Below are 57671 nucleotides of genomic sequence, written 5' to 3'. Positions count from 1 at the left end.
CATTACCATTCGTAATTACCAAAATAAAAAGCGCAGCATTGAATCTCCCATTGTTTTTGGGGAGTCTTTTTGGGATGATGTTCACCGTTATAGAAATCCTGATGCACCAAAGGGGAGGTATGCGGGAGCTAAAGATATTCAGTTGTTCAATTATACCGGAATGCCTGTGGAATTGAACGATTTGGCAGTCAATTGTACTGTAACAAATAAGGAGGTAACTCAAAAAGTAGTCAATGCTGGAATTGGTGGGAATACAACCAAAGACTTGTTAAAGCGAATAGATAAAGATGTTTTGGCAGGAAATCCCGGTTTAGTTATTTTGATGGTTGGCACGAACGATATGTTAAATTCCAAAAAAATGATGGATTATAACAATTATAGAGCTAATTTAAATATCCTGATTCAGAAGATTAAATCTGCCGGTAGTGAATTGGTATTGATGAATCCTATTCCAGCGGATAGTGAATATTTGTTTGAAAGACACGATAAAAGCTTATTTACGGAATCACCCAATGAAAAACTTGACAAAGCTGGCAATATAGTGGCATCTTTAGCAAAGGAAAACAATGTCCATTTTTACGATTTAAATGCCAAATTCAAAGCTTTAAATTTACCGCAACATAATCAAGATCTACTGATAAAAAATGAGAAAAACAGTGGCAAGAAAGATGGGGTGCATCCCACAGCATTAGGTTATCGGTTTATAGCACAAAATGTTTACTATTTTCTAAATGAAAGTGAACTTTTAAAATCGAATAAAAGCATTATTTGTTTTGGTGATTCTATAACTAGAGGTGGAGGAAAAGGGGAGAATTACCCTGCCTATCTTAATGAATTGATAGTACAGTAGAAGGCATGCTTTTTTTTTAGCTAACAGAAAACATTGAAATAAAATTAAGAGCTATCATTTTTTGGTTGTAAAACCATCTTTGTATTCGTCAGACATTGTTTAAAAGTGTTGGTGCTTTTGAAAAATCCCATTATAGATACGAGTTTTATGTGATTCTTTTTCTTACATCCCCTAAAACCGTTCATAGTTTATATAAAATGAACACAGATTTATAGCCTAACAATCATATAAAATATAAATTTAAAGTTTGTTGTTTGCTGCGTAAATAAAAAGCGCGCTCAACAATTATATGGAATGAAAATTATTAACTATAGCTATTAACCATGAACCGAATTAAACTAACCATGCAACTTATAATTGTTACAATTATTGTGTCAAGTTGTAAAGGGGGAGGAGAAAATAAAGAACAGAGTAAATTGGATGTTAAAACCTATTTGGAAGCCGCCAGCACCAACGAGGTAAGTCCCACTAGCGAACAGTTAGATATGTTACGAGCTGTTCTTCCTAAAGAAAATTTCCAGTTGGCACCTGCTATTAGTGATCGTGACTATTGGGAAGCAGTAGCAGCTACTGAATCTGGAAGATTATATGTTGAGGATGCACGTTCCGATCTTAATCTTCAGCCCGAAGTTCCCATTACAGATTCTATTTATCGTTTGGCTAATAAAGAAGGAAATCGTGCCATTTATAAACCTCGTTATTATCGAACCATGACCCGTTTGGAGCATTTTATGTTAGCTGAATGTATAGAAAATAAAGGTAGGTTTTTGCCGCAAATTGAAGTGTATATAAAAGCAATTATGGATATGAAATCATGGTTGCACCCTAATCATGATAACAAGACTAATGATGTGTTGGAGGGTAAAAGTATGGCTATTGACTTAGGTTCGCGCCGATTTGGATCAGGTTTGGCCTTAGCAGAAGTACTTTTGCAAGACAGACTTTCAGAAGGAATTAGACAAAGAATTAAAACTACCCTACAAAAGAGAATAATTGATGCATATATAGGGACTACTAGTGGGAAAACTAAAACTCATCTTAATTGGTTTAAAGGCACAAGTAATTGGAATTCGGTTTGTACTAGCGGAGCTGTTTTTGTAACTATTAGTACTTCTCAAAATTTTAATGAACGCCTTATAGCGGTTGGGACTGCAATTAACAGTATGAGTAAATACCTCAGTGGGTTTGGTGATGATGGCTATTGCTCTGAAGGTGCTGGATACTGGGGGTATGGCTTTGGGCATTATCTTTATTTGGCAGAAATAATTTATGATTTTACTAATGGGGCAGTCAATTTGTTTGAATTCGATAATCCAGTAAAATTAGAGAATGTTGCTAATTTCCCTCATAGATATCAAATTGCCGAAGGTGTATTTTCACCATTTGCAGATGGTGTTACTAAAATTTCAGATGATGGCGGGTTTGCAAGAAAAATGGTAGCAAGAAAATACGCTGCAGGGTTTCCACCCGTTAGTAAAAATCAAAAAACATCAGATACTTATTCTGCATTTTATCAGCTTATTGAGTGGGGGTATATGAATGCAGAAAAGGATAGAGGTATAAGCGTTAAAGTTGCAAATAAATTACCTAATCATACTTATTTCGACCAATTTGGAATGGTTATATCTCGCGGTATTCAAGAATTACCATTGTCAATTGCAATTAAAGCGGGGCATAATAGCGAAAACCATAACCATATGGATGTTGGTACTTATACGATTGTTTTGGGTAAAGATATTATGACGGGCGATATTGGTGCGCCTTCCTATACAGCTGGAGCGTTTTCAGATAATAATCCTGCTCGTAGTTCGTGGGGGCATCCTGTTCCGAAAATAAACAATATATTACAGTCTAAAGGGAGGAAGTTTGAAGGCAAAATAATTGCCTCAGAGTTCACCGAAAGTCTCGATAGGGTAGTATTGGATCATAAGAAAGCTTACGAAATTCCTTCTTTAAAGAATTTGGTAAGAACTATGGAAAATGATAAATCTGGAAACGGAACCATCACTATAACCGATGAATTTTTACTTTCCGAAGCAGGAAATTTTGGAGTAGCAATTATGACTTTGTCTGATTATGAAATTGTAGATGCCAATACCGTTATTTTAAAAACAGGTAGTCATTCATTAAGGGCAGAAGTTTTTAGTGAAGATGGAACTTTAAAAATTACGGACCAGCGTGTTCCCGTTGAGCGTTTAAGAGAAGGAGGACCAGCATACCGTATAGGTGTCGATTTTACACAGCCAATAGATCAAGGCTCGATTACCGTTAGGTTTACGCCAGTTTTCTAAAAAAAAATATTTTGAATGAGAAAATTATCAATTAAAAATAAAATGTATATGAAATTTGTTAATCTATGTTTTTTAGCTCTTGTTTTATTAGTTTCCTGCCAACAGGCACCAAAAAAAGCAGAGCATGAAGATGTTAAAATTCAAGAGGAGTTTATAACAGTAAATTCACTTTCCGATTTTAATAAATACCTTGATAAAGATGATGTTAAAGTCAAACTTGCTCCAGGAAATTATCAAATTGATCAAGCTGAAAACATACGATTTATAGCGGTAACAGGAAATAATTCACATTATGATTTAACTGGTGTACGGTTTATGGTAGATACCAAACTCTTTAGTCGAACCGATTTAGCTAAAAGCGATGATGGTAATAGTATGTACTGTGCCATTGAAATCTCTGGAAACCATACCACTTTTGAAGGTCTATATATAGAAACCTATGGCGATTCATCAGGCTTACAGAGTAAAAATAAAATATTTAATGTAGTAGGGGAAAATGTTGTGCTTAAAAATGTTGAAGTACGTACTGCAGGGTCTAATCCTTGGGGTTATGGTTATTTATATGGTTTAGGCGGTGGCGATGTTAGAAAAATGAACGGTATTCGTGTAGGCTATCCTGCTAAGAACGTTACTCTTATTGGTTGTAAATTACATATGCGTGCCATGGGGCATGCTATCTTTTTACAGGGGGCAGAAAATACCTTGGTTGAAGATTGTCATGTAGATGGTTTATTGCGTACTACAGATGCTATTTTAGCAGAAACTTCTGGTTATGGATTCGATAGGGACTTTTATGCACAGAAACCAAGACATCCTCATAAAAAAGGATACGTAGAAGGTACGGTAATAGGAGAAGATGGAAAAATTTTACCGGGAGAAATAGTGTCCTTGAGTGAGGATGGGATACGCTTATACCCTCAATATAATGGTCATCCAACAAAAAACACAACCGTAAAAGATTGTACAGTATTTCAAATGAGAAGGGGGATTTGTGTTGGTCTAAATACTTCGGGAGATAAAGTAATAAATTGTGTGGTCCGCGACTGCGTAACAACAGGATTTAATGTTGGTAACGACGATATTGTTATTAATTGTAGTGCAAATGCGAAGTATGGTGAAGCCTTTGGAGTACCTTATACTGATGCTAAAAATGCCACTGTAGATATTAATATTTTAGATAGTCGCAATGGGATGGCTAATAACATGTTGGCAAAAATTAATGGAACTGGGCATCAAATTTCAGTAAAAACTGATAATAACGATTTTATTCCAAAAGACATGGCAATAAAACTTTCTGTTTGGGAGGGTTATGGTAATTATAATCCAAAAGCAACCATGCACGCTACTAATATTAAACTTAAAAATGAAACCACAGCAAAGGTGTTAACATATTCAGGAACCACAAAATTAGAGGTGGAAAGCAAGGGGCAAGTAGTGGATTATACCTCTGAAAAATAATAATGAATCGTATTCTTTAACGAATTTTCTAACCGGTATTTCTAGTGCCAGATTTACATTTGCGGGAAGTGTCTAAACTTAAAAGTTTGTTATAAAGTAAAATAAGTCAAATTAAGAATTATAAATAGTTTCAAAAAAGCACCTTTTATATTTTAAAGGTGCTTTTTTTTTATTCGCCGTGTAAGACATTAATTTCAAATAATTAATAATTGTGTTAAAATTTTACATTTTTCATAAAAATGAATGCTATTTTATATGTTTTGAATAATAATTTATAGGTTTTGTTGATGTTGATGTATAGTTTTAGAATTCAACCAAACTTTATTAAATCATGAAAAAAAATTACATTATTAATCAGACCAAGCTACTGATAGTAGTATTATTTTTTGTGCAATTTGTACAATCTCAAGTTACAATTAATTCTTTGGCGGAATTAAAGACGTATATAGTTCAGGACAACATAAATGCCGTCATGACTCCTGGAACATATTACATAGATTCTACTGTTACAGGTGCTGGTAATTTGTTCCCTGATCCTGTTCTTTTCGAGTTTACAGGGTCTAACAGTACATACGATTTTACGGGAGTAACGTTTGAAATTAATACTGAAGTCTTGGACGACTTTGGTAATGTAGATGTCAACGAAATGCAAATTTTAGGGAACGATAATGTGCTTAAAAATTTAACCATAGAAGACATCGGTACAACAGCTCCTAAAAAACGAGCACAAAGTATAGTCATGGATGGGAGAGATAATAAGATAGAAGGCTTCCATTTAACTATAAGAGGGTCTTACCCGTATGGCTATGGAGATGCTTTTGGTAAAGGTGGAGGTCCTGTTATCCCTCATAAAAAGCATTCAGGGATTTTAATACGAGGGTTACGCAATCATCTTAAAGATTGTAATATAATTTCTCGTTCTTATGGTCATATTGTATTTATGCAAGCCGCAAGTTACCCAACTGTAGAAGGGTGTTATATAGAAGGTGAAATGCGTACAACCGACGATATGTTAAGTGAAACATCAGGTCCAGCATACGATGTTGGTTTTATGACCGTTTGGGGCTATACGCTGCCACCAGGTTATATGATGAGTTTACAGGAAGCCGGAATTAGAGCTTATAATGCTGGTACAACCTATATTGATGGTGTTGAAATACAAAGAGCAACCGATAATCCAACAGTTTTAAATTGTACTATAAAAAACGCTAGAACAGGGGTTACATTGGCACATGCCACAGGAACAAAATATGTAGAAGGGTGCACAGTTTTAGGTAGCGAAAATGGATATTCTATAGGGAATGGTATTGTTGTAAATTGTGGAGCAGATGCTGTTTATGGTCCAGTTTATAAAAATGCATACGCAAGTGATACTGGGTATAATGCCGATATTACAATTTTACCTCCTAGCGCCGCATATTATAATGGTCATAAAGCGGTGGCGTATATTGGGGGTAAGGAGCATAACTTAACATTCCGTTCCGATGAAGTAAGTTTTCCGAGTGACTTAAAAATAATGATGGCAGGAGATTTACAGGGCTTAAGAGTGTTAAATGGAAGTAATGCATCGCAAAACAATCATACGGTCAATGATGTTTTTTTAAAGAATATGACAAATTTTCCAGTTGTTTTGCATGCTGATGCTACAAACAATGTTGTTCAGGAATGTGATACTTCTGATGTTGTAAATAATGGTACAAGTAATACTATATCTTCCATAAATTGTAATTCATTAAATCTAGCCCTAACAGGTGCAGCTGTTCAATCTACTACAGATTATGGTGGGCTAGCGAATAGAGCAATTGATGGTAACACTAATGGTAATTTTGGATCGGGTTCTGTTACGCATACAGACCCGTCCGATAATGATGCTTGGTGGCAGGTAAGTTTAACTAACGAGAAAGCGATTGGGGATATTAAAATTTATAATAGAACAGGGCAGCAAAGTTATATCGACCGTCTTTCAGATTTTGCTGTATATGTTTATGATTCCAATGGCACAGAAACCTTCTCACAAATTTTTACCAACGACCCACCAAATCCCTCAAAAACCATTGATGCAGGAGGTGTCTTAGGGAAAATAATTAAAGTTGTTCAATTAGATAATACGGTGGCTCTTTCTTTAGCCGAAGTGGAGGTTTATGAATATGTAGCTCCAACAATAGCGATTTTTACAATTCAAGAAAACGAAACTGGATTTTGTGGTGTGGAAGGTTCAATAGATAGTAATCATTCTGGTTATACCGGTACTGGGTTTTCCAATACAACAAATAACTTAGCATCAGGTATTGATTGGGTAATAGATGGTAATGCTGGAGATTATACATTTCTTTGGCGCTATGCAAGTTCTTCAAATAGACCAGCAGACCTAGTTGTTGATGGTGTTGTTGCTACTAGTGGTATAACTTTCAACGCTACAGGAGGCTGGAGTTCATGGCTTACGCAGTCGGTAACCGTTACTTTAAATGCTGGTGTTAAAAATATTAGATTGGAAGGGGCTGGTAATTCCGGATTAGGAAATATAGACTATCTAGAGGTTACAGGTCCTAATGCAGCTGTAGCAACTTGTCCTTCGGCCAAAATAGCTAACTCAAAAATAGTATCAACTAATAATAGTATTGAAAAATTTGAATTCGATGTATATCCGAACCCTGTATTAAATGAACTTACAGTTTCACTAAAGTATTCTAATTTAGATATTAATAAATCTACAATCAGAATATATTCGATTAACGGACAGAAGGTGAAGGAATTTAAGGTGCTTAATGACTCACAAATAAAATTAAATGTGTCCAAATTAAATAGAGGGTTTTATATCCTACAAATTAGTGACGGCGAAAATAGTGTTTCTAAAAAGTTAATTAAACTATAGGAAACCATTTAATCATTTTTATAAGGCTACCTAGCTCATTGTTAAGGTAGCCTTTTTTTAGTTTTTATTTAAATGTAGTCTGAAGCATAAAATAAAACCGAAAGTTCTAAAGGTGCTGAGGTTAGTTCTATTCACGGCGCAATCCTAATACAATTATACAAGTTGTAAAACAGATTTGTTCAATGCAATGCCTTATAAAATTAAAAAAAATGGAGGAACTATAGAATTTTGAAAATCAAAACCTAAACTATGAATCGTTTGTTGATGGAAATATTTTAATAGAAAATCAAAATGGCCTTATAACAGTTGTTTATGTTCCTTTGTGCGAGTAATGTAGGAAAAAAGCAGCGTTATGTTGGTGGTATTAGGTTTTATATTTAAAATAGAACGTTAATTCATTAAGATTGCAACATAGGTTATAAATTTCTGATGGGCAATTTTTTACTTTTGGTGAAACTAAACTAAATACCTATGCTGAAAAATTACACTTTATTAAAAACAGGTTTAACTGTACTTTTGTTATTGTTATCGTTGCAAATTAAAGCGCAAACGGTAACAGTAAATTCTCTGGAAGAATTATTACCTTATTTAAAACTAGATAACGTAGATGTAAAATTAGCACCTGGCGATTATGCTATTAATGGGTCTGATATTACAAACGGAACCTTTTCAAACCCTTTATTACTTTTTGAAGGGTCTGATAGTACTTATGATTTTACAGGGGTAACTTTAAATATTTCCACTTTTGTATTTACAAAATTTGGCAATGTGTCTGTAAATGAATTGCAAATCCTTGGTAATAATAATGTGCTTAAAAATCTAACCATGGTCGATGTTGGTAATACAAGACCTTCTAAATCGGCACAAAATATTGTTATGGATGGAAGAGATAATAGAATTGAAGGATTTCATATTTCATCTCGAGGTTCTTATCCTTACGGATACGGAGATGCCTTTGGAAAAGGAGGGACAAATACTGTAATTAAGCATTATAAGCATAGTGTGCTTTTGGTAAGAGGTTTACGTAACCATGTTAAAGATTGCGATATCATTTCACGTACCTACGGGCACTGTATTTTTATGCAGGCTGCAAGTTACCCGGTTATTGAAGGGTGTTATGTTGAAGGAGAAGTACGTACCACGGATGATATGTTAGCTGAAACTTCAGGGCCAGCCTTCGATGTAGATTTTATGACAACTTGGGGGTATAAATTACCAGCAGGGTATATGATGAGTTTACAAGAAGCTGGAATTCGAGCTTACAACGCAGGAACTACTTATATTGACGGCGTTGAGATTCAAAGGGGAACGGATAACCCTACAGTATTAAATTGTACAATTAAAAACACTAGAACCGGTGTTACTTTAGCCCATGCAACAGGAACTAAATATGTTGAAGGTTGTACAGTAATTGGTTGTGAAAATGGCTATTCTATAGGTAGTGGTACCGTTGTAGATTGTGGAGCAGATGCTATTTACGGTCCTGTTTTTAAAAACACCTATGGTAGTGATAACGGCTATATAGCAGATATAACTGTACTACCGCCAAGCGATGATTATTATAACGGACACGATGCTATGGCGTATATAGGAGGTAAAAATCATGACTTAACTTTTAGAAGTGATATTCCAACAGATGAAATACCAAGTAATCTTAAAATTATGGTATCTGGAGATTTACAAGGTCTTAGAGTTCTAAATGGAGCTAATGCTTCTCAAAATAATTTTTCGGCTGATGATATAGTTGTTAAAAATTTCACGAATTTCCCAGTGTTAATGCATGCGGATAGTAATAACGTAACGGTTGTAGCCTGCGATACAGGTAATATTACAGATAACGGAACAAATAATACCATAACTGCTTTAAATTGCGATTCAGATAATTTAGCTTTAGTGGGTACTGCGAGTCAGTCATCAACGGCGTACGGAGGTGCTCCTGGTAGAGCCAATGATGGAAATACTGATGGTAATTATAACAATAATTCGGTAACACATACTGATCCTGCCGATGTTGGAGCGTGGTGGAAAGTGCGTTTAGTAGCAGAGTATGCCATAGGAGATATCGTTGTTTTTAACAGAACAGGAAAGCAAAGCTATATTGACCGACTTGCTAATTTTGCCGTTTATGTGTATGATGCTAATGGTGATGAAACGTTTTCGAAAACCTTCACAAACGACCCACCAAATCCTTCAAAAACTATTGATGCTGGAGGAGTAAAAGGAGAAACAATAAAAATAGTGCAATTAGATGATTCGGTAGCCTTATCTTTAGCCGAAGTACAAGTGTTTGAGTCATCATTATCGGTTAATGATTTAGCCAATTCAATTAACTTGTATCCTAATCCAGTTTCAAATTATCTTAAGCTTTCATTGGCTAATACAAACTTAAATACAGCTAAAACTAAAATTGCTTTATTTAGTATTAATGGGCAAAAAGTTTTAGAGGCTCAACCAGAAAATTTAAAGGACGTTAATTTAGATTTATCAAATCTAAAAAGCGGATTGTACCTTTTAACAGTTAGCGATAGTAATAATAAAGTAACAAAAAAGGTGGTGAAATTATAAGCCGCTTTTAAAAGTTTAATTAAAAGTGCACCATATAAAAGCTAGAAGTATTACACTTCTAGCTTTACTTGTTTTTATAATCCAATCTTTGCTAATTTTAAGGAAAATAAAAAAAGTATAGGTGGGTTCATTATAAAAACAGCTATAATTTATAATCTGTGGGTTATAATTTATATTATAGTTTTTTAAAAAAAATTAGCTTGCATACCTAATGTAATCTAGGGGAGTTTAACGAGGTTTATAAAGCAATTTTTAACCATAAGGAAGCTTACCAAAGGTGTATTTCAATTGGTTAATAAAAAAAGAAAAAAGAAAATGTCTATGTATTTCAAACATACTGTTAATTTAGTTTTAGGTGTTACAATGCTAATGGTTTCATGTAAAAAACATGAAAAGCAAAATGAAGAAGTAAATATTGAACCTAAAAAGCCTAATATTATTTTAATAATGGCAGACGATTTGGGTTATGGAGAGTTGTCAAGTTACGGAAGTACCAAAATAAATACGCCAAATATTGATAAGTTGGCCTCACAAGGTGTTAAGTTTTTAGATTTTCATTCAAACGGACCAGTATGTAGTCCAACACGAGCAGCTTTGATGACGGGTAAATATCAACAGCGTACAGGTGTCGAAGGCGTAATTACAGCCGCAAATCATAGAGAAGTAGGTTTAAGTTTAAAAGAATTAACCTTGGCCGAAGAATTACAAAATTTAGGATATGCTACGGCTATGTTTGGAAAGTGGCACTTAGGTTATGCCGAAGAATTTAATCCTACATATCAAGGTTTTGAAACATTTACTGGTTTTGTTGGCGGAAATATTGATTATCATTCACACATAGATCAAGAAGGCTATTTAGATTGGTGGAAAGGCAATATTATTGATGATGAAAAAGGATATACTACAGATTTAATTACAAGTTATGGGGTTAATTATATCAAGAATAATAACCCTAAAAAAACAGGTAAACCATTTTTCTTATACCTGTCTCAAGAAGCACCGCATTATCCAATTCAAGGACGATATGACAAACCGGTTAGGGAAGAAGGTAATAAAAAATATATAAGAAAGGTGGCTAAAGATAGTGTTCAAATGATTTACACTCACATGATTGAAACCATGGACGAAGGTATTGGTGAAATTATGAAAACTGTAAATGCCGAAGATTTAAACGAAAACACCATGATTATTTTTTGTTCGGATAATGGTGCAGCAGGAAAACGTGGCGATAATGGCGGACTTAGAGACTCGAAAGCATCGGTTTATGAAGGCGGACATCGTGTGCCACTAATTATTAGTTATCCTAATCAAATTAAGGCGAATTCTGTTAGTAATGCTGCGGTAATGTCTATGGATTTTTTACCAACCTTAGTGGATATTGCTGGGGGTAAGCCTACCGGTAAAAATATTGACGGTATCAATTTTAAATCACACCTATTTAAAGGAACAAAACTTGAAGACAGAAAACTTTATTGGGTTTTTGGAAGTAAAAAAGCTATTAGAGATGGCGATTGGAAGCTTGTAACAAACGAAACTGAAGGAAAAGAGTCTGTCGAACTTTTCAATTTAAAGAACGATTTATCGGAAAAACAAGATCTTTCGGCTAACGAGCCAGTGCGAGTTAAAAATATGTTGTCTCAGCTTGAAAACTGGCAAAAAGAGGTTAGAAATGGTGTTGTTTCGGTTGCAAAATAGGTCGAGCTATATGCCTAACTAATCGCTTTTAATATGTATGTAATGAAGCAAATGAAGGAATTAATAAAACAGCTAATTTGTCTATGTTTTTTAGTCTTGTTTTCACATGTATTTGCGCAACAAAAACCTGTAGATTTAGTAAACCCTTTTGTTGATACTGTAAATTCTCGATGGTTCTATTTTAATTCGGCAAGTCGCCCGTTTGGTATGGTAAACTTAAGTCCAGATACCGATACCGCTAAAACGTGGAGTTCAGGGTATTTATACGATAGCAGGTATATTCGGTCTTTTAGCCATATCCATGCATGGCAATTGGCAGGAATTGCTGTTATGCCAACCACTGGAGTTTTTAAAGGGCACTTAGGGATGGATAGTTATCAATCAACCTTTAGTCACGAAGGTGAAATTGCTAAACCTGGTTATCATAAAATCTTTTTAAAAGATTATGATATAGAAGTCGAATTAACTTCAACCACTAGAGTTGGGTTCCATAAATATAAATTTCCTAAACATAAGGGAAAGGCTATCATTTTTGATACAGGAGCTCGATTAGCACATGGGCCAACAACGTTTTCTAAAGTATGGAAAGTTAGCAATACCGAAATTGCAGGCGTTCAGGTTCTTAAAAAAACAGGTCGTCGCCCAAATGATACACCCGTATATTTTGTAGCCAAGTTAGATACACCTTTTACTAGTTTTAAAGGCTGGGTAAATAATGAATTACTTGAAAAACACATTGATACGATTCAAGGTAAAAATGCAGGTGTTGGGCTAGTTTTTAATAAAAAGAAGGCTGCTGAGGTGCTTATGAAAGTTGGTATTTCATATGTGAGCGTAGAACAAGCTAGAAAAAATTTAGAAACCGAAATTGACCATTGGGATTTTGATAAAGTACACAACGAATCATTAGATACTTGGAATGATTGGCTAAGTAGAATTGAAATTAAAGGGGGGGCGCATAAACAACAAGTTAAGTTTTATACCGATTTATGGCATGCATTACTAGGGCGCCGAATTATTAGCGATGTTGATGGTAAATATTCCGATATGACGGGTGACAAACCAGTAACAAGAACAGTAAGATTGGATGAAAACGGAAAACCTTTATTCCCACATTATAATTTTGATGCTTGGTGGGGCAGCCATTGGTCTTTAAATATCTTATGGTCTATGGTTTACCCGGAACTTATGGATGGTTTTTGTAATACCATGGTCGATATGTATGATAATGGGGGCCTCATTCCTCGTGGACCTTCCGGAGGAAATTACACGTTTGTTATGATTGGAGATCCGTCCGTTTCATTCTTTGCCACAGCCTACAATAAGGGAATTAAAAATTATGATATAGAAAAGGCTTACCAAGGTTTGCGTAAAAATGCCTTTGTAGGCGGTACTAGAGATCACGCGGGTTACGAACATGAATCTCCTGCCTTTGGTGGCGGTATGCAATATTATATCGATCAAGGCTGGGTACCAGAAGGTATTCAGGCTAAAGGTGGGCATAAAGATGGTGCTTCTATGACGTTAGAATATGCGTATCAAGATTGGTGTTTGGCACAACTATCAAAAGCTTTGAATAAAGAGGACGATTATAATTTATTTATGAAACGGTCTCAAAATTATAAGCATCTATGGAATCCTGAAACACAAATGATTCATCCAAAAGAAATGGATGGCAGTTGGATAAAAGATTTTCAGCCGGTTTCAAAAAGTTTTAATTCAAGAGGTTTTTGCGAAAGTAATTCTGCTATCTACACGCATTATGTACCTCAAGATATGGAAGGTTTAATCAATTTATTTGGAGGTGCAGATAAGTATACTAAGTTTTTAGATGATTCTTTTCATAAAGGTGAGAAGCTAGATTTTGTTGGTGCCAATAAAAACCATGCGGCTAGCTGGGTTGATTATGGTAACCAGCCAGGAACCGGAATGGCTCATATTTTTAATTATTCTGGCGCACCATGGTTAACTCAAAAATGGGTACGGAAAGTTAAGAACGTTTATGGGGATATCACACCATATGGAGGTTATAAGGGCGATGAAGATCAAGGGCAAATGGGCGCTTTAGGAACTTTAATGGCTATGGGGCTTTTTCAATTGGATGGTGGGGCATCTGTAAAACCGTATTACGAAATTACAAGTCCGCTTTTTGATGAGGTAACTATTCATCTTAATAATGATTATTATCAAGGCGATAAATTTGTAATTAAGACCACTAATAACTCACCAGAAAATATTTATATTCAGGGAGCAGCATTAAATAACAAGACGTTAAATAATTGTTGGTTTTATCACGACGACTTAGCTAAAGGTGGCGTTTTGGAAGTAGAGTTAGGGCAACAACCTAATAAAGCATGGGGTGTGAAAGTACCACCACCATCATTCAGTCAAAAGAATAACTAATATCTAGAGTTTAAATCAGTTTAAATTCAAAATTGTAAATTAAAAAAAATGTTAAAGCAATTTATCACCCTAACTATCTTTATTTGTGCAATGCCATTGGCAAATGCCCAAGTCAATTCTACTATTCCACTTCCAACAAATTTAGAGGATGGCTACCCGCGCTTGTATATTACAGAAAGTGGAAAAAAGGATTTAGAAAAAACTATTAAAAAGGAATCTTGGGCTCAAGATGTTTTAAAAGGGATTCATAGTCGTATTGATGCTTATGTAAAACAGCATGTTGATGACCCAGAATGGATGGTGTCTCGCTTGCAAATGCATTGGAAAACCAAAGCGACTAATATTTATGTTAACGGTATAAATTACTCGCATGCTGATGGTGAAGCACCTGTTCCAACAGTTCGCTTTGTGGGGTCTCGAGATTATACAACACCTTACGGAACCCCTAATTTGGAAGATGTTTTGCCATATATGGACGATCCTCGAGGGTTATATTATCCTAATAGAAATAAAGAAGGTCATCCTTTTGAGTGGGTTCATCCGTCAAAAACAGGTAGAATAATTTATTCTATTAATGCAAATATAATAGGATTGGCCAGAGATGCAGCTTTTATTTATTGGCTAGAAAAGGATGAACGCTATGCTAAATTTGCTTACGATATTATTCATACATATTTAGAAGGTATGTCATATAGAAGCGAACCTATCGATTTGCTTAATGGTCACATACAAACTCTAGTTGGTTTTACAAACTTTCAAGTTATTCATGAACATGTACTTATAGATGTGGCCGAACTTTATGATTTTTTACATGGTTATGTTGAAGGCAATCATTCTGAAAATATGGCAATGTATGAAAAGACCATTAAACGCTGGACCGATCAGATTATTAAAAACGGGGTGCCACAAAATAATTGGAATTTACATCAAGCTAAAATTATTTTAAAAGCGGCCATGGTATTGCAGAATAATGAAAATTATGAAGATAAAAAAGGACGCGAATATTACATTGATTATATTTTAAACAAAACCTCCACGCGCCAATGGTCGCTAAATAAATTTTTAGATTTTGGATACGATAAAACCAATGGTGTTTGGGCAGAATGTCCAGGGTATTCGCAGGGTGTAACCAAAGATTTAACCGCGTTTATTAAAGATTTCGATAATACTTTCAATCATAATATTTTGCCTTATATGCCGGTTATGGAAAAGGCTGTAAAAATGTTACCTCAGTACTTATTTCCTAATGGACAAGCGGTTGCTTTTGGCGATTCAAATTATTCAGGTATTGGTACCGAGGCTATGACAAACCTAATTCGTGTGGCTCAAAGTAATAATAATAAGGTGCTAGAAAAAGAGTTTACAGGCATGTATCGTTTATTTGCTGAAGCGGATATAAATTCTAGTAAAAAATCTAGAAAACCAAAAGCTGATATATCGTCGTTCTTTGCAAGTAAACCATTAGAGTTTAATGCAAATTACAAAGCCGGAGATATTAATGATTATATTACTCAAACCTTTTATGCGCCCAACGTAAGTTGGCATGTACAGCGTATGGGAACAGGTAAACATGGTATGATGGCGTCATTAAATGCCTCACTAGGTAACCACATGCATGCCAATGGTATTAATTTGGAATTGTACGGAAAAGGCTTTGTACAAGGTGCTGACCCAGGTAAAGGTGCTGGCTATTTACAACCTATTTATTTGGAGTTTTACTCGCAATTTCCTGCACATAACACGGTAATGGTAGATGGCGTTTCGTCATATACTGAAATGTTTAGTAATCACGCCTTCGATTTAATGGGAGAATATCCAAAGGCAGAAAAGAAAACAGGCTATTATTCAAACATAACCCATTCCGATGTTTATTTTCTAGAACCAGAAACACGTAGCGACCAAAGCAGAATTGTTAGCACGATAAAAACAGGTGAAACTACAGGATATTATATTGATATTTTTCGTTCTAGAAAACAACGTAAAGGCGATAAATTTCATGATTATTTTTATCATAATTTAGGGCAAACCATGGAAGTTTTAGATGCTTCAGGAAAACCTTTAAACCTAGAGCCTACTGACGAAATGGCTTTTGCAGGTGGTTACCTATATGCTTTCGATTATCAATGGGATAAGAAATCAATTAAAACCAATAAGGATTATCAAGCACAATGGAAAATTGATAGACCCGATGGCGAAGAAGATGTATTTATGAATCTTTGGATGATGGGGGCAGAGAATAGAGAAATATTTTCTTTAAAATCACCACCAAATAAAGCTTTTAAAGGAAATCATGGTCTGCCTTACGAGGTTGATAAAAAACCGTATTTAACCTTTGCTGCCCGTCAATATGGCGAAGCCTGGGAACGCCCATTTGTATCCGTTTATGAGCCATTTACTTCAACCGAAGGTAAAAGCATAATAGCTATAAATAGCTTTAAAGATGAAAACAATGGAACAGAGTTTGTAGGGTTACAAATTACAAGCAAATCGGGAAGAGAAGATTTAGTGTTTTCTTCAAAAAATCAAAAAACGGCTAAATATAAAGGTATATCAACAAATGCCAACTATGCTTTAATTGGTAAAGAAAAAAATGCAGATTTTGTTTTGTTTATGGGCAATGGAAATCATTTAGTAACAAATGATTTTAAAATTAAGGCAAGTGAAATAGGTAATGTTGTTTTAGAGAAAAAAGCAGGACAATTTATGCTGCATAATGAAGTGCCAGTAGTTATTACATACAAAAAGAAAGAAAAGAAATTTGAAGCCGGTGATTCTCGAATAGTAGATTTAAAATAGTATGAAAAAAACTCGATCGTCAATAAGTAAATTAAAATACTTTAATGTAATAGTTTTTTTAATAGGTGTTTCTAGCTTTCAGTTTGCAGCCGCACAATCATTGGAAGGCTATAGTTGGGAGACACTAGAAACAAACGGAGATCCCGTAGCGCGCCACGAGGCTGCTTTTATTGAAGTGGAAAATAAGTTTTATTTAATGGGAGGAAGGCGTATTCAAGATGTTTCTATTTTTAATCCTAAAACGAACACGTGGACAAGTGGGGCTAAACCACCAATAGAAATTCATCATTTTCAAGGGGTTACATTTAAAGGAAATATTTACGCTATTGGTGCACATACTGGAGAATATCCACATGAAATTCCTTTAAAACAAGCCTATGTTTATAACCCTAAAAAGGACAGTTGGTCTACAGGTTTTAATATGCCTGAAGGTCGGGTTAGAGCCTCAACTACGGCAAATATTTATAAAGACAAACTTTATATTGCTTGCGGAATCATTGACGGGCATTGGGACGGACACGTAAAATGGTTTGATGTTTACGATTTTAAAACAGACAAATGGACAAAATTACCTGACGCTCCTCGCTTTAGAGACCATGCAACGTCTGTTATTTGTAATGATAAATTATATCTTTTAGGAGGTCGGGTTTCTTCAGGAAAGATTAAAAAGGTGTTTGAGTTGACAGTGCCAGAAGTAGATGTTTATGATTTTAAAACAGGTAAATGGAGTACTTTGGATAAGCCTGTGCCAACACAACGAGCTGGTTGTACGTCCATTTGTATAGGTGATAAAATTTTGTTTGCTGGAGGAGAAAGTATTACCCAAAAAACGGCTCATAATGAGGTAGAATGTTTGGATACAAAAACAGGAGATTGGAGTACGTCACCTAACTTAATAACAGGTAGGCACGGAACCCAGCTAATTTGGCATAAAAATCAATTATATATAGCTTCTGGCTGTGGTCAAAAAGGAGGAAGACCAGAATTAATAACCATTGAAAAATTTAGTAAATAAATAATAAATATGAAAATAATTAATTTAATAAAAGGATTTACCGCGTCATCAGTTTTATTGGTATTGTTTTTTGGCTTTCAATTCTCTGTGTTCGCACAAACACCTGAAGAAAAAGAGATTTTAGAAACCTTTTCGAACCGAGAAACTGTAGTTTATAAAACCATAGATGGACAAAAGTTGGATATGATTATTTTTTATCCCGATGCAGCTAAAATGAAGGCTAAAAATCCATGGATGATGCATGTTCACGGTGGTGGATGGGCAGGAGGTAGTAAGTATAAAGTACTAAGGAAATCCTTTTTAGGTACTTTAAAATCACTTCTTGAAAATGGTGTTGTTTGTGCAACCATAGAGTACCGGTTGGCGCGTGGCAATTCTAATGCTTATGATTCTGCAGTAGACGCTAAAGATGCAGCTAGGTTTCTATTAAAACATGCAAAACAGTATAAATTAGACAAAAGACAATATGGTATTTGGGGAGGTTCAGCAGGAGGACATTTAAGTTTAGTAACAGCTTTGGGTAAAAATGCAGATTTTAAAGGAGATCCGGATTTATTGAAATATGCTCCTAAATTCAAATGTATAACTTCTTATTTCCCTTTTACATCTTGTGTAAATCCAGACATAAGACCCAATTCCATTTTTGAAGACGGAAAACTATTTGTTAGACTTTTAGGTGCGCCTTTAAGTGAAAAGCCAGAATTAGCTAAATTGCTTAGTCCGACAGAACTTTTGAGAAAAAACAGTCTTCCAATATTACTAATACACGGCGATAAAGATACGACTTTGCCTATCATTAATTCTACGTATATGATGGAGGTGGCCAAGGAGAAAAAGGCAGATGTTGAGTTATTGACTATAAAAAATGCTGGCCATAGTTTTAGTGGGAAAAATATTTCGCCTTCAATGGGAGAACTTAATGATTATGCTACCAAGTTTATTCTTTCGCATATAAAATAAGGATTGCTTTAATTTAAGTTAATTGCAATTATGTGGACTGAATAAATAAATAGGCTATTCATACCTGTTATAAGTAATAGTTTATATGAAATGGACTATAATTTATATTGAATATTCCTTGATATGTTATTTTTGTTTAAAATATTAAATTTTAAAAAAAGGTTAGCATAAATGGGGTTTAAATTGGAGAAAAAGAAGCAGTTAAAATATGTCTTAGGGGTATGTGTTTTAGTGCTTTTAGTAAGTTGTAAAACATTAGAACAAGAAAAAGAAACCAAAACTGACGATTTAGTACTTTGGTACAATGCTCCTGCAGCTAACTGGAATGAAGCACTTCCATTAGGTAACGGAAGATTAGGTGCTATGGTTTTTGGAAATCCAGAACACGAAAACATCCAATTAAACGAAAATACACTTTGGGCTGGAGGACCGCATAGAAATGATAACCCAAAAGCCAAAGGAGCACTATCTGAAATTAGAGCACTGTTGTTTGCTGGTAAGTATGATGAAGCTCATAAAATAGCAAACAATAAATTTATTTCAGAAACATCAGCAGGAATGCCTTATGAAACTGTTGGTAATTTACGTTTAAACTTTTCAGGACATGAAAATTTCACGAATTACAAGAGAGCATTAGATATTGAAAATGCGGTTAATACCATGTCTTATTCTGTAGATGGTGTTACTTATAACCGAGAAATTTTTACGTCTTTTTCCGATCAAGTTATCGTAATGAAATTAACGGCTAATGAAAATGGAAAAATCAGTTTTGCCGCTAGTATGGATCGCCCAGAGCCTGCAAAAGTTTCATTGTTTACCCAAAATGATGATGTTTTAGTGATGACGGGCTATGGTAGCGATAATAAAAATAAACGATTACCAAAAAGTTCACCTGCGATTAAAGGCGAAGTAGAGTTTGATTCTAGAGTAAAAATAGTACCGGAAGGTGGAAAAGTAACGGCATCCAATAATCAATTAGAAGTTACAAATGCTAATAGTGTAACGCTTTACATTTCAATTGCAACAAATTTTATAAACTATCAAGATATTGGTGCAGATCCGCATAAAAAGGCTGCCGATTTTATAGCTGAAGCTGAAAAGAAAAACTACGAGCAGCTAGTAAAAGATCATTCAAGTTATTATCAACACTATTTTAATAGAGTAACGCTTGATTTAGGAGCTTCTGAAGCATCTAAAAAACCGACAGATGTTAGAATTAAAGAGTTTAGTTCAAGTTTTGATCCGTCATTAGCAGCCTTATATTTTCAATTTGGAAGGTATTTATTAATTTCTTCGTCGCAACCAGGAGGGCAAGCGGCAAATTTACAAGGTATTTGGAATAAAGATTTAACTCCACCTTGGAAAAGTGCATATACGGTAAATATTAATACCCAAATGAATTATTGGCCAGCAGAGGTGACTAACCTCACCGAAATGCACGATCCTTTAATTCAATTGGTTAAAGAATTATCTGTTACAGGGCAAGAAACAGCACAAGTTATGTATGGAGCCGAAGGTTGGGTTACCCATCATAATACCGATTTATGGCGAATTGCAGGACCAGTAGATGGTGCTACTTGGGGTATGTGGCCAACGGGTGGTACATGGTTAAGTCAGCATTTATGGGATAAATTCATGTTTAATGGCGATTTAGAGTATTTAAAATCGGTATATCCTGCTATGAAAGGCGCTTCAAAATTCTGTTTAAGTTTTTTAATTGAAGAACCTGAAAATGGATGGTTAATAGTATCTCCAAGCATTTCACCAGAACACGGTCCTAGTATTCGTCCTAAAAATGTGAATATTGAAGCAGGAACAACTATGGATAATCAATTGGTATTCGATATGTTAACCAAAACGATTAGTGCAGCCAAATTGTTAAATGTTGATGCCGATTTTGTTAAAGATATGCAAGCTGCTGTTTTAAAATTACCACCAATGCAAGTGGGACAACACAATCAACTTCAAGAGTGGATGCAGGATTTAGACGATCCAGACGATAAACACCGTCATGTATCGCATTTATACGGATTGTATCCTTCAAATTTAATTTCGCCATATAGAACCCCAGAATTATTTAAAGGCGCAGAAAACACTTTAATTCAAAGAGGCGATCCATCAACGGGATGGTCCATGAACTGGAAAATTAATTTATGGGCGCGTTTGTTAGATGGTAATCACGCCTACAAATTAATGGAAGAACAGATTAAATTAGTTGGGCGACCAGATTCTCCAAAAGGAGGAGGGACTTATGCTAATATGCTAGATGCCCATCCACCATTTCAAATTGATGGTAATTTTGGATTCACTTCGGGTTTAACAGAAATGTTGGTACAAAGTCACGATGGTGCCATACATTTAATACCTGCTTTGCCAGATGTTTGGAAAGATGGTAATACAACAGGATTAAGAGCTAGAGGTGGTTTTGAAATCGTTTCTTTAGAATGGAAAAATGGTGAGGTAGTAAAAGCTGTTATAAAATCGAAACTTGGTGGTAATCTTCGTATTCGTGCATATAACGAATTAAAGCTTAATAATGGAAACCAATTGAATACAGCATCAGAGGGGAATAAAAATCCGTTCTATCAAATTCCAGAAATTAAACAACCTTTAATAGCGGACGCTGCACAATTTAAACCATTGTCTTTAAAAGCAACGTATTTATACGATATAGAAACTAAAGTTGGAGAAGAAATTACCTTAATTCAAAACTAAAATTTAGATACCTTATTAATAGTGGGGAACTGTAAAAAGATTATTATAAAAAAAAACAGCATCAATTAGATGCTGTTTTTTTTAGTATTTACCGTATCGTTTAATTCTTAATTAATTTCTTAATTACAGTGCCTTGCTCATTTTTAAACTTTAGGAAATGTACTCCCGAACTAAGATGCTCTAGAGTTATTTCTTTTTGGTGATTTAAAATTTCAGCCTTCATCTCTAAAACACCTTGGATATTATATATCTCTAGAGTTGTATTAAAGGCATTAGTAATATTAATACTGTTTGTTGCAGGGTTTGGGTAAAATTTAATTTGTCCTAATGAGAAATTATTAACGCTTAAAGTATTTGTGCCATAAACTTCAACTTCGGCAAGCTGTATTCCACGAGCAGAAGTTTTTGATATTTTTACAACCTTTCCAACAATAGTGCCAACATCTATTGTTAATGAGGGGTTGGGGTAATCTACATAAACTTGGGAGAAGGTAACATCTCCATTGGCATTGGTAACTTCTACAGTAAAATTATTTAAGTTTTCCGTATAACTTCCGCCTGTTCTGTTGTAAATTACAATTTCCCATATGGTTTTGTCGGCACCTAAATCGACTTGCCACCATTTAAGAGAGCCCTCCGTTCCATGCTCTGTATGAGATACAGAACCCGAACCAAAATTACCATTGGTGTTACCGTCATTCGCTCTGCTGGCATCACCGCCGTAATCTGTGCTAGACTGCGAAGCCACGCCACCGTTGGAAGCTAAAGCTAGGTTAATTAAATCTGGTTTTTCTTGATGAAACTCAAACCAATCTAAATTAAAAGCGCCATTACCAAAATATAAATAAACCTCGTGGGTGCCAGTAACATCTTGAAGTAGCGTTTCTGTTACCTGTTCCCAAACTTCCCATCCTCCTGTTTTTGGAACGGTAGTATTAGCTATTAAGGTGCCTTCTGTGGGGTGGTCTAGCATAACGTTTATAAATCCGTTTTCGATAGTTTCTTCGGTAGGATAACCGGCTACATTAAAAGTAATTTGTGCTGGCGCTACTGATGTAAAATCTACACTACCATACCGAATCCACTCGCCATTGTTAATACCTCCAAGGTATTCGTCATTAATAGGAACTACCCCAAACATGTCGCAGTACTCTAATGCATCTAATTGGGAATAGGCATTGTAAGTTACACCACTACATTCGTCATTATTAAAAAAGAAATTGTCCATATTTAAAAATGAAGTGCCTGTACCTTTAAATACAAAGTAAATATCATGTGTTCCTGTTATATTCGACGATGTATAACTCGAGAAAACCTCATAATTATCATTATTTCCTGTGTTCTCAACAACTACAGAAGTTAGTAAAGCACCATCAATGGAACCACTTCTAACTTCAATAGTCCCACTGCTAGTTGAAGATGCTAATATTTCAATTTCGTTGTAAACATCGTCATTTCCAAAATGTATATTATTAAATCTTAAATAATCACCATCATCAATAGCTCCAATGGATTTATTAAAAATAGATAATTCGTTAACAGTTATACCAGATGATTCACAGAAGTTTTCTGCACTAATAGGTAGAAAAGGGTTGTATGATGCTTCCGAACAGGCATCTGGACTAAAGGATAGTTTGTCTAAATTAAATAACCAACCGGTTTCATTTACACTAGCAAATACAAAATATAGGTTTGTTAATCCGTTAACCACTTGGTTTAAGTTAGCAGAAAACGTTTGGTAATTAGATTCGCTATTGGTACTGCTAATAGGTATTGTAGCTAGGAGTGTTCCGGTACTACTATCTTTTCTAACTTCTATAGAAACATCATTATGTACACTGGATACAATAGCTTCAATTGAGGTCATATTTGTTAAATCTATCGCATCAAAGCTTATCCATTCTCCGGCATTAATACCGTAAACTTCACTTGTGTTTGAATCACCATTTATATTTCGCGTTCCTATGCCAGACATATCATCATAACATTCAGCTTCAAGGTTGTTAGCTGTATTATTACAAGGTTTTTCTGTAACGCAATCGGTTAACTGGGTTACGGTATTGCTTGTGCCATTGTCCGTTACTGGTCCACAAGAGTAAATGTTACAATTCGATGCACTTTCCAATATAAGTGGGTAAGGCGTATTGTTTGTTAAAGTGATATTATTTGCATTTCTAGAAGGTGGTGGTGTTACAGACCCTGCTAAAAAACGATTTGCAGGTCTTGTGCCTCCTAGCACAATTTTAATATCTGGATTATAGTATGTAGTACCGTCGTGTATTGTAAGGTTGTGGTTTGTTCCTCCAGCGAAAAAATAAGGTGTGTCTCCAATTTTAGGAATGTAGTTATCTAAAATAGTAACCTCGTAAGTAGCGTTTGAACGCGAAATATCTTCTGATAAAATTGGACCAACGGATGCATCTGCAAAACAATTAATGACTTCGCCATCGTTACCTAACCAGAAACCACCTTCGCAAGCAAGAGCAGTACAGTTTTCAATACGTTTGTTCTCACCACCTTCGGCACCAGTATTTACGCCTACACGCATTTTTACAATGGTACAATCAATTACGGTTGTGTTTTCGGTAGCTCTACTTACGCCAGTAGAATCTCCGTTGGAATCATGTATTACACCTGTTGAATAGGCTCTAATACCAGCTTCTTGAAGGCTAAATGTGTAATCGCTTGTATGGTCTCTTAAGTCAAATCCCCAAACGGTTTGGTAATCTACATTGTCCGCAGGAGAGTCGGTACCTTCTTCTTGCAACATCTCGCCAACAGTTCGAAGCTCACCTTCTACATAACAACCTTCTATTTTAGCATAATGAGAACCTTGTACAAAAATACCATGCCCATAAGCTCTCATTATAACACTACAATCTTTTATGTGGTTTCTGTCTCCTCTAACTAAAATCCCTGCATGTTTTTGATGCGAAATTACAGAGCCACCACCTTTTCCAAAAGTATCGCCATAGCCATAAGGAAAAGATCCTCTTACGGTTGTTTTAAATCCTTGAATTAAATTATCTGCACCATCAAGATGTATAGAGCCAGCACCTTTAGATGGCACAGTCATCCCTATATCTTCCATGGTTAAATTTAGGTATACATTATCATTTCCAGCCGCCCAAAATTCGATAATATCGTTGTTTCCAAATAAGGTGAAAATTTTGGTGTCTATTTCAAACTTTACATCTGTAAAATCGAATGTGCAGTTGTTTCCTGTGAATAGTAGTAGTTTGGGATTGTCGAATAGTTTCCCTTCCCCACAATTGTTAGAATTAAAATAATATGTTCCCGGAGTCATTACAAAATTACCATCATCATCAGCTAAATGACTTTTTAATTCGACAAGCGAATTAATTATAGTTTGGGCCTGTAAATTTCCCAATAATAAGAACATTATTGGGAGTAATGCTAATTGTAGTTTTTTTTTCATTTTTAGTATAATTTAGTTGTTTTTCAAATTAAATTATAAAAAATGTAGGAATTAGTAATTTATGAATCATATGGTTTAAAATAGTGCCCATTTTATAAAAATCTTCTGCTTTTTATAAGGAAATATTGGGTTTTTGTATTTTTTTGTTAGGAATATAATAATGTGGTATTTGGCAGTTCTAATAGAAATAAATTATTAAACGAGGAGTCCTTTTAAGGGGGATTTGTAAAGATTAAATCCTCAATTAATTTTAGAATTACATATAAATACTAAGCTTCAAGAAGCTTTTGTAGTAAAATATGGTAATATGTTATAATAATTGATTCATGGTTTATATGGTTTCCTTATTGAATTTTTTATAATTGTTAACCTGTTTATTGGTAGAAATCAAAAATATATTATAAAACTCATGAAGCATAAAAAAATTTGGGTTGATGGTGAAGATTTTCCATCAATATTCGGAACAGGCACCGCAGACTATTATGCGTATTCATGGGGGCGGAAAAAGCACAGATTTTTATGAGCATCCTTTTCACGCACAACCAAAAAGTAATGTGTACAATAAGTTAAATAGAAAACCGAAAGTTATCAAAGGGAAAAACACTTCTGGTTATAATATAGAAACTAGAACAAGAGCTTTAGATATAATGCCATTTAGTAGCTCATTGCAATTAGATATGGAAGTATGGAGTTGGACAGATTGCGAAATGGGTTATGGTGTTGGTGTATATTGGTATGGCAATAGAGAAACAACGTCAAACAGTGTAATTGATGAAAAGGAGGTTTTAAATGTACCCCCTTTGCCTAAAGACTTTCCGAACAATAAACAATAAATCAAAAAACAACCAAACTAACTTTATATTTCATGAAAAGCATCAAGAAATTCTATGTCATTAATCTCATAATTTTAATATTATTATGGACGGGTTGTCAACCAAAATTTAAACATAATTTTGAAAAAACAGAACAAGGTGTTACTATAATTCAGGATAGTATTACCATTCATATAGATGTGGTAAATGAGTCAATTATTCATGTTAAAAAATCCAAGAATGGGGTAGAACCTATTAGTCTTCCAGATTATGTTACGGTATTAAAACCTCAAAATGTAAATTGGGAAATTACCGAAAACACAAGTGCCTTAATTATAAGTACTAAAGCTATAAAAGTAATTGTTAATGCAAATGGTGAAATTGAATACCAAACCAAGGAAAGTAAAAACTTGGTTTCAGAAACCAATACAAATACCTATATAAAATTAAATGAAAAGGCAGAAAATAAAGTGTCTCAAGCTTTTGTTGCAGCAGATGAAGCTCTGTATGGTTTAGGGCAGTTTCAAAGTGGGATAATGAATTGGAAACACGTACCAATTCGCTTGCAGCAATACAATCAAGAAATTGCGGTTCCATTTTTAGTGTCTACTAAAGGCTATGGTATTTATTGGCATAACTATAGTTTAACAGATTTTAATAAACCAGTAAACGAAATAGAGTTTGCTTCAACAGAAAATATGGCTACTCAAAAAAGGAATACAGATGTTAAGGTTGAAGGCGAAAAAGAAGATGTTGCAGCGCATATTAATAAAGCTAAATCAGATAAAAAAAACATTAGAACTACCACTTTTACACCTGCAAAAACAGGAGAATATACCTTTTTAGCTTTAAGTGATAACGATGGGCGTATGCGCGGAGAAATTAAAGTTACAATAAATGGAGATGATGTTATAAACTATTCAACCATATGGATGCCTCGTCGATATTCGGGTAAAAAACATTTAGAAGCTGGTAAAAGTTATGAGGTGGTTTTTCAAAATACAGGAGCTAAAATTCCTGGAAAGCTTTTTTATAATGAACCAGATTTTAATAAAACTGTTTTTAGCAGTACACAAGGTAATACCATAGACTATTACATTGTAGAAGGTGAAAATCCTGAAGAAATTATAGCGCAATATCAAAATTTAACAGGTAAAGCACCTTTGTTTCCAAAAAGTGCTTACGGTTTTTGGCAATGCAGAGAGCGTTACCATAATCAAGAGGAATTGTTAGAGAATGCACATCAGATGCGAGATCGTAACATTCCTTTCGATAACATAGTACAAGATTGGTTTTATTGGCCAAAAGGCACAAAAGGGCCAGAGTGGGATCGTGCAAAATATCCAGATCCAAAAGGTATGGTAGATGAGGTTTCAAGTTTAAATTTAAAACTTATGGTTTCTGTTTGGCCAGAGGTTAAAAATAAAGCGCTAGAGGAAAAGTATAATATTAAAAAAATTAAAAGTAGTAACTATATCGATGTATATGATAAAGGTGTGAGCGAACGTTTTTACAGAATGTTAAGCGACTCAATGTTTCATAACGGTGTAAGTTCAATTTGGTTGGACGGTACAGAGCCAGAAGGTGTAAAAGATGCCACACAAATGACAGCTGTGGGGCGTTTTAATCAAGTACAAAACCCCTATTCATTAGAGGTAACACGAACCATGTACGAAGGTAGACGCGAAGAGTTTCCTAACCAGCGTGTATTTAATTTAACACGTTCTGCCTATGCAGGACAACAACGTTATGGAGCTACTTCTTGGTCTGGCGATGTTGAAGCTTCTTGGGAACAGTTAGAAGAGCAAGTTGCCGCAGGTTTAAATTTTACTATGACAGGAATTCCATATTGGTCGCACGATATTGGAGGCTTTTTTAGAGATTCAAAATCTATAAACCCACAATACGATAACCAATATACTAACCCAGAATTTATAGAGCTCTTAACACGTTGGTTTCAGTTTGGTGCGTTTAGTCCTGTGTTTAGAATTCACGGGTATAAATCTGAAACTGAAATTTGGAGATATGGGCAAGAATTTGAGAATATGGCTAGAAAATTTATAGATATCAGGTACCAATTAATGCCATATATTTATTCTGAAGCATGGAAAGTAACTACCCAAGGAAAACTGCTAATGGCGCCTTTAGCTTACCAATTTCCTAATGACAAAAATACTTGGGGGATTAAAGATCAATTTATGTTTGGCGAATCCATTTTGGTAGGTGTCGTTACAGAATATCAACAAAAAACCAAGGAAATGTATTTACCAGAAGGCACTTGGTATAATTTCTGGAATAATGAAAAGACTGAAGGTAATAATGCAATATCTGTTAGTACTCCTTTTGATGAAATGCCTATTTTTATAAAAGCAGGAAGTATTTTACCTATTGGGCCAAAAGTGCAATATGCTAACGAAAAAACAAAGGAATCTACTAGCATTGTGATTTACCCAGGAAAAGACGCAGAGTATACCTTGTATTTAGATGATGGTGAATCTTATAATTATGAACAAGGTACCTATTCTGAAATTATTTTTTCGTATTCAGAAGAAAATAAGACCTTAACGGTTAAAAAAGGTGATGGTGAATATTATGATTTTGAAGGCGCTCCTTTAGAATTCACCTTCCAAATGGTGGGTGAAAAAAGTGGAGATCGTCAGTTCTTTTTAGGTAAAGAATTAACAATTCAATTTTAAAAATGAATAAAAGTATAATAGTCATAGTCTATTTTTTATTAGGTTTTGGGTCAGGTATTATAACAACAGCCCAAAGCAAACAACCTAATATTATTTTTTTAATGACAGACGACCAGCGTTGGGATAATATGGGGTGTTATGGCAAACCAGAGTTTTATACGCCAAATATAGATAAGCTAGCTAGCCAAAGCATAGTTTTCGATAATGCCTATTATGCGGTGGCTATTTGCATGCCTAGTCGTGTTACTATGATGACGGGGCGTTATAATTCTAACCACCGTGTGGGGTTTGTGGCGCCTTATGATTATACATTATCAAAAGCCGATTTTAAAAATAGCTATCCTTCAATGTTAAAAAAAGCAGGCTATCGAACGGGGTTTGTAGGTAAGGTCGGGTTTACGGTTACGGAAGAAGCCCAAAGACCAAGCACACCAAAAGAACAATTCTACAAGGAAAACATGCAAAGTACTTTCGATTTTTTTGCTGGTAGCGAAACACGACCAGATAAAGGACTGGTGTTATGGCCAGAAAGTGATACGGAATTAAAAGAAATTTACAAGGAAGGCAGGGTAAATTCAGGTAGGACTTTAAAAACAGGCGAGGCTATGCTACGTTTTATAGATACACAGCCAGAAAATCAACCCTTTTGTTTATCAGTAAGCTTTTATGCGGTTAAGCACGATTCAGATAAACATGTGTATATGCCGTATTTAGAGCAGTTTAAAGATCATAACTTTGAAGTGCCAGAAAATTGGGTTGAAGGCGATAATGAGGCCTTGCCTAAGGTCGTAAAAGAAAACGCTCGAGGCGTTTATTTTCACAGGCAACGATCTTCAAAACCAGAGCAATACCAACGTTTAGTTCGTCGTTTTGCAACTCAAGGCTTTACGGTTGATGATCAAGTTGGTAAACTAATAGAAAAGCTTAAAGATAAAGGGCTTCTGGATAATACCGTTATAATTTACACGAGTGATAATGGTCGTTTTCAAGGTTCTCATGGTTTGTTCGATAAATGTTTATTATATGACGAAGCTGTAAAAGCACCACTAATTGTATATGATGGTAGAAAACCTGAATTTGAGCGTAAAAGACGGGAAGATGCTTTAATTTCTTCAGTCGATATGGCGCCAACTATAGTGTCTTTAGCAGGTTTAAATGTTCCTGAATCTATGCAAGGTCAAGATATTTCTGGGGTATTGAATCAAACTGAAGATTTAACAAAATGGCGAGATGCCGTTTACATGGAAGATTTGTTTTTGGTGGATATGTTTAAAGCTAGAAATAGCCCTAATGCAGATGAATTAAACCAAGAGTTAATAGATAATAATAAATCGTATCGCGCCAGAGGTGTGCGTACAAAGCAATGGAAATATTTTGTTTATTACGAGCATTCACCAAAAATTGAAGAGCTTTATAACATTGCCAACGATCAGCAAGAACAAGAAAATCTTGTTAATAGTCCAGAGCATGCACAAGTGTTAAAAGAATTAAGGCAGAAAACGGAAGATATGTACAAGCAGGCCATTCAGCCTTAAAATATAACTCTCATAATTATGCAAAATAAATTTATACTTTTTAAACTGTTTTTTATAATGGGCTTTGTGGTACAAGCTCAGATTAAAAAAGGTAACAACACTACGGATTGGCCTGTTTTAACCACATACAACCAAAACCATATTGCGAAAATTGCAATGCCTATTGGTGGAATTGGTACAGGCACCGTGTCTCTTGGTGGAAGAGGAGATCTCCGCGATTGGGAAATTATGAATACAGCAGCCAAAGGCTACACGCCAACTAGTGAAAAACTGAGATATGTAGGGCCGTTTTTTGCATTATTTACCCAAACGGCTAACGGTAAAAAAGATACGCGGGTACTCGAAGGGCCGTTAGATTATGCACTTTACGAAGGCGCTTTTGGTAGTACAACTGTTAATCATGGTTTTCCTCGTTTTGAATCTAGTAGTTTTAAAGCTGCTTATCCGTTTGGTCAAGTTTTGCTTTCCGATAAAAAAGTACCGTTAGATGTGCGTATAAAAGCCTTCAACCCGTTAATTCCTGGAAATGCCGATGCTAGTGGAATTCCTATTGCTGTTATCACTTACGAGTTAACCAATACAACAGATGAGACTGTGCAGGCATCAGTTTGTGCCAATATGCCTAATTTTATTGGTGAGGATGGTTCTGTCCGCGAACCTAACGGACGCGGAAATGCCTTAATTCCGGTAGGTGCAAAAAACAATAAAAATATTTTCAGAAAAGAAACTAACGTACAAGGTGTTTTTATGAGTTCCGTTGGAGTAGAAAAAAATGAAACAGCTTGGGGAACCATGGCATTAACGACTCCAAATGAAGAAAAAGTGACGTATCGCACGTCTTGGAGTAAAGAAGTTTGGGGTAATTCGCGTCTCGATTTTTGGGATGATTATAGCGCCGATGGCCGTTTAGAAAATAGAGAACATAATGGTGAAGACCGCCCTATGGCATCAATGGCTGTTGAGGTTTCGGTTCCTGCTAATAGTAGTCGCGAAGTGACTTTTTATTTAACTTGGCACTTTCCTAATCGAGAAACATGGACACCTGCCGATGATGGTTTAAGTAATACTTTAACCAATTACTACACCACTAAATATAGCGATGCTTGGGATGTTATTGAAAAAACAAAGCCGCAATTACCAACACTTGAAGGTAAAACAAATGCGTTTGTAACAGCTTTTGTTAATAGCGATTTACCTAATGTGGTAAAAGAAGCAGCCTTGTACAATGCCTCGACGCTTCGTACGCAAACTTGTTTTCGTACAGCCGATGGAAATTTCTATGGGTGGGAAGGTACTAGTAATACCAAAGGGGTTTGCCATGGCAATTGTACACATGTTTGGAATTACGAGCAAGCTACACCATTTTTGTTTGGAGAATTAGCCCGTTCTATGCGGGAGATAGAGTTTGAATATGCTACAGATAATTTGGGTATGATGAGTTTTCGTGTGGGTTTACCGCTTGAACGTGCCAATTTGTTTAATAGACCCGCGGCCGACGGTCAATTAGGAAGTATCATGAGAATGTACAGAGATTGGCAATTAAGTGGCGATAACCAACTCCTTGAAAAACTTTGGCCAAATGTAAAAAAGAACATGGAGTTTTGTTGGATAGAAGGAGGTTGGGACCCTAATATGGATGGTGTTATGGATGGCTGCCAGCACAACACCATGGATGTTCAGTATTTTGGCCCAAACCCCCAAATGGGAATTTGGTATTTAGGTGCACTTCGAGCAGCTGAAGAAATGGCTAAGTTTTCCGGCGATAAGGCATTTGCTAAAACCTGTAAAACCATTTTTGAAAAGGGTAGTAAGTGGGTTGATGAAAACTTGTTTAATGGAGAATATTACATTCATATTATAGAACCACCAAAAAGTCGTGACGAAATTGCGGCACCTTTGCTTAAAGGTTTAGAGTCTAAAGATCTTGGTAATCCTGCTTTTCAATTAGGAGAAGGTTGTTTGGTCGATCAGTTGGTAGGACAATATTTGGCTCACATTTGTGGCTTGGGCTATCTCACCAATGAAGATAACGTGAAAACCACCCTAAAAAGCATTATGAAATACAACTTAAGAGACGATAGTAGTTCAGGATTTAACAGTATGCGTTCGTTTGTTTTAGGTGATGAAAAATCGTTAGTTATGGCAAGCTATCCAAGAGAACGCCCGCTTTTTCCTTTTCCGTACTTTACTGAAGCTATGACGGGTTTTGAGTATACAGCTGCCGTTGGAATGATGTACGAAGGACAAACAGAAAATGGCTTAACCACTATTAAAAATATTAGAGATCGATACAATGGTTTAAAGCGCAACCCGTTTAACGAAGCCGAATGTGGAAACAATTATGCACGTGCCATGGCAAGTTGGGGTGCGGTTATTGCGTTATCTGGATTTCAATATTCTGCAGTTGAAAAATCAATTCAATTTACAGATAAACAGGGGAATTACTTTTGGTCTAATGGAAGCCAATACGGAACAGTGGATATTAAGGAGAAGGGAAATACTAAATCTATAACATTTAAAGTACTTAGCGGAACGATGACTTTAAAATCTATAAAACTTAAAGGTTTTGGAACAAAAACCTTCAAAAGTGAAATAAGGCTAACGGAAGGGAAGTCAACAGAGTATATCATAACAAAACAATAAATAATATGAAGAAACTAAATAGCCATTGTAAAATTTCACTTTTAATGGTATTGCTTTTTAGTACTGTTATTTATGCCAAAGACATAAAAATAAACTCATTAAAAGCCTTAGCAAAATATGCTACCAAAAGTGGTAACACTATAACCATGGCGCCTGGTGTGTATCAATTAACCGATTATTTAAATTCAGATTCCATAGCAGCACGCCGCGCTCGTAAAGCATTTCAATATATTACGTTCAGCGGAAGCAATAACATTTTTAATTTTAAAGATGTAGAAATTGTTTTGGATACAGAAATTCGAACGGCATTAAAACCACCAATTCATTCAGATGAGTTTTTAATAACTGGTTCTAATAATAGTTTTGAAGGGTTAACCATTAGGTGTGTTGGTAACGGAACATCACCGGGCGGTACTGTTCTTCAAGTAGCTGGCGAAGCTAATATGCTTAAAAATATTACTTTACATGTAAAAGGGTCTTATCCGTATGGTTATGGCGATTTATTTGGTAAAGGAAAGCAAAAAGAAACCACCATAAAACATAGAAAACACAGTGGACTTTTAGTAACAGGAAATGATACTAAGCTTTACGGTTGTAAAGTCTTTAACCGTTCTTTTGGGCATTGTTTTTTTATTCAACAACATCCTAAAAATGTCTATTTTGAAAATTGTTATGCCGAAGGCGAAGTCCGAAGAACCGATGCGGTGTTAGCAGAGACTTCAGGGCCTGCCTTCGATGTGAGTTTTAAAACATGGACACAAAATAGAGAAGGTGAATATGTAGTAACTCCTGGCTATATGAAATCGCTTTGCGAAGATGGTTTTAGAACTTATGGCGCATGCGAAAACATCAGTTTTAAAAATTGCATAGCTAAAAATACGCGTGCTGGTTTTGAACTTAGGTTTAACAAAGCATTGGTAGAAAATTGTAAAACCATAGGTACAGAAAGAGGATATTGGATTGGAGATAACACTAAAGTGATAAACTCAGAAGGCGATGCTAATTACGGTCCTTTAATGTTTGTAGAAGGTAGTAATGTAGATGTGGAATTATTTGTAAACCCCGCAGAATCTGATAGAAAAGTCCATGCTTTAATTACTATTATGGGCGAAAACAATAACATTGTTTTAAAATCTTCCGAAGGAAAAACAAGAAAAAAGGAGCTTCCTATTTTAATTGGTTCTACGCCACCTATGCACGGAGAATCCATGTCGCCGTATAGTGAAGCTGAAGTTATTGGACTTCATTTAATAAATGAAACGGGTATGCCAATTTCAATTGGGGCATTGGCTAAAAACTGTAGCATTAAAACTAATGGAAGTATAAAGGAAAATAAAGGGACTCAAATTCAGGTTTCAAAAAAATAGAATATGTCCTCAAAAAAAATGAAATAATAACAGATTAAAAAATTAAAAATGATGAAGCAACAAATAGCTTTAATTATAGGGTTATTATGGTTCTGTAATTCTATTCAGGCTAAGGAAATCAAAATCAACTCTATTGATGAATTGGCAAAATACGCAGCCCAAAGTGGAAATACTATTACTATGGAAGCTGGAGTGTATCAAATAGAGGACTATTTAACTGATTCAATTATTCAAAGTACAAAACCAGATAAGGTGGGTAGATACGCTATGATAAAGTTTAGCGGTAATAATAATGTATTTAATTTTACAGGCGTAACCATTCAAGTAAACACCATACTATTAAGTGCTTTTAAAGGGCGGGTAAGTGAGTTTTATGTCTCTGGAAAAAATGTTCATATAAAAGGTTTAACAGTTACAGATATTGGAAATCATCCTACCGTTAAAGGCGGACATTCCTTTACGGTTGCTGGAGATCATGCCATAATAGAAAAAGTTACCTTAAATATTAGTGGCTCATCGCCTTATGGGTATGGCGATTTGCTTGGTAAAGGAAAAGGTGCTCTAGTACCGTTGCGTAAACATAGCGGTATGTGTGTTGAAGGCTTAAATGATAAAATTATTGATTGTACCATTTTTTCGAAAGCTTTCGGGCATTGTTTTTTTGTGCAAGGTGGTCGAGATGTGCTTTTTGAAAACTGTTATGCCGAAGGTGTTACACGAACTACCGATGCTATGTTAGCTGAAATTTCTGGTCCTGCGTTTGATGTCAATTTTGCATCTGTGTATAAAAATTATGCAGGAACGCGCAATATAGTTCCGGGATATACAAAATCTTTAAACGAATGTGGTTTTCGCATGTACGGGAAAGGAGGAGTTGATGGTGTTAAAACAGGTGCCGTTACTGCATTAAATTGTACAGCAAAAAACACACGTATTGGCTTTGCTTTTGGTAAAATTACTGATGATGTTTTAATAAAAAATGGTACGGCAATAGGTTGCGAGGTGGGTTATAATGTTGGCGGTGTTAAGGTGGAAAACAGTAAAGGCGATGCGGTAAACGGACCATTGTTGTACGTTTATAAAGGTGGTGTTACTCATGTAGAATTAGCGCTATTACCAACCGAATCTAAAACAACGGTGCATGCCTTAGCTTGCATAACAGGTAATAACCATAACATAACGCTAACTAATTACAGAAATATGGCTCGCAGTCAGAAACATTCCATAAAAATAGGAACTACCCGTCCGCCAGCAAATAACGGTTTTAGTCCTTTAGGGATCGCGCCATCTTCGGGAGTTGTATTACATAATGCAACAGGAATGCCTGTAGAACTCAATGCTGAAACTAGTAATTGTAAAATTACGACTTCCGGAAATGTTTTAAATGAAGGAGAAAATAATGAGATTGTAATAAAATAAAAAAGATACAATGAAAAAGCTCAGTAGACTATTAACTTTTTGTGCAGTCATGCTCATACTAGGATTAATCGCATGTAAGGAAACCACGACCAAAACTGTAATCCAAAAAGTAAAAGTATATCCTGCTCCCGAAGGCATTGAATTGTCAAAAAACTATAAAGTAAGTGTCGAATCAGAGAATGTTCCTGTTTATACGTCTAAAATTCCGCCTAATAATCCTATTCCACGATTAAATCCTAACCGGGAAGATTACGATTAATGAGGTTGTAAAAGATGTTAAGTTTAAATAGAAAAATCCAATTAAATAAACCGATGAAAAAAATATTAATTCTTTTCCTGTGTTTAACAGGTGTGAGTTTTGCTCAAAACCCCATTTTTACCAATGTATTTACGGCAGACCCATCGCCACATGTGTGGACAGACAACCCTAACAAGCTTTGGGTATATACCTCTCATGATGAGCCAGGGTCTAATAATCATTATGGAATGACAGGCTACCATGCTTTTTCTACTACAGATATGGTGAATTGGACGGACCACGGGCGTATCCTTCATCTCGAAAATGTAGATTGGGCAGAAAGTCATGCTTGGGCCATGGACGCAGCATATTACCGCGGGCAGTATTACCTAATATATTGTATGAAAGAAGCTGGCATTGGGTTGTTTAGAACAGGAATTGCACATAGCGATAGGCCTGAAGGTCCATTTACAGATTTAGGTTATGTAAAGGGGGTTGAATTTGGTCAAGACCCCGCATTATTTATTGATGATGACGGAACACCATATTTATATTGGGGGCACGACAGAAAATGTTTTGCGGCCGAATTAAACGACGATTTAATGTCTATTAAACCCGAAACCTATGTGAATTTAACATCTCAGTTAACACACGTTTTTGAAGGGCCATGGGTGCACAAACGCAAAGGGAAATATTATTTAACCTATCCTGGGTTAACCCCAAGGCGTTGGCCTGAAAAAATGTTTTATGCTGTAGCAGATAAACCATTGGGGCCATACGAATTTAAAGGTGTTTTTATCGATGATTTTGAAGGTCAAAGCGGAACCAACCATGGCGGTACGGTTACTTATAAAGGAAAAGATATCATGTTTTACCACAGTGCGTGGTTGTCGGGAGGTTTAAGTGAAACGCGTTCGTCAATGGCAGATTATTTGGAGTATGATAAAGATGGAAACATCATTCCTATTGTGCCATCAAAAAAGGGCTTAGGCAACGCCGAGCGGACCAAAACAACTCTAAAGCTTGAGGCTGAAAACGGTTTTGCATCAGGAGGAAACTTGTATAATGTTATAGTTGATACTTGGATAAAAGACTACAGCGGAAGAGGCTATGTTACCAATTTTGATAACCCTTACGACCATGTTTCTATTTTAGCTCAAGTAGCACAACCAGCAAAATATCGATTTAAAGTCAGGTATGCTTCACCAGATGGCGAGTCCAATCACCATATTTTAATCAATAGCCATTTATATCGCGAGTTTAAATTTCCGCAGTCCAAAGAATTTACTGAAATAGATTTCGGTATTGTTGAATTGAAAGCCGGAGACAATTTGATTCGAATATTCAGAAGCGATTGGAAACCAACTGAAGGCGAATTGGCGGTAGATTATATCAAGCTAGAGCAAGTTTTTGAAGATGAATTATAAACAATAACTATAACCTTTAACTATGAAAAAAGTATTATTGCTAGTGCTAATAGTGGCACATACAGGAGTCGTCTTTGCCCAAGATATTTCCGTAAGTTCAAAAGACAAAGGCGAAAAATTTGAACATTTTTGGAGTAAATGCGTGGGGGCAGGTCGTGCCAATGAAGGTTTACGAGCAGGTTGGTTAGAGCAATTGGAAAAGGTTCAAGAAAATTGCGGATTCGAATTTGTGCGATTTCATGGAATCTTTCATGACGACATGTTCCCTGTTTTTGAAAAGGACGGAAAGTACACGTACAACTGGCAATATATCGACGATTTATTCGATAGAATGCTAGATTTAAACGTACGTCCGTTTGTAGAATTAGCCTATTTTCCAACACCATTAGCTGCCGAAAATAGTAAAACCCAATTCTGGTGGAAAGCTAATATTACGCCAGATGAATCTAAATTCGACGAATGGTATAATTTAGTTGAAGCTTTTACGCAGCACTGTGTAGACCGCTATGGTATTAACGAGGTGTTAACTTGGTATTTTGAAGTTTGGAACGAGCCGAATCTGCATTACGGCTTTTTTGATGGAACTAAATCGCAGTATTTCGAACTGTATAAGCAATCTGTTTTAGCAGTACGATCTGTGGATGAGCGTTTAAAAGTAGGAGGGCCTTCAAGTAGTAATTTTGTGGCCGATGGACGTTACGATGGAGAAGTAGAAAGTAGAAGTGGCGATTTAATCACTTTTACTGCCGATAATATTAACGACTTAGAATGGAAGGGTTCTTGGATTGTAGACTTTTTAGAGTATTGCGAAAAGGAAAAACTTCCGGTAGATTTTGTGTCAACACACCCTTATCCAACTGATTATCCGTTTAACCCTACTACGGGAAAAGGAAAGGATTTTTCGAGGTATGTTAATTCAACCAAAGATGATATTGAATGGTTGAATAGAACCATCAAAAATAGTGCTTATCCAAATGCTGAAATACATTTAACGGAGTGGAATACTAGCCCTAACAGTAGAGATGCTATGCACGACTTTTTACCTCCAGCAGCTTATATTACCAAAGTGAATTTAGATTGTATTGGCTTAACCAATTCATTAGCGTTTTGGACTTTTACCGATATTTTTGAAGAAAAAGGAGGAGGAGAAAGTATATTTCACGGTGGTTTTGGTATGATTAATTACCAAGGTTTAGTAAAACCATCCTACCATGCATACCATATGTTAAACCAATTAGGTAATGAAAAGCTGTTTAAAAATGATTATTTATTCGTGAGTCGTAATTCTGGTGATGGAAAAGTAGTGGCTTTAGCCTATAACTACCCAGAAGATCATTATAATGCCGTGCCATCAAGTATTAGAAAAATTGATCAATACGAGCGCGGAACAACAAGGCAGCTAACATTAAAACTCTCGGATTTAAAACCGGGTACACAGTTTAAATTAGAAACTTTGGATAAAGACCACGGAAACATTTATAATTACTGGGAAAAACTAGGAAAGCCAGAACCTCCAACACGTGAGCAAATTAAAGTGATGAAGCAGTTTGCCGAAAACCTAAAAACAGAAGTGTTCACTGCTGATGCCAATGGTGTTGTATCTATCGATAGAGAATTGTCGCCTTGGAGCTTGGTATTAATAGAGCAAGTAAATTAAATAAGCTTTATTCTTAATATTAATAACGGAAGTACTAAGTGATTTGCATAGTTGCTAGACCGAAGTAATTATTCTAATAAGTGCTAAAGAGTTGAATTAAGGAGAAAAAACAAATAATTAAAATGAAATTTTACTTAAAAATATGTCTGCTTCTTGTAATATCTAATTTTACAAGTTCCGTTTTTTCGCAAATTAACCTAAAGTCATTAAATGAATTTAAACCATCTAATCGCGAGTGGGTTGAGGTGGAGTCTGTTAAACTAGACCCTTTAAACCCTGAAAAGTTGCTTTTCACAAAAGGCCATGGAGTTTTTGTAAATGGAGCAGATGGTAAGGCAAAGTATTTGGTTTCAAAAAAAGAATATGAAGATATTGAACTTCACCTTGAATTCCTGCTTCCAAAAGGTTCTAATTCTGGAATCTACATTCAAAGTAGATATGAAATTCAACTTTTCGATAGTTGGGGAGCAACAGATCTTACTTTTTACGATTGTGGAGGCATTCAACAACGTTGGGATGAAAGTAAACCAGAGGCAGAAAGAGGTTATGGTGGTTTTGCACCAAGAACAAATGCTAGTAAAGCACCTGGTGAGTGGCAGGATTTAGATGTGATTTTTAAGGCAGCTAAATTCAATGCTAAAGGCGAAAAAATAAAGAATGCTCAATTTGATAAAGTAATTCTTAATGGCGTGATAATTCATGAAAATATTGAGTTATCTGGGCCAACCAAAGGGACATTATCGGAAACCGAAGTTGCTAGAGCACCGTTTCGTTTACAAGGTGGGCACGGGCCAGTGGCTTTTAGGAATATTAGAGTAAGAGATTTGAATCCTATAAGGGGATCTAAACCTAATACATGGGTTAATCTTTTTGAAAACACCAAAGAAGCAGGTCCTAATTATGATTTTATAGTTCATGGTAATGCTACCGAAGAGGAAGGAAACAACATGTTTGAGTTTACCGGAAAAGAATTTAAGGCCATGTACAAGTGGCAGAAAACCGCAGCACCTTATGGTATTGCTGTTACAAAAAAGGCTTATAAAGACTACGATTTAAAATTCGAATTTAAATGGGGCGAACGCCGCTTTGAACCTCGTTTAGAAAAAATACGCGATGCAGGTCTTTTGTATCATTGTCCAGTTGGAACTTATGCGTGGCCACCAAGTTTGGAATATCAAATACAAGAAGGAGATTGTGGCGATTTATGGAATATTAGAGGAGCGCATTCCGATGTTTTAAAAAACGGTGAAATTATAAAAATTAAAAAGAGAGATTACAGTACCTCAAAAAAGTGGACAGATGAAGAGAAACCTGGGTGGAATAAGGTGTTGTTGAAGGTTCGAGGAAACTCGGCTAAATACTATTTAAATGGTATTTTAATAAATGAAATTACAAATGCTACCTTTGGAGGTTTGTCTCTTACATCAGGGTTTATAGCTTTGCAAGCTGAATATGCAGAAGTGATTTATAGAAAAATAAAAATTAAGGAACTTTAGGTTTAAAAATAAATAATAAAAAAGAGTTGTTATGAAGATTAAAAGTGCGTTTAACTATAATTATAAAGTGGCTAAGATGTTTTTGCTGCTGTTTTTTGTATTTGGTTTAACTAATATAAATGCCCAAACCACAGTAAATTCATTAAGTGAATTAATGCCTTTTTTAGAAAAGGATAATGTCGAGGTTACGTTAGCACCGGGCTTTTATACCATAACAGTAGCCGATGTAAAGAAGGGATTGTATAAAAAAGAAATGAAGTTAAAAAACACCAGTAGCGTGTTACTTCTTTTTGAAGGTAATAATAGTACTTATGATTTTACCGATGTAACCATAAGTATTGATACTAAAGTGCTTCAGTCCTTTGGTAAGAATCAAGTTAATGAACTTCAAATTATTGGTAATAATAACGTGCTTAAAAATTTAACCATGGTCGATAATGGATCGGTTCACGATGCTCCAACAAGGCGCGCTACTAATATTGTTATGGATGGCGCTCATAACAGAATTGAAGGGTTTCATGTTACTACAAAAGGGTCTTTTCCTTATGGTTATGGCGATGCTTTTGGTAAAGGTGGTAAAGTGGTAATAAAACATCAAAAACACAGTGCATGCCTTATTCGAGGGGAATCTAATCATCTTAAAAACTCAACGTTTATTCACAGAAGTTACGGGCATTGTATTTTTACACAAGCTGCTAGTAACCCAACTATTGAAGGTTGTGTAGTTGAAGGTGAAGTTCGTAAAACCGACGATATGTTGGCAGAAACTTCTGGTCCAGCTTTCGATGTTAATTTTATGACCGTTTGGGGCTATAAATTACCAAAAGGTTATATGCTAAGCACCGGTGAAGCTGGAATTAGGGCTTATAATGCTGGCGAAACTATAATTGATGGCAAGGTTTATAAAAGAGGGACATCCAACCCAACGGTATTAAATTGTACCATAAAATATATGCGTACGGGTGTTACATTGGCACACGCCAAAGGAAAGAAATATGTTGAGGGGTGTACCATTATTGGTTGCGAAAATGGTTATTCTTTAGCATCGGGAACAGTGATAGATTGTAAGGCCGATTGTGCTTTCGGACCAGTGTATTCTTCCACTTATGAGAACGATAAAAATTACAATGCCGATATTACAATAATTCCAGCAACAGACCCGTATTACAATGGCTCCGGTAGTGTAGCTTATATAGGCGGAAGTGGGCATGATATTACATTGCGTGGTACAGATGAAGCAGTGCAAGAAGGATTGCGTATTAAAGTTGGTGGCGATAAAGGCAATATTCGTTTAAAAAATGGCAATTTCCCGAATCAAAATGATTTTAGAGGCGGTAGTTTCAAGATAAATAATCTAACTAATTATCCAATATTTCTATCTGCTAAGAGTAGTAATGTAACAGGTAAATCTATGGGTGAAGTTTCAGATTTAGGAACTAATAATAACATTAAACATATTAAATAATCATGAAAAATAAAAAGCTAATTATTACTTGCGGATTAATTATTTCTATGTTTAATATGGCGAATGTTTTTGCACAAACACCTGTTTGGCAAGGGAAAGGAAGAATCGCCATTAGTTCAGATGGGAATGAGCATGATCATGACGATTGGGCTGCAACACCATTAAGTTTGGCTTTAGTAGCAGCAAAAGGACTTCAAGATAATTTGGTGCTTTATACCTATAGCGATCATGTTTGGGGTAGTAATCAAGATCATCCAACTTCAAAATCGGGTTTAAATTCTTATCAACATATGCGTGAAAGCGCTTTGAAAGGTGGCGAATGGTTTGGTTTTAATAATACAAACTTTATATGTGCTGTTGATAATGCTGAGGTTGCTTATAATGCTTTGCGAGATGAAATCAATAAATCTTCAGAAGAAAATCCTTTAATTATTATTGCTGCGGGACCAATGCAGGTAGTTGGCGAAGCTATTAATCGTGCCGACGTGTCTAAACGACAATATGTAAGTCTTATTTCGCATTCCGGTTGGAACGATAATCATAGTGATAAGCCACATAAACAGTTTTGGGATACCCATTCGGGATGGACGTTTAAAGAAATTAAGGCTGCTTTTTTGGGAAAAGAAGGCGGGAATTTAAATTGTATTCATATTACAGATCAAAATGGTCGTAATGATTATGAAGGATTAAGAGCTCCAAAAGAAAAATTCGATTGGATAAAAACGTCAGAGGCAAGAAACAATAAAGCATACAAAAAGGGCGCTTGGGAATGGCTTTATACAAGATTAGAAACTTGTGTTAAAAAAGGTGATTTCGATCCTTCAGACGCAGGTATGGTGGTGTATTTATTCACTGGTATTGAAAAAACAAATCCGGAGCTTGCTAAAGAAATTATGGAAAATCCCGTTTTAAAATAATTTAAGGTATACATAAATAATGAAGTCTACAATACTTTTTATAATCGTTATGCCCGTGTTACTGTTTGTTTCGTTTCAAGATATCCATGAAATGAAGCAGGTAGAGATACAGGTGTCTACTCTTGCAGAACTTAAAGATGCTGTTAAAAGCAGTAATCAAAATATTGTAATGAAACCTGGTCATTATATCATTACCGAATTGCCAGAGGATGAAAGAAGTATTGTGTGTTCGGGTTCTAATAATACTATTAATCTTAAAGGTGTGTATATTAATTTTCCTGTGGGCACTTGTAAGGATGCTCATTTTAATTTTACTGGGTCTAACAATAAACTTTCAGGTGGCGTTTTTGAAGATACCTATCAAAATGGAATGACCGAAGTTACTGATTTTGGTAACTACAATCAAAACAGAAAAACCTTAGCAAAAGGTCTTAAAGGTGGTGCTAATATTAGAGTTTCGGGCAACGGAAACACCATTGAAGGTATAAAGTTAACGGTAAGAGGATCGTTTCCATATGGCTATGGCAATATGTACGGTATTGGTAGAAGTAATGCCACGGGTTTGGATAAACGCTGTGCTTTATTAATTACAGGGGTCGGGAATACAGTGGATAACTGCGAGTTTCAACATCGCGCATTTGGTCATGTTATTTATATGCAGAAAAATGCCGATAAAACACTTATTAAAAACACGTATATTGAAGGAGCGGTACGCCCAAGTAACGATACGTATACTGAAACTAACAATGGCGATTTACCAAAACGGTTCGATTTTAAAATGCCTTTAGGTCAAATGCAAGGGTTGCCTATTCCGCGAGATGTTATGTTTAACCTCACCGAAGATGGCATACGAGCCTATAATATTCCTGGATCGGTAACTGTAGAAAATTGTAAAGTGGTTAAATGTCGTGGCGGTATAAAACTTTATATGGCAAAAGGAGATGTTAAAGTGAGTAATAGTACAGTTTTGGATTGTGTTGTAGAAGGATATTCTTTAAATAATGGCGGCGAGTTGATTAATTGTAAAGGTAATGCAGCTTATGGTCCATTGCTTTATATGCATTTTGATAAAGTTTCAAATCAAAAAATAGATCTTACGGTATTGCCAGCGCCACACGCTGTTGGTAATCATGTGTTTGCTGCAATAAAAGGGCATGGTCATAATATAACGCTAAAACGAGCAAAATATAAGGGCCAAATTGATAATATGCTAAGGCCAATAGTAGTTGGTTATAAGGCGCGTTTTGAGTTTTTAACCACCAGTTATCCAGGAGTTCCTGAAGGCTATGAAGAGAATTTTAATACTCATTTTGGTAACAAAACATATCAAGCCTCAAATATTTCGATTAAAAATGAAACAGAATACCCAGTTATTATTGGTGATATGTCTAAACATAATAGCATTGAAAGCTTCGGGAATGTCACTAATCTAGGTGAAATGAATACTGTAGAAAACATTTTAAAAAAATAATAGTACAGAACAAGACTTTATAACTATTATTAATGAAAGCGTACATGTGTTATAGTTAAAGAACTATAGTTTATATAAACTGCTTTCTTCAAAATTTATATTTGTGGAGGTTGAATATTATAAGTATCCAATCACTACAAATTATTTCAATGTATTTAAGCTAAACAAACTTCATTTAACTAAACTAGAATTATGAAAAAAACAGAATTACTTAAAATAGTAATGGTAGTCTTTTTGTTATCCATGTATCAAAATAGTAATGCGCAAACGGTGGTTAGCTCTTTGGCTGCATTTAAAACAGCTATAGCTAATAGCAATCAAGACATTACGTTACAAGCAGGAAATTATAACTTAGAAGATTTAGCAAGTGGATCAAGGGTTATTACATTCTCTGGTTCAAACAATACTATTACTTTAACCAATGTTCACATAGAAGTTCCTGTAGGTAGCATTCGTGAATCGTATATTCTTGTAACTGGTAATAATAACATAATTAATGGTGGCGAGATTGAAGATACCTATAGAAATGGTTTAACCGAAATAACCGATTTCGTGGCATACCACCAAGATTCAGCAAACTTAGCATATGGTCTTAAAGGAGCGGCAGTTATGACGGTTTCTGGAACAGACAATTTAGTAGATGGTCTTAAATTAACGGTACGCGGTTCTCATCTTTATGGTTATGGAAGCATGTATGGTATTAATCAATACAATACATTTGGCATGAATAAACGTTGTGGATTATTGATTAATGGCCCAAGAAATACCTTAGACCATGTTGAAGTGCAAATGAGAGCTTTTGGTCATGGTATTTATATGCAAGGTGATGCCGACGAAACACTAATTAAAAATACTTTAGTAGAAGGTCGTGTTCGTGCATATGCAGATTTGTATAACGAGACCGATCCAAATTCTTTTCCATATAGATCAGACTATAAATTGCCAGAAACATCTAATACTGATTATGAGATGCCTTTTAGTTCTGATGTAGAGCCCATTCCAACAGATCAGGTGTTTTCACTTAGTGAAGATGGTATTAGATCATATACAGGAACAGGAAGTGTGACTGTTGAGAATTGTACAGTTAAAAAAATGCGAGGCGGTATTCGTTTATATTTAGGTAATAATTGTTCTGTAACCAACTCTACGGCTATCGATTGTGGGAGTACCAACTTTAATATGCCTACTGGAGGTACTATTACTAGTTCTAGTGGGAATTTTGCTTATGCTCCATTATCTGATTTTAGGTTGAGTAGAAATAATATGGATATAGAATGGACCATAATACCTTCGCCACATGCCATGGGGCCTCATAATTTAGTGGATGTTCAGGGTAGTGGACATAATATTGTTTTTCATCGTACAGAAGGACCTATTGATACCGAAGAAGAGCGTGCTATTGTAGTAACGGGTAATAATTCAACCATTATAAACGAAACAGAATATAATATTGTTCTTGAAGCGGGCACAAGCGGAAATACTATTTATAGTTGTGGAGGTGGAATGGTAACGGATAATGGAACTAACAATACGGTAACTACGTTTGAAAATTGCGAGGATATTAATAATGTGTGCCCCAAAACAGCGGCATTAATGGAGGGTGAATGTTACGATAGTATGTATGGAGTTCAAACAGAAGCCTGTGCTGAAGGTGGTTTAAATCTAGGTTATATTAATAATGAAAATTGGGTGAAGTTTGAAGGCATTGATTTAAATGGTATTAAATCGGTACATGCTAGAACAGCAGGTAAATACGATGGCGGAACCATTGAAGTGCGTTTAGATGATGTAGCTGGGGCATTAATTGCAACTATACCTGTAAGCAATAGAGGAGGATGGCAATCTTGGGGAACAGACTCTGTAGATATTCCGAGTTTTACTGAAGGTGTTTATGATGTTTATTTTGTGTTTAAAAGCGCAAGAACAGGTTCTATTTTTAACATAAATTGGTTTAGTTTTTCTGAAGAGTCGTTATCCGTTAATTCAAATGTTTTGGCTGTTAATCTGGGCATCTTTCCTAATCCAGCAAGTAAAGAAATTACAGTTTCATTAAATAATACAGGGCTAGATATAAGTCAGGCTAAAATCACTTTATACAACATAACAGGTCAAGAAGTGTTGGCCGTAAAACCTCAAAATAGTAAAAAAACAACGCTAGATGTATCTCATATACAAAATGGTATTTATTTTCTAAAAGTGAGTGATAAGTTTAATGTGATTACTAAAAAGGTAGTTAAACTTTAGGGCGGATTCTAACTAATTTATTTAAAATTTTAATAGTACTTCACAAAGAAGAAGAGATAAAATAAACTCCTAAAAGTAATAATGTTTTTTATTACTTTTAAGAGTTTATTGTTTTAATGATCAGGTTCCAAATGCAACTTATGGCCGTTAGATTTAATTATAGGCTATAATTGATAGAAAACGAATCATAATTTATATGTCATTTTTTAGCTTCGATGTATTTTTATTTAAAAATAAAAGTACTAACTAATTAAGCTATTATGAAACTAGAAATCCCTAATCCTTTGGCGAAGATTTCGCAAATATTAAAACATAAATTTACTTGGTTTGTTTTTTTGTTTTTTGGAATAATCGGATTTGTTAATGCACAATTCGTTCATCCAGGAATCACTCATAAAAAATCAGATTTAGATAGAATAAAAGCCATGGTCGAGGCGCAAATAGATCCTTGGTACACATCTTATCAGGAAATGGTGTCCGATCCTAAGTCAAATTATAATTATGTAGTTCAAGGCGATCCTTCATTTACAGAATTAGGTCGAGATAATAACGTTAATTATGGCGCATGGAATAGCGATATTAGAGCGGCCTATTACAATGCATTACGATGGTATGTTGAAGGTGATTCGCGACATGCCGATAAAGCCATTGAAATATTTAATGCTTGGGTAAATCTTGAAGCCGTAACAAGTAATGGTACTACCGCTTTAAGTGGTGGTGTAGCTTATATTATGATTGAAGCTGCCGAAATTATAAAACATACTTATACAGGCTGGACAGAAGTAGACAGAAACAAGTTTGAAGATATGTTGGTCTTTCCATATTATTCTAACACCGAAGTGCCATCGGGCGTGTCTAGAACCTACGGAACCTTTTATTGGCAATCTTATTTAGGCGATCCTATTCGTCATGGAAATCAAGGGTTATCGGGATGGAGAACTATTATGGCCATGGGGATATTTTTGGATAACGAAATTATGTACGATCGTGCTTTACGTTACATAAAAGGGCTTACACATAGGGCTGACGATTTACCTTATCCAGCAGGTCCAAATACCAGCGATAATATTACAGATTCCAGCGAGTATGCAGATACTTATAGCATTACAAGAGGGTATTCGCAAGAAGATTATGGCTATAATGAGGTCATGACTAATTACATTTGGGAAAACGGGCAATGTCAAGAAAGTTCTAGAGATCAACAACATACTGCTTTTGGTATAGGTTTGTTAACGTCTATGGCAGAAATGGCATGGAATCAAGGCGAGGATTTGTATGGGCATACAGACAATAGACTATTGCTAGGTTTGGAGTATAACATGAAATACAATGTGTCTGCTATTGAAACCTATAGCGATCAATCAACACCATGGGTGCCAACCGTTGAATCGGGAGAGTTTATACAACGTATGGATAGGACAGGGCGTTGGTACTCTAAAGCTATAAGTCCAGAAGGAAGAGGAGACTTTCCTGGTATTAGGCCAGTGTTTGAAATGCCTGTAGCGCATTATGTAGGGCGAGGTTTAAAAGCTGAAGCAGATTTACTTTGGACCACGCGTGCTCGCGATAAAGCCATTGAGGTTTCAGGATACGAAGCAGCAGGTTGGACTAACGATGCAATTGGATGGGGCGCACTTACTGCACGTCGTCCTGTATATTGTTATGGCGATCCTATTTCTGGGTTCGATACTAATGATTTACCCGTTTATGCCATGAATTTTACAGAAACTACCATTCAAGCTGAAAATTTCGATTATGATCCTATTCAAAACGGCGAAGGTCGTGTGTATCATGATTTAAGTGCATCCAATAGTGGTGGAGCTTATAGAACTTTTGATGGTGTGGATGTTGAAAATAATATAGATGGCGGTTATCATATTTCAGCGATAGAAGCGGGTGAATGGCTTACATATACTATTTCGGTTTCAGAAAGAGCTTATTATAGTATAAATATTAATTATGCTGCATCTCAATCGGGTGGAACCATGAAGTTTAGTTTTGGTGGCGAGGAAAAAACAGGAGATATAGAAGTACCTTTTGGAGCACCAAATTCAACGAACGATTTCGATTGGAAAACATATACTATTGCTGAAGACCTACTTTTAGATGCAGGGGTTCAAAGTTTCAAAATCATGTTTAATGGAACTTCCGAAGCTTTTAAATTAGATAGTTTTTCAATTGCCAAAACAGGAATTGCTAAAAGCGACCAATCTATTCAATTTTTTACAATATCAGATAAAGTAGTAGGAACATCAGATTTTGACCCCGAAGCAACTGCAAGCTCAGGATTACCAGTAAGCTATACCACTTCAAACCCAGCTGTGGCAACCATTGTAGACGGAAAAGTGCATGTTGTAGGCGCAGGAACAGTAACCATTACTGCTAATCAAGCTGGAGATGCTTCATTTAATGCCGCACCTAGTGTGTCGCAAGATTTACGCGTGGTTGATGCCGTTGAAGGAACAATGACTTTGGATGTTTTAGCCGATACCTATGTAAGAGATGCAGGGAATGCCAATAATAATTATGGTTCCGATGATAATATAGTAACAGTGGCATCTGGTCGTTTTGGGTATTTAAAGTTCGATTTAAGTGGTGTTCCTGGAACAATAATATCTGCCAAACTTAGAATATACCAAAGGACAACTTTTAAATTTTCTCGAAGTATTTATGATGTAGCAGATGATAGTTGGGAAGAAAATGTAATTACTTATAATAATAGGCCGTCATTTGAAAATGAACGCGCTCGTATAACAACAAATTCAGGTTGGAATGAATGGGATATTTCTTCGTATGCAGCTCAAGAATATAGTAATGATAAATTAATAACTGTAGTTGTTAAAGATCCCGTAGATCCAGAAGCTAGTGCAAAAGGTGTTGATTTCCGGTCTAAAGAATATGACTCAGGTAGTGTTGCACCTGTGTTGGTGGTAGAGTATTCTAGTGAGTCTTTAAGTGTTAACGATATTTCTCAATGTATAGAACTTTACCCAAACCCTGTTACAAATGAGTTAAAGGTATCATTATTAAAATCATTTAACTTTAATGACCATAAAACGAATGTGTCACTTTATAGTTTACAGGGTCAAAAATTAATGGAAGTAAGTCCTAATGGTGGAGAAGTAAACCTAGATGTTTCAAAACTTAATACCGGCGTTTATGTGCTTATGGTTAAAAACGGATCAAATATCGCTTCAAAAAAAATAATAAAACTGTAATTTTACATAGAAAAGATTATAAACTCAATTTAACTTCATGAAATTCAATTTAAAAAACACTATTAATCTATGCTTTACTTGTCTTTGTCTATTGCTGTTATCAAGTTGTAAAGGTGATAAAAAGGAACAAGTAGCGGCCAATGAAACTACTAATCAAAAACCAAATGTTATTCTAATAATGGTCGATGATGTGGGGTATGGAGATATAGCAGCTCATGGAAACGAATGGATTAAAACTCCAAACATTGATAAATTATACAATGAAAGTACACGTTTAACAGATTATCATGTAAGCCCAACTTGTGCACCAACGCGTGCAGCGTTTATGACGGGACATCACAATTACAGAACCGGAGTGTTTTTTACTATTAAAGGTAGGTCGCTTATTCTTGAAAGAGAAAAAACTATGGCACAGGTTTTTAAAGAAAACGGATACAATACAGCAATGTTTGGTAAATGGCACTTAGGTGATAATTACCCATTTCGCCCGCAAGACAAAGGTTTTGATGAGGTGCTTATGAATAATGGTGGTGGCATAGGGCAAACCATGGATTATTGGGATAATGATTATTTTGATGATACCTACGTGCATAATGGTAAACTAGAAAAATTTGAAGGCTATTGTACAGATGTCTGGTTCGAAAATGCAAAACAATATATTGGTAAACAAAAGGATAAGCCATTCTTTTGTTACTTATCTACTAATGCGGCACACTCGCCGTATTGGGTAGACGATAAATATTCTGCTCCATATAAGGATAACGATAATATTCCAAATGCCGCCTTTTATGGCATGATTGCAAATATTGATGAAAATCTTGGTAATTTGGTCGAATACTTAAATTCTATTGATTTAATGGATAATACCATTCTAATTTTTACTGCAGATAATGGTTCGGCAGCAGGAAATAAAATGGGCGAAGGTCAAGACCGATTGGATGGTTTTATTGCCAAAGGTAATAATGCTGGAATGCGTGGGGTAAAAGCAAGTATGTACGAAGGGGGACATCGTGTTCCATTCTATATTCATTGGAAAAATGGAGGTATTAATGTAGGTAAAGATATCAATGCCTTAACGGCTCATTACGATATACTTCCAACTTTGGTAGATTTATGTGAATTAGAGCTTAAAGAAGATTTAAAGTTTGATGGTTCAAGTCTAGTGCCTTTAATGGCGGGTGATAATTCTAAGTTTGAAGATAGAATAGTATATGTAAACACACAGTTTTCTACAGATCCAGTGCCTTGGAAAAGAACAGCTTTAATGCATAAAAATTGGAGATTGGTTGAAGGAACAGAATTGTATAATTTAGATACCGATCCAGAACAACGTACAAATATAGCAGATCAATATCCTGAAAAAGTGGAAACTTATAAAGCTGCTTATGATAAGTGGTGGGCCGAAATATCGCCAACTTTTGTAGAAAAGCCATATTTTATTGTTGGTAACGAAGCAGAAAACCCAACAACATTATTTTGTCATGATTGGCATAGCGAAACCTTTACGCCTTGGAAACAAGATCATATTAGAACAGGGCAAGTAAACAATGGGTTTTGGCGTGTAAAAGTTGAAGAGCCAGGAACCTACACTTTAAAATTACGTAGATGGCCAGCAGAAACAAATTTAGCATTAGGAGCAAAAGCACCTTTACGTCCGGCGCTTGAAGGAACAAGTGTTACGCCAAGTAAAAAATCCAAGGCTTTAGTTATAAAAAATTCTAGAATCGAAATTCAAAATATCAAAATGTCTAAAGCAGTCGATCTAGAAGCAGAATATGTGGAATATACAGTTGAATTAGAAAAAGGTGAAACGCATTTTAAAACATGGTTTACTTTAGAAGATGGTGTGGAAATCGGAGCTTATTATGCCACTGTCGAAAAACTTAACTAACCTGAACTTATAAATTAAAATAAATGAAAAACTATAGAGATTTAATACTATTTTCTGCTTTTGGATTACTATTGCTTGCCGTTACAGGTTGTAAAGGAAAAGCAGATACTAAAGCAGAATCGCAAAAAGAAACAAAGCGACCTAATTTCTTGTTTGTGCTAGTGGACGATCAATCACCATTCGATTTAAAGACCTACGATCCTAATTCAATTTTAGAAACACCAACTATAAGTAAGTTAGCAAGTCAAGGTATTGTTATTGAACAAGCACGGCATATGGGATCTATGAATGGTGCCGTATGTACACCGTCTCGCCACATGATAATGAGTGGGCGTACGTTATGGCATTTACCACCTAGTGCAGAGTTTCAAAAGCAAACCGATCCGCATGAAATCGACGAGCAGACTATAGGGGCTGTATTTAATAGAGCGGGTTATAAAACCATGAGAACTTGTAAAAAAGGAAATTCTTATCCAGGAGCCAACAGACAATTTACGGTGGTTAAGGATGCTACCAAACGTGGGGGAAGTGAGGAAACAGGTAGCGCTTGGCATGCTAAACAAGTATTAAGTTATTTAGATGATAGAGAGCAAGGAAAAGAAGAAGATCCCTTCTTTATATATTTCGGCTTTTCTCATCCGCACGATACCCGTAATGGAACACCAGAATTATTAGAAAAATATGGTGCTATAAATCATAAAGATAAAAACTCATTACCACCGTTAAACGATAAGCAACCGCAATTACCACCAAATTATTTGGAGAAACATCCGTTTCATCATGGTCATCTAGATTTAAGAGATGAGGTAAGAGTTAGTGGTGTTTGGGAAAATAGAGATGAAAATACCATTAGAAATGAATTAGGTAGAGAGTTCGCATGTTCAGAAAATATCGATATTCAATTAGAAAAGGTATTAAGTAAACTTGAAGCTATGGGCGAATTAGATAATACGTATATTATTTATACAGCCGATCATGGCATGGCAATTGGCCGTCATGGATTACAAGGAAAACAAAATCTTTACGAACATACATGGCGTGTACCTTTTATAGTAACAGGGCCCAATTTGCCTGCAGGTAAACGTGTTGACGGTAATGTTTATTTATTAGATGTATTGCCAACATTATGTGATTTAGCTGGTATTGAAGCGCCAGAAACAGTTGAGGGAAAAAGCTTTGTGCCTGTTTTAAAAGGAGAAAAAGAAACCATGAGAGATGTTATGTATGGTGTATATGCCGGAGGAACAAAACCAGGGATGCGTACAGTTAAAAAAGGCGATTGGAAACTTATAAAATACGATGTCCTTGATGGCGCTGTGAGAGAAACGCAGTTATTTAATTTAGCTGAAAATCCTAATGAGTATTTACCAGAGCATGGTAAAACCGGAGAGATGGAAACTAATTTGGCAAATAATCCAAAATATGCCGATAAGCTGGCTGAAATGGAAGCGTTGTTATTAGAGCAAATGCAAACTTATAATGATCCATATCGTTTGTGGGATCAACCGCAAATCAATTAATAAAGTAATCTTATTAATTTTAAAAGTGCTGTATTCTAATATTTAGGATGCAGCACTTTTTATTTCTATGATTTTTATAGTTTAAAGTGGATATGAGTGATAATTTCAAAACAAAGCATCATAATTTACAGACAAATCTTTAATAGATTGATAGTTTTAGCTACAACTAAACAAACTTTAAATATGAAAAAAAATAATTACTTAAAAACTTTTAGGTTAACGTGGCTACTTTGTTTTTTATCAGCATCAATATGGGCGCTAGATGAAACAGTTCAGCCAGGAGAAAACATCCAAACAGCTATTAACAACGTTGCCGCTAGTGGCGGTGGAACGGTAACACTTGCAGCAGGTACTCACAATATTACTACACCTGTAAGAATGAAAAGCAACATAACCCTTCAAGGCGAAGGTAATTGGGCAAGTTTGCTTAAAACTACAGTTAACATGAAAATGATTATTCATGATTCTGAAGGGTTGGTAAATCTAGTAATCCAGAACCTTGCTATAGAAGGAACAAATGCATCAAATGGCGGAGGAATAGAAATTACAGCCAATGATAATGTTGAGCATGATAATGTTCAAATTTTAAATGTTCATTGTTATAAAACGGGTTGGGGTGTTCATATTAAGGGAACAACAAATTTACTGGTTAAAGATTGTCTGTTCGAAGAAAATGGTACAGCAGGACAAGAAGGTTTTGCGCATAATATGTATTTGCGAAGAGTATACGGCGCAGAAGTTAGAGATAGTAAATTTTTAAATTCCACTTCAGCTAATGGAATCAATATCTCTTACAGTTCGGATACTAAAGTGTACAATTGTGAAATGTCAGGGAATTACTTTAGAGGTATAAGAGCTGCTGTTACCGATGGGTATTTGGTTCACGATTGCGTAGTTAAGGATAATGGAGATGTTGGTGTTTTTGCCAATGCCGAGGTAGGTGTGGTTACCACTAATATAGATATTAGACGTAATTGTGTTTCAAACAACGGAAAGGACGGAATTAGAGCGTTGAATAATGCCACGGGTTCTGTTATTGATAATAATTCTTACGGAAATGGTTCCGTTAGTGGGGCGGATTACGATTTGCCATCAGGAGTAGAATCGGCATTAAATATTTCAGACAATTCGGTTATTTGCACCTATAGTGATGCTCCAAGTGTTAGTCTAACAGCTAGATTTCAAAATGATACAGTAGTACTAGATTGGGGTAATAACAATATAACACCAGTAAAACAAGATGTATTTAGAGATACAGACTCAGACCCTAGTGGCAGACAGTTAATAGCAAGTAACGTAAGTGGTACAAGTTTTACCGATACTTCGGTTTCAGCGGAAACCACGTATTGGTATTGGATTAAAGTGCAAGGTCAAACCATTACAGTAAATTCGGATGCCGCAATGGTAGAGCCAGACCCAGATCCAAATGTAACTCTAACAGCAACAGCAGGAAGTAATAAAGTTACATTAGATTGGCTTGTGGAAGGAATAACTCTTGGGAGTTCGGGTATTCAAGGGGTTTTTAGAGATACCGATTCAGACCCTGGCGGTAGGCAGTTACTTGCCAACCGTGTAACGGGATCAACATATACCGATAATACCGCACTTAACGGAACTACATATTGGTATTGGATAAAGGTTACGGACGAAAACTCAACCAATTATAATTCAAATGCAGCAGAAGCTTCACCTGATGAAAGTTTATCAATTCAAAGTAATTCTAAAAAAACGCAACAGATAAAAGTTTTTCCTAACCCAGCAAATAATGAAGTTTATTTGGTTAATGCTATTGGAGCAAAAGTTGCCCTTTATAATGTTTTAGGTACAGAAATTTTAACCGTAGCTGTTATTCAAAATAGCCAATTAATAGATATTAGTCATTTAAATAATGGAGTTTATTTTATAAAAATCTTAAAAGAAGGACGTGCCGTTACAAAAAAACTAATTAAGAAATAATGAAACTTATTATTAAAGGTAAAGAATCAATTTACTTCATTAATTCATTGATTTGTAACATGGTGCTGTTTATGGTTAGCGTAACGGCTTTTAGTCAATCCATTGAAATAAATTCTACCAATTACAGGCAAACTATTGATATGATTGGAGGTGATATGGAACGTAGTGCTTCGGCCGTTCAAAGTGCTCAAAATAAAGGCGATATTCTACAGTGGAGTTTCGGGGATATCAATTTTAACGTTTGTAGAGTTCAATACGACAAAAATCAAGAATTAACAGAAGGTAATAAAAACTGGTCGTTTTATAATAAGCAAGTTGCCACTATGCAAGCCATTAAGGCCATTAATCCTGATATTAAGTTTTTTGCTACCATGAGGTCCGATTATGATGGTTACGGCGACGATAATAATATGCCAGATTGGATACATACTTATAGTTCTAAGGCAACAAATGTTGAAAAGTATGGGGTGTTTTTAGCAGATTACTGCGAGTATATGAGCCAGCAAGGTGTGGCAATTTCAATGTTATCTACAGCAAAAGAATGGATGTGGCATGTAAGAGCATCTGAAGCCAAAGATATTATTAACACACTATATGCCGAGTTAGATGAACGTGGTATTGAGAAGCCTGTAATTATCGATCAAGGATTCTGGAGCATAACGGCAGGATTAACGTATCTAAAAGATGTAGAATCGCTAGGAACAAAAGATTTATACACCGGTTTTTGTAGCCACAACTATTCTAATCTAGGGCCAGAAAAGTGGGTAGAAATTACAGAAAAGGCAGTCGCATTAGGAAAACCTATGTATGATGATGAAACCAGTACAGGAAGTGGATCGCCTACCTATGGTGAAGAAAGAGCAATGTTTAAGCAAATTGATGAGTACATTAAAAAAGCCGAAAGGTACAAGGCTGGTTTAAGTGGTGAGGTTTATTTTGAGATTTGGTCTCGCGGAATCAATAAGGAAACTAGGTCAATTTATTTTCCGTCTAACGGAGAAGGTAGACGGCTTAGAGGGTATTACATGATGAAACAATTTTCTAATAATATTTTAAATCATACGTATCTTACTTCTACTGTAAATAATGCATCCAATGTTTATACAATTACCTTTAGAAAAGATGATAAAATGGTGTTGTGGGTTATTAATGAAGGTAATACAGCATATACCTTACCCATAAGTTTAGATCAATCTACTATAACAAGTGAGGTAAGTGCACATTATTGGACAAACAATACACCAATTGAAGGAGTAACAACATCTTACCCTGCATCAGGAAATACATTTATACCTACAATAGGAGAAGAAAGCATGAGTTGTTTCATCTTTAATGTAACTGAAGATGCTGTTGATGTTTGTACCTTACCTCAAACCTCAATAATTGAAGCAGAATGTTACAGCGTCATGCAAGGTGTAACCACCGAGGCAAGTACAGAAGGCACAGATAATGTAACGAGTATTGAAAATGGCGATTGGCTTAAATTTGAATCTGTAGAATTAAGTGAAGGCGTAACTCAGTTTAATGCTAGAGTATCTTCAAATACAGCTGGTGGGAATATTGAGCTTAGAACAGGAAGTGAAACAGGAACTTTAATTGGATCCTTAACAATTGCAAATACCGACGGTCTACAAAATTGGGAAACCGTAACTACAAATATTTCAGAACTTTCGGGGACACAAGATTTATATTTCGTTTTTTCTGGAGCTTCTGGCAGTTTATTTAATGTAAATTGGTTTCAGCTTCAAGCTGCACCGTCTTCAGTAACGCTTAATGCAGAAACATCTAACAAAACAGTTGATTTAACTTGGACTGCACAAAACATAGAAGCCGTAACTCAAAACATTTACAGAAACGCTTATTTTAGTGAAACAGGAAAAACCCTAATAGCCGAAAATGTTACTGGTTCTACGTATTCAGATACTTCAGTTAATAATGGAGAAACTTATTTTTACTGGATAGAATTAATCGATGCCTCATCAAACTTAACCAAATCCAATACAGTGGAGGCTAAACCTTCAATACCCAATCTTGCTTTAGCTTCAAACGGTAGTATTGCTACACAGTCATCGACGGCCTATAACGGCCCTCCGGAATTGGCTATTGATGGTAACACAGATGGTAATTTTAATAATGGATCTGTTTCACATACCGAAAATGGAACTGCTGGATCAAATACACTTAAATGGTGGCAAGTAGATTTACAGGTAAATTATAACATAGAAACCATCAATATCTACAATAGAACAGGAAGCAATTATGGTGAAAGACTAAATAATTTTACCGTTGAAGTGAAAGATGCCAATGGAGACGTAACATTTAGTCAATTATATACAGATTACCCAAACCCATTATTAACAATAGAAACTGGCGGAGTAATTGGTCGTGTGGTAAGAATTTCAAAAACCTCCGATAATGGTATAACCTTAGCCGAGGTTGAGGTTTATGGCGAGGACGCTTCACTTTCAAACACAAACTTTGAAAAACAAAATGTTGAAGTTTACCCAAACCCCGTATCAAATAATTTAACGGTGCTTATGCCAAATTCGAAATTCAATCAATATACCATTTTTGATATTAGTGGACGAGTAAATAAACAAGGCGTTATTACAAATGATTTACAGAAACTCAATATTGATT

General features: G+C 35.5%; 31 protein-coding genes (1 of these 31 running past the window's edge). 30 read left to right on the top strand and 1 reads right to left on the bottom strand.

Annotation, left to right across the window (positions count from 1 at the left end):
• The 11 genes from ABJM36_RS09180 to ABJM36_RS09130 form a co-directional block, all read left to right on the top strand.
• Nucleotides 1-850, top strand: the final stretch of a protein-coding gene (locus ABJM36_RS09180; RefSeq protein WP_348451166.1) for a GDSL-type esterase/lipase family protein. Its footprint begins 1157 nt before the window's first position; the window shows 850 of its 2007 coding nt (coding positions 1158-2007); the start codon falls outside the window, past its left edge; its stop codon occupies nt 848-850.
• 323 nt (nt 851-1173) lie between these two features.
• A complete protein-coding gene (locus tag ABJM36_RS09175; RefSeq protein ID WP_348451165.1) occupies nt 1174-3141 on the top strand; it encodes a hypothetical protein in 1968 nt (655 codons plus the stop codon).
• A 15-nt stretch (nt 3142-3156) separates the two neighbouring features.
• Nucleotides 3157-4599, top strand: coding sequence for a hypothetical protein (locus ABJM36_RS09170; RefSeq protein WP_348451164.1), 1443 nt, complete (start codon nt 3157-3159; stop codon nt 4597-4599).
• 331 nt (nt 4600-4930) lie between these two features.
• A complete protein-coding gene (locus ABJM36_RS09165; protein ID WP_348451163.1) occupies nt 4931-7471 on the top strand; it encodes a T9SS type A sorting domain-containing protein in 2541 nt (846 codons plus the stop codon).
• A gap of 471 nt (nt 7472-7942) precedes the next feature.
• Nucleotides 7943-10036, top strand: a complete 2094-nt coding sequence (locus ABJM36_RS09160) for a T9SS type A sorting domain-containing protein (protein WP_348451162.1) — start codon at nt 7943-7945, stop codon at nt 10034-10036.
• A gap of 315 nt (nt 10037-10351) precedes the next feature.
• Complete coding sequence (locus ABJM36_RS09155; protein WP_348451161.1) at nt 10352-11731, top strand: sulfatase-like hydrolase/transferase; 1380 nt, start codon at nt 10352-10354, stop codon at nt 11729-11731.
• Nucleotides 11732-11773: 42 nt separating this feature from the next.
• Nucleotides 11774-14134, top strand: coding sequence for a GH92 family glycosyl hydrolase (locus ABJM36_RS09150; RefSeq protein ID WP_348451160.1), 2361 nt, complete (start codon nt 11774-11776; stop codon nt 14132-14134).
• Between the two features lie 48 nt (nt 14135-14182).
• Nucleotides 14183-16930 (top strand): six-hairpin glycosidase, encoded by a 2748-nt coding sequence (locus tag ABJM36_RS09145; RefSeq protein WP_348451159.1) that lies wholly within the window; start codon nt 14183-14185, stop codon nt 16928-16930.
• A 1-nt stretch (nt 16931) separates the two neighbouring features.
• Entirely contained in the window at nt 16932-17945 is a 1014-nt protein-coding gene (locus ABJM36_RS09140; protein WP_348451158.1) for a kelch repeat-containing protein, read from the top strand.
• Between the two features lie 9 nt (nt 17946-17954).
• Complete coding sequence (locus tag ABJM36_RS09135) at nt 17955-18905, top strand: prolyl oligopeptidase family serine peptidase (RefSeq protein WP_348451157.1); 951 nt, start codon at nt 17955-17957, stop codon at nt 18903-18905.
• Between the two features lie 171 nt (nt 18906-19076).
• Nucleotides 19077-21620, top strand: a complete 2544-nt coding sequence (locus ABJM36_RS09130; protein ID WP_348451156.1) for a glycoside hydrolase family 95 protein — start codon at nt 19077-19079, stop codon at nt 21618-21620.
• A 100-nt stretch (nt 21621-21720) separates the two neighbouring features.
• On the opposite strand, the gene ABJM36_RS09125 is transcribed toward ABJM36_RS09130, so the two are convergent.
• Nucleotides 21721-25059: a carbohydrate-binding protein gene (locus tag ABJM36_RS09125; protein ID WP_348451155.1), complete on the bottom strand. Its 3339-nt coding sequence runs from the start codon at nt 25057-25059 to the stop codon at nt 21721-21723.
• A gap of 434 nt (nt 25060-25493) precedes the next feature.
• On the opposite strand from ABJM36_RS09125, the gene ABJM36_RS09120 reads away from it, so the two are divergent.
• From ABJM36_RS09120 to ABJM36_RS09030, 19 genes are all read left to right on the top strand, one after another.
• On the top strand, nt 25494-25892 hold the full coding sequence (locus ABJM36_RS09120) for a DUF2961 domain-containing protein (RefSeq protein ID WP_348451154.1): 399 nt from the start codon (nt 25494-25496) through the stop codon (nt 25890-25892).
• Between the two features lie 32 nt (nt 25893-25924).
• Nucleotides 25925-28567: a TIM-barrel domain-containing protein gene (locus ABJM36_RS09115; RefSeq protein WP_348451153.1), complete on the top strand. Its 2643-nt coding sequence runs from the start codon at nt 25925-25927 to the stop codon at nt 28565-28567.
• A gap of 2 nt (nt 28568-28569) precedes the next feature.
• A complete protein-coding gene (locus tag ABJM36_RS09110; RefSeq protein WP_348451152.1) occupies nt 28570-30102 on the top strand; it encodes a sulfatase-like hydrolase/transferase in 1533 nt (510 codons plus the stop codon).
• Between the two features lie 18 nt (nt 30103-30120).
• Nucleotides 30121-32745: a GH116 family glycosyl-hydrolase gene (locus tag ABJM36_RS09105; RefSeq protein ID WP_348451151.1), complete on the top strand. Its 2625-nt coding sequence runs from the start codon at nt 30121-30123 to the stop codon at nt 32743-32745.
• 5 nt (nt 32746-32750) lie between these two features.
• Nucleotides 32751-34112 (top strand): hypothetical protein, encoded by a 1362-nt coding sequence (locus ABJM36_RS09100; protein ID WP_348451150.1) that lies wholly within the window; start codon nt 32751-32753, stop codon nt 34110-34112.
• A gap of 48 nt (nt 34113-34160) precedes the next feature.
• Complete coding sequence (locus ABJM36_RS09095; protein WP_348451149.1) at nt 34161-35531, top strand: hypothetical protein; 1371 nt, start codon at nt 34161-34163, stop codon at nt 35529-35531.
• A gap of 10 nt (nt 35532-35541) precedes the next feature.
• Complete coding sequence (locus ABJM36_RS09090) at nt 35542-35790, top strand: hypothetical protein (RefSeq protein ID WP_348451148.1); 249 nt, start codon at nt 35542-35544, stop codon at nt 35788-35790.
• Nucleotides 35791-35843: 53 nt separating this feature from the next.
• Nucleotides 35844-37196: a family 43 glycosylhydrolase gene (locus ABJM36_RS09085; protein ID WP_348451147.1), complete on the top strand. Its 1353-nt coding sequence runs from the start codon at nt 35844-35846 to the stop codon at nt 37194-37196.
• Between the two features lie 22 nt (nt 37197-37218).
• Entirely contained in the window at nt 37219-38853 is a 1635-nt protein-coding gene (locus ABJM36_RS09080) for a hypothetical protein (RefSeq protein ID WP_348451146.1), read from the top strand.
• 122 nt (nt 38854-38975) lie between these two features.
• Nucleotides 38976-40349, top strand: a complete 1374-nt coding sequence (locus ABJM36_RS09075) for a DUF1080 domain-containing protein (protein ID WP_348451145.1) — start codon at nt 38976-38978, stop codon at nt 40347-40349.
• Between the two features lie 31 nt (nt 40350-40380).
• On the top strand, nt 40381-41814 hold the full coding sequence (locus ABJM36_RS09070; protein WP_348451144.1) for a hypothetical protein: 1434 nt from the start codon (nt 40381-40383) through the stop codon (nt 41812-41814).
• Between the two features lie 2 nt (nt 41815-41816).
• Nucleotides 41817-42731 carry a hypothetical protein gene (locus ABJM36_RS09065; protein WP_348451143.1) on the top strand — a complete coding sequence of 305 codons (915 nt, stop codon included), beginning with the start codon at nt 41817-41819 and terminating at the stop codon, nt 42729-42731.
• A 19-nt stretch (nt 42732-42750) separates the two neighbouring features.
• On the top strand, nt 42751-44202 hold the full coding sequence (locus ABJM36_RS09060; RefSeq protein ID WP_348451142.1) for a hypothetical protein: 1452 nt from the start codon (nt 42751-42753) through the stop codon (nt 44200-44202).
• 192 nt (nt 44203-44394) lie between these two features.
• Nucleotides 44395-46446, top strand: a complete 2052-nt coding sequence (locus ABJM36_RS09055) for a carbohydrate-binding protein (protein WP_348451141.1) — start codon at nt 44395-44397, stop codon at nt 46444-46446.
• A 260-nt stretch (nt 46447-46706) separates the two neighbouring features.
• Complete coding sequence (locus ABJM36_RS09050; RefSeq protein ID WP_348451140.1) at nt 46707-49664, top strand: DNRLRE domain-containing protein; 2958 nt, start codon at nt 46707-46709, stop codon at nt 49662-49664.
• Nucleotides 49665-49701: 37 nt separating this feature from the next.
• Entirely contained in the window at nt 49702-51555 is a 1854-nt protein-coding gene (locus ABJM36_RS09045; RefSeq protein WP_348451139.1) for an arylsulfatase, read from the top strand.
• 23 nt (nt 51556-51578) lie between these two features.
• Nucleotides 51579-53075 carry a sulfatase-like hydrolase/transferase gene (locus ABJM36_RS09040; protein WP_348451138.1) on the top strand — a complete coding sequence of 499 codons (1497 nt, stop codon included), beginning with the start codon at nt 51579-51581 and terminating at the stop codon, nt 53073-53075.
• A gap of 183 nt (nt 53076-53258) precedes the next feature.
• Entirely contained in the window at nt 53259-55031 is a 1773-nt protein-coding gene (locus ABJM36_RS09035) for a right-handed parallel beta-helix repeat-containing protein (protein WP_348451137.1), read from the top strand.
• Nucleotides 55031-57671, top strand: a 2641-nt coding sequence (locus ABJM36_RS09030) for a carbohydrate-binding protein (RefSeq protein ID WP_348451136.1), incomplete at its 3' end; no start/stop codon positions are given. The genes ABJM36_RS09035 and ABJM36_RS09030, both read left to right, overlap by 1 nt.

This window comes from Algibacter sp., from assembly GCF_039977455.1.
Classification (GTDB): Bacteria; Bacteroidota; Bacteroidia; order Flavobacteriales; family Flavobacteriaceae; genus Algibacter_B.
This window is presented reverse-complemented; position numbering and strand designations above follow the sequence as displayed.

Bases quoted from the DNA above. Each gene is read 5' to 3' on its own strand.
- ABJM36_RS09095 (WP_348451149.1), top strand. From the start codon at position 34,161: ATGATGAAGCAACAAATAGCTTTAATTATAGGGTTATTATGGTTCTGT.
- ABJM36_RS09065 (WP_348451143.1), top strand. From the start codon at position 41,817: ATGAAAAATAAAAAGCTAATTATTACTTGCGGATTAATTATTTCTATG.
- ABJM36_RS09080 (WP_348451146.1), top strand. From the start codon at position 37,219: ATGAAAAAAGTATTATTGCTAGTGCTAATAGTGGCACATACAGGAGTC.
- ABJM36_RS09165 (WP_348451163.1), top strand. From the start codon at position 4,931: ATGAAAAAAAATTACATTATTAATCAGACCAAGCTACTGATAGTAGTA.
- ABJM36_RS09085 (WP_348451147.1), top strand. From the start codon at position 35,844: ATGAAAAAAATATTAATTCTTTTCCTGTGTTTAACAGGTGTGAGTTTT.
- ABJM36_RS09135 (WP_348451157.1), top strand. From the start codon at position 17,955: ATGAAAATAATTAATTTAATAAAAGGATTTACCGCGTCATCAGTTTTA.
- ABJM36_RS09075 (WP_348451145.1), top strand. From the start codon at position 38,976: ATGAAATTTTACTTAAAAATATGTCTGCTTCTTGTAATATCTAATTTT.
- ABJM36_RS09110 (WP_348451152.1), top strand. From the start codon at position 28,570: ATGAATAAAAGTATAATAGTCATAGTCTATTTTTTATTAGGTTTTGGG.
- ABJM36_RS09150 (WP_348451160.1), top strand. From the start codon at position 11,774: ATGAAGCAAATGAAGGAATTAATAAAACAGCTAATTTGTCTATGTTTT.
- ABJM36_RS09115 (WP_348451153.1), top strand. From the start codon at position 25,925: ATGAAAAGCATCAAGAAATTCTATGTCATTAATCTCATAATTTTAATA.
- ABJM36_RS09140 (WP_348451158.1), top strand. From the start codon at position 16,932: ATGAAAAAAACTCGATCGTCAATAAGTAAATTAAAATACTTTAATGTA.
- ABJM36_RS09040 (WP_348451138.1), top strand. From the start codon at position 51,579: ATGAAAAACTATAGAGATTTAATACTATTTTCTGCTTTTGGATTACTA.
- ABJM36_RS09060 (WP_348451142.1), top strand. From the start codon at position 42,751: ATGAAGTCTACAATACTTTTTATAATCGTTATGCCCGTGTTACTGTTT.
- ABJM36_RS09155 (WP_348451161.1), top strand. From the start codon at position 10,352: ATGTCTATGTATTTCAAACATACTGTTAATTTAGTTTTAGGTGTTACA.
- ABJM36_RS09055 (WP_348451141.1), top strand. From the start codon at position 44,395: ATGAAAAAAACAGAATTACTTAAAATAGTAATGGTAGTCTTTTTGTTA.
- ABJM36_RS09175 (WP_348451165.1), top strand. From the start codon at position 1,174: ATGAACCGAATTAAACTAACCATGCAACTTATAATTGTTACAATTATT.
- ABJM36_RS09105 (WP_348451151.1), top strand. From the start codon at position 30,121: ATGCAAAATAAATTTATACTTTTTAAACTGTTTTTTATAATGGGCTTT.
- ABJM36_RS09100 (WP_348451150.1), top strand. From the start codon at position 32,751: ATGAAGAAACTAAATAGCCATTGTAAAATTTCACTTTTAATGGTATTG.
- ABJM36_RS09125 (WP_348451155.1), bottom strand. From the start codon at position 25,059: ATGAAAAAAAAACTACAATTAGCATTACTCCCAATAATGTTCTTATTA.
- ABJM36_RS09050 (WP_348451140.1), top strand. From the start codon at position 46,707: ATGAAACTAGAAATCCCTAATCCTTTGGCGAAGATTTCGCAAATATTA.
- ABJM36_RS09145 (WP_348451159.1), top strand. From the start codon at position 14,183: ATGTTAAAGCAATTTATCACCCTAACTATCTTTATTTGTGCAATGCCA.
- ABJM36_RS09120 (WP_348451154.1), top strand. From the start codon at position 25,494: ATGGTGAAGATTTTCCATCAATATTCGGAACAGGCACCGCAGACTATT.
- ABJM36_RS09130 (WP_348451156.1), top strand. From the start codon at position 19,077: ATGGGGTTTAAATTGGAGAAAAAGAAGCAGTTAAAATATGTCTTAGGG.
- ABJM36_RS09035 (WP_348451137.1), top strand. From the start codon at position 53,259: ATGAAAAAAAATAATTACTTAAAAACTTTTAGGTTAACGTGGCTACTT.
- ABJM36_RS09045 (WP_348451139.1), top strand. From the start codon at position 49,702: ATGAAATTCAATTTAAAAAACACTATTAATCTATGCTTTACTTGTCTT.
- ABJM36_RS09090 (WP_348451148.1), top strand. From the start codon at position 35,542: ATGAAAAAGCTCAGTAGACTATTAACTTTTTGTGCAGTCATGCTCATA.
- ABJM36_RS09160 (WP_348451162.1), top strand. From the start codon at position 7,943: ATGCTGAAAAATTACACTTTATTAAAAACAGGTTTAACTGTACTTTTG.
- ABJM36_RS09170 (WP_348451164.1), top strand. From the start codon at position 3,157: ATGAGAAAATTATCAATTAAAAATAAAATGTATATGAAATTTGTTAAT.
- ABJM36_RS09070 (WP_348451144.1), top strand. From the start codon at position 40,381: ATGAAGATTAAAAGTGCGTTTAACTATAATTATAAAGTGGCTAAGATG.